Here is a 54736-nt window from a genome sequence, read left to right as displayed (position 1 = left end):
GCCGTGCATCTGTTGCAATCGCGCCTGCTGAGCGGGCTCTACACCGCAGGTCAGCAGCACGGTCGGCCATTGGCCCTCTCCATGGAGCAGTTCAGCCGCGCCGATCAGAAGACGCTGGATGCCTATCTGGCGAACCAGATTGGTGAAGCGGCCTTGATCCGCGAAGGCAACGCCTGGCCCAACTATCCGAGCGACTACCGCCCATTGGTAGAGTTTGCCAAAGCGCACCAGATGCCGGTGATCGCCGCCAACGCCCCCAAGCCGCTGGTGAGCTGTGTCGGTCAGGAGGGGGCTGAGTGGCTCGACAAACTGCCAGCCACTCGTCGCAGCCAGCTGGCCCGCCAGCTGACGCTGGGGGATGACCCCTATCGCCAGAAATTTATGGCCTCCATGCACCATGGCGATGCCGACAGCAACGCCCGCCGCTTCGCCGCCCAGACCAGTTGGGATGACACCATGGCCGAGAGCATGGTGGATTATCTCGTCAAGCACCCGGGCCAGCAGATCATGCATATCGCCGGCAATTTCCACGTCGAGGGGAGGCTTGGGCTCGCCAGTCGCATCGCCAGCCGCAATCCTGCCCTCAAGGTAGCGCTGGTCGTGCCTCGTACAGATGAGACCTCTGTTGCAGATCGCGCAGCCGATGTGCAGGTAACCATCATGCCGCTGCCTAAGCGCTGGCAAAACAGTGACGAGATGAAGCAAGATATGGGCGCGCTGCATCAATCCCGCAGTCGTGACTGCAGCCAGTGGCTGCAACCCTAATCTTCAAGGAAACGGCGGGTAAAATATGGATGTGTTACTGATCATCGATGTGCAGCAAGGCTTGTTCAACGAGCCCCGTTACCGCCAGGAGCAAGTGCTGGCCAATATCAATCGGGCTGCGGCCCATGTCAGGCAGCAACAGGGACGGGTCATCTATATCCAGCATGACTCGCCCCCCGGTACCGAACTGGAACCGGGCACCCCGGGTTGGCAGTTGCACAGTGCGCTGCAACCGGCCAAGGGAGAGAGCCGGGTACGCAAGACAGCATGTGACAGCTTTCTCGATACCGAGCTTGCCTTCCTGCTGGCCGAGCAGCCGGTCGATCGACTCATTCTCTGTGGCTGTGCCACCGATTTTTGCGTCGACACCACGGTGCGCAGTGCCGCCTCCCATGGGTACGAGGTGCTGGTGTTGAGCGATGGTCACACCACCGCCGATCGCCCCCACCTGAGCGCGGCCCAGATCACCGAGCACCATCACTGGATGTGGCGCCACCTCAGCCTGCCGGAGGGGCGCAGTGTCACCCTGCTCACCACCGACGAGCTGCTGGCAGTAACACCCGCCCTGCAGCCGTGCTAATCTGCGAGCCTCGTCTCGTTTCTCACCGGAGTCTGTCGTGCGCCAGTTGTCTGCCACCCTGTTGTTGATTGTTCCCCTGCTGTCGGCCTGCTCCAGCTTGCCCGGACAGAAGTATGACGGGCCGGCCCCCCTGTTTCTGACCCACATCAACGAGGAGGGGAGCAAGCGGTTCACCTTTGAAGCCGCGCCCAACGACACCTTGCCGCGCGGCCTCTCGGCGGCCCAGAGCCAGCGGCTGCTGGAACAGCGGGAGGCGTTGCAGGAGAACCTGCTGACCGAGACCCTGGCGACCAAGCAGTATTGCCGCCAGGGCTACATAGTGCTGAGCCAGACCTCCTGGAAGGTGCGGGGAGAGTGCAACGAAACGGCCACCGACGCCGATCGTCGCGCTTTTCCCAACAAGGCCAGCTGGCAGGATTGAACTGGCGGATGAGATAACGCAATAAAAACGGGCAGCCAATTGGCTGCCCGTTTTGTTATGACGGCTGTCGTGGTCGACAGAGATTATCAGACCGGCGCATCGGCCGGGCTGGTGAGCTCGGCACCGTTGTCGATGCGCTTGTGCCCTTCCACCAGATGGACGAAATCCACCAGCTCGTCACCGGAAACCGCGAACGCCTGTCCGAAGCCCTTGACGAACAGCCCCTGTTCCGGCTTGAGGCGGAACAGTTTGAAATCCTTGAGGTTGGAGAGACCCTTGATGATCTCGCCAAAACGCCCCTCCAGCGCTGCGACCGCCTTGCTCCAGCGAGCGTCGTCACGGGCCACCACTTCAGCCACCGCATCGAAGGTCAAGCGCTTGCGGGCAAACAGCTCGCGGGCACCGCTCTCATCCTCGATCAGCATCAGGGATACCCGCGGCACCTGTTGCAGGTTGCGGGCGTGGCGGGCGATCTCGGAGATCAGCACATAGTAGCCATCTTCCTGTAGCACGAACGGGGCATAGCTGGCGTTGGGATTGCCTTCACCATCGACGGTGGCGAGCTGCAGGGTACGGCAGCTGTCACGAAACTCGCGGATCTCCGGTTGCAGACGGTTCTGCAGACGCTCCTGACGTTCACTCATGCTTTGACTTCCTCTTGAGAGTTGTGGCGCAGCGCCATAAAACGGGTGACCTGATCGGCCAGCAGCTGGCGTTTCTCGTCGCGACCCAGATAGACCTTGAAAATGCAGCGGCCGGAGTGACCGAAGAACTGGAAGGAGTGCCCCTCCTTGCCCATGAACAGCTTGCTGACCAGCGCAATCCCCGCCACGTTGTCGAGCTTGAGGTGACCATGCAGCTCACCGTCGCGGCCCATCAGGTTGTAGTAGCCGCGTGCGTCCTTGCCTTTCGGGAAGGGGGCTTTTACCTCGAAGATGGATCCTTCTGATTCGACGATGGTGGTCACCGGGCCCCAGTCGGCCAGATCTTCCAGCAGACCTTGTGCGCGATCGGCGGGCAGCAGGGTCACCAGCTCGGCGGGCAGATGGCGAACCACCTCCCATTCGCTGATGGCAAGCTGGGCCGCCAGGGTGGACGGATGAGCGCCGGGATCCTGCTCCAGCAGCGCGTGAATGCGTTGTGCAATGCTCATGTTTTCTCCCTCTGCGGGACCATACTGTCCCGCTGTTTATCATGGCGGCTACTCTAATAAAGCACCGAAACCAATGCAATTGATAATTGCTATCATTATCAGTGCATTTTTTCCAAAGCCTTGATATTCTCGGCGGCACACCCGTTTCATTCACCCCTTCGGAGGTTAGCATGGGCCGTCGTCTTGCCCTCGCCATCACCCTGCTCTGCAGTTCACTCTCTCCCTTCTCTACCGTTGCAGCCGACGGACAGAAAGAGCGTATCGTCAGTATCGGCCCGGCCACCACAGAACTCATTCTCGCACTTGGTGGTGAATCGAGCCTGATCGCAACCGATGTCAGCAGCCCCTTGCCAAAAGGGTTGCCCAAGGTGGGTTATCACCGGGCACTGGCCGCCGAAGGGATCCTGAGCCTCTCCCCCACCCGACTGGTGGGCAGCGACGAGATGGGCCCGGCCCCGACCCTGGATCAGCTGCGCCGTGCCGGGGTCAAGGTGGAGGTGCTGGATACCGCGCCGACCCTCGCCAACCTCAACCAGCGTATCGACACCCTCTCCAGCCTGCTGGGCGATAAAGCCGCTGGCGATCGCCTGAAGGCAGAGATCCAGGCTCAGACCGATCAGCTGGCGGCGCAAGCCAAACAGAACAAACCGCTCAAGGTCGCCTTCCTGCTGCTGCACAAGGGGCAACCCACCAGCATCGCCGGAGGGGACACCACAGCCAGCGCGCTGATTTCGCTGGCAGGCGGCATCAATCCGGTCACCGAGTTGCGCAACTACAAGCCGGTATCCGCCGAAGCCCTCATCAAGATGCAGCCCGATCTGGTGCTGGTCAGCGGTCGTGACTGGCAGCAGTATGCCGATCCGGCCAAGGTGCTGGCCGAAGTGCCCGCACTGGCCGCTACCCCGGCTGGCAAGCGTAACGCCATTCACGCCATCGACGGCCACGCCCTGCAAGGGGGCCTGAGCCTCAACTCCCTGCAACAGGCGAACCAGATCGCCCAGTGGATCAAGCAGGGGTCATGATGCGGTTACCCCTCTCCTGGCTGCTGGCCTTTACCACGGCCGCACTGGCGCTGTTGCTGCTCGGTTCGCTGGCAACCGGCCCCATGACCCTCACCCTGGGCGAGAGTCTGCGGGCGCTGTTTGCCGGGCAGGAGAGCGGGATAGAGTCACACAAGCTGCTGATCGTGCAGGAAATTCGCCTGCCGCGAACCCTGCTTTGCATTGCAGTGGGGGGGATTCTCGGGCTCTGTGGCGCCGTGATGCAGGGGCTGTTTCGCAATCCCCTGGCTGACCCCGGCATCATAGGTGTCTCCGGCGGTGCGGCGCTCGGTGCGGCGCTCGCCATCGTGCTGCTGGCCCCCCTCGGCCAGCAGCTGCAAGCCACCATCGGGGTTGGTCTGCTGCCGCTGCTCGCCTTTCTCGGCGGCGCGCTCACCACCACCCTGGTCTATCTGCTCGGCACCCGTGAGGGGGGCACCTCGGTCACCGTCATGCTGCTGGCCGGGGTAGCCATCACGGCGCTCTCCGGTGCAGTGATCGGCCTGCTCACCTATCTGGCGGACGATCAGATGCTGCGCAACCTGAGCCTGTGGCAGATGGGAACGCTGGCGGCAGGCAAACCGGCCGATGTGGCGCTGGCCCTGCTCACCTTGGCAGCCCTGCTGTGGCTCTTTATGCGCGATGCCAATCCCCTCAATGCCCTGCTGCTGGGTGAAGGAGAGGCCCGTCATCTTGGGGTCAATGTGCAATCCCTCAAGCGCCGCCTGATTCTGCTCACCGCAGCGGGCGTCGGGGTGGCGGTGGCGGTATCGGGGATGATCGGCTTCGTCGGGCTGGTGGTGCCCCATCTGGTGCGCCTGCTGGCAGGCCCCAACCACGTCAGGTTGCTGCCACTCTCAGCCCTGCTCGGCGCCGCCCTGCTGCTGGCAGCCGATATGCTGGCACGCACCCTGCTGGCCCCTGCCGAGCTGCCGGTGGGCATCATCACCGCCCTGCTCGGCGCCCCCTTCTTCATCTGGCTGCTGGTAAAAGGCCGCCGCGCCCTGTGATACGGACTGTTATGCAACCACTCTCATCCTCACTCTCCTCCCCCATGTTGAGCTGCACCCGACTGAGCCTGCGCCGTGGCCAGCGCCAGATCCTGGATGGGCTCAATCTCGACCTCGAGAGCGGCACCCTCACCGCCCTGCTCGGCCCCAACGGGGCGGGCAAGAGCTCTCTGCTCAAATGCCTGACCGGCGAGCTGGAATATGAGGGTTCCATCACCCTGTTTGGTGCAGATCGCCAGCAGTGGGACAGCAGCCAGCTGGCCCACCGACTCGGGGTATTGCCGCAAAGCTCCTCCCTCAACTTCCCCTTTCTCTGCGAGGAAGTGGTCGCCATGGGGCGCCTGCCACACAGTGAACCGGCGGCGCGGCGCGACGAGATTGTGGCGGCGGCCATGACCCATGCCGGGGTCGAGCATCTGGCCAAACGGCTCTATCCCGGGCTCTCCGGCGGCGAGCGGCAGCGGGTGCAGTTTGCCCGGGTGCTGGCGCAGATCTGGCAGGCTCCCTCCCCGACCGAGCAAGCCGAGCAACCCCGCCTGCTGCTGCTCGACGAACCCACCTCGGCGCTGGACCTGAAATACCAGCATCAGCTGCTCACCATGGCGCGCGCCCTCGCCAGCCGCAATACAGCTGTGCTGGTGGTGCTGCACGACCTCAATCTGGCGGCGCGCTATGCCGATCGGCTGGTGATGCTGGAACGGGGTAAGCTGATGGCCGATGGCACGCCTGCCGAGGTGCTCACCCCTGAGCTGATCGCCCGTCTCTATGACTATCCGGCACAGGTGATCCACCACCCCGAAAGCGGCCTGCCGATGGTGGTGTGACAAATTCAGAGTGCGGTAACGGCAGGAAGCGCGCTATTCATCCCGGAAACTGCAGCGTATAAACCGGTTTTTCACACCCCATATCGCCCTGCTAACATTCATCATCGCCAGATATGTGGTGTGAATATCCTCACACTTTGCTCAGGCAAAACCCCCGCAGCATCACCGTCTACTTATAATGGCGCCGCCTCACGAAGGCATAACTCATTGATGCTACGGAATAATTACAATGAAGAATATCAACAAGACCCTACTGGCTGCCGCCATCTCCCTCGGGATGCTGGCTGGCTGCAACAGCGACAACGACTCAAAGGCAGCTGATCCCATGGTTCGTTTTGCCACCTTCAACCTCTCTTTTGACCGCACTGCCGCCGGTATGCTGACCGGTGAGCTGGCCTTGACCCGCACCGAGCAGGATGCCCTGCTGACCCGCCTCGCCGAAGGGAGCCTGAGCGGCGCCACGGAAACCAAAGCCAAGAACGTGCAGCAGATCCGCAACGTGGCGGAGATCATCCAGCGCACCCGTCCGGATGTGTTCCTGCTCAACGAGTTCGACAACGACGGCAAAGGCGAGAGCACCGCCGATCTGAAAGCCTTCAACGACAACTATCTGGCTCACGCCCAGCACGCAGAGGTGACGGCCATCAGCTATCCGGTGATGCAGAACTTCGCCACCAACACCGGCCTGATGAGCGGTTATGACCTCAATCTGGATGGCAAGGTCAACAGCGGCCCCGACGATGCCTGGGGCTTTGGCAACTACCACGGCCAGTACGCCTTTGCGGTGATGTCCAAATACCCCATCGACACCAAGCAGATCCGCACCTTCCAAAACTTCAAGTGGAAGGATATGCCGGGCGAGCAGAACCCCATCATCGATGACTGCAACAATCCCAAGGTCAAGATCCCGGCCAGCCGCCAGTGTGGTGATGCCTGGTATTCAGACGCTGCCTGGCAGCAGTACCCACTCTCCTCCAAGAACCACGCCGATGTGCCGGTGCTGATCAAAACCGAGAAGGGTGAAGAGGTGATCCACTTCCTGATCTCCCACCCGACCCCGCCGATCTTTGCCAACGCGGCGCGTCATACCGTCAAGCACAACCGCGCCGAGATCGCCTTCTGGAACGACTACGTCAAGGGTCTCAACTACATGACCGATGACAAGGGCACCAAGGGTGGGCTGGCCAAAAACGCCAAGTTCGTCATCGCCGGGGATCTCAACGCCGATCCGCTCACCGGTGACGGCGACCTGACCGCCATTCAGGATCTGCTAAACAACCCGCTGATGAATCAGGCCATCACCAATGGCACCCTGATCCCGGTCAGCGAAGGGGGCCCGGAGTGTGTCAGCAAAGGGGCCGACTGCAAACGCAACCTCAATCGCCCCAGCCCGGAACGCATCACCAACTCCAGCGTGCTGCAGCTGGATCACGTCATCCCCTCCGCCAACCTCAACGCGGTCAAGAGCGGCGTCTTCTGGCCTGCCAGCTTCGAGGCCGGTTATCACCTGGTCTATGATGCGAAACTCGGCATCGCCAAGGGAGTCAGTTCGGATCACCGCATGGTGTGGGTCGATCTCAAACTCGACTAACTCTGCCATGACCCCGCTGCGGCGGGGTCTTTTATTGGCGATGGGTGGCGAGCTGACCACGGCTCATTAATCCACCGCTTGGCATGGCATCACCCATCCATAGCGGTTGAATAGGCCCCCCGATCACAGAACCGCCGCGCCAATGGTGGTAGCATGCCTCCTCTTGCCACCCGGCCGCACGGCGGCTCCGGTGGCCCTCCCTCCTCCGCTTTCAATTTTTGAGGACATATCTGATGGAACTGCTTCTGCTTAGCAACGGTAAAGCCAACGAATTTCCGGGTCTGCTCGGCTGGGCCCGAGATCGGGTTCAAAGCCTGCTGGCTCGCAAACAGGTCAAGCGCATTCTGCTCATCCCCTATGCGGTGATCCGCAGCGACTGGGATGCCCGTGCCAACGAACTTACCGAGAGCCTCGGGATCGAGGCCATCAGCATTCACCACTTCGATGATCCGGTCGCGGCCGTCAATCAGGCCGACGCCATCTTTATCAGTGGCGGCAACACCTGGCGCCTCAACCAGATGCTGCATGAAAACGGCCTGATCGTGCCGATCCAGCGTGCCGTGCGCGAACGAGGCATCCCCTATGTGGGCTGGAGCGCCGGTTGCAACGTGGCGACTCCGAGCATCCGCACCACCAACGACATGCCGGTTTGCAACGCCGCCGTGCTGCCCGCGCTGGGCCTGTTCCCGCTGCAAATCAACCCGCACTATCTGGATGCCAGCATCAGCGGACACATGGGCGAAACCCGCGACGAGCGTCTGGCCGAGTTCTGCGCCATCAACCCGAGCGAATATGTGGTGGCTCTGCGCGAAGCGAGCCTGCTGCAGATCAGCGGCGATACCGTTGAGTACTGGAGCGCCCGCGATCAGGACTTCAAGATCTTCAAACACGGTCAGGAGCCGCAAGCCTTTATGGATGCCGCCCCGCTGGCCGAGCTGACCCCCTTCAAGGTCGGCTGAGCCACGAAGAGCTCTTCACCACTGGCAGGCGGATAGCTCGCGAAACCGCAAAAACGAAAAAAGAGGGATGGCTCAATGCCATCCCTCTTTTTTATCGTCATCTTTCAGCTGGTTGCAGCCTGATTACTCACCCTGCAGGGTCACCAGCACCTTGCGGGCACCACCATCGACGCGATGCTCGCCAAGCCAGATCCCCTGCCAGGTGCCGAGCGCCAGCTGACCATCGCGGATCGGCAGCAGCAGGCTCACCCCGAGCAGGGAGGATTTGATATGGGCGGGCATGTCATCCGCCCCCTCATAAGTGTGGCGATAGTAGGGGGCATCTTCCGGCGCCAGCCGGTGCAGATGGGCCTCCATATCGCTGCGCACGCTGGGGTCGCAGTTCTCGTTGAGGGTGAGCGAGGCGGAAGTATGTTGCAGCAGCAGGTGCGCCATGCCAATTCGGTAATCCGCCAGCATCGGCAGCTTGGCCACCAGCTCGTCAGTCACCAGATGAAAGCCCCGCGAACGGGGCTTCAGGGTCAACAGGCACTGCTGCCACATCAGACATACTCCATAAAGACGCGGGAGGTGAGCTTGGTGATGAGCTCGTAGGGGATGGTGCCAATCTCGTCGGCCACCCGCTCCACCGGCAACCCCTCGCCCCACAGCACCGCCTCATCGCCGGCCTTGTCGGTGGCACCGGGCCCAAGATCCACCGTGCTCATATCCATGGAGACACGCCCCACCAGCGGCACGATGCGGCCGTTGATCAGCACGGAAGTGCCATTGGGCGCCATGCGCGGATAGCCGTCACCGTAGCCGATGGCGATCACCCCGAGCCGGGTATCGCGATCCGACACCCAGTTGGCGCCATAGCCCACCGGCTCGCCCGCCTTGTGATCCCGCACCGCAATCAGCTGGGTCTTCAAGGTCATCACCGGCTGCAGGTCGTAATCGGCCGCCACCGTGTTGGGGAAGGGCGACACGCCATAGAGGATGACGCCGGGGCGAACCCAGTCGCAGTGGGAGTCTGGCCAGGCCAGAATGCCCGCCGAGTTGGCCATGGCCCGCTCGCCCGCCAGCGGTGCGGTCAACTTGCTGAACAAGTCGATCTGCTCGCGGGTAGTGGGCTGCTCCAGCTCATCGGAGCGGCTGAAGTGGGTCATGATGTTGAACGGCTGCACCACGTTCTTGCACTTGCCGAGGCGCTCGATAAAGGCGGCCATCTCGTCAGCCCGCACCCCGAGCCGGTGCATACCGGTGTCGAGCTTGAGCCAGGCCACCACGGGCGCTGGCAGCTCAACCTGCTCCAGCGCTTCGAGCTGCTCCCAGGTGTGAACCGCCGTCTGCAGATTGTTGGCCGCCAGCACCGGTAGATCGTCGGCGGAGAAGAAGCCCTCCAGCAGCACGATGGGCTTGACCACGGCGCAGGAGCGCAGCATCAGCGCCTCTTCGATGCGGGCCACCGCATAGGCATCCGCATCCACTAGGGTGCGGGCGACCGGCAGCAGTCCATGGCCATAGGCGTTGGCCTTGACCACAGCGATGATCTTGCAAGCAGGGGCGTGGCGCTTGACCACGGCGAGGTTGTGGCGCAAGGCCGCAGTGTTGATTTGGGCAGTAGCCGCTTTCATGGTTTTCCCTTACGAGGGCACAAATGGTCTCCCCCTCATCGGGCCGAAGACCGCCACTCACTTATCGTCGTCGAAGGCCGGACCGGCATAATTGTCGAACCGGGAAAACAGGCTCTGGCTGCCTCTCAATAAATGGCAAGCGAGTCAGAGCGATGGTGGCAATCCTGACCACAGGATTGCCATGATTGTTACTTATCAATAATCGTCATCAAACGCAGGACCGGCGTAGTTGTCGAACCGGGAGAACTGACCCTGGAAGGTGAGGCGCACACGGCCGATAGGGCCGTTACGCTGCTTGCCGATGATAATCTCGGCAATCCCCTTGTCCGGGCTGTCATCGTGATAAACCTCATCACGATAGATAAACATGATCAAATCCGCATCCTGCTCGATGGAGCCAGATTCACGAAGGTCAGAGTTGACCGGACGCTTGTCGGCCCGCTGTTCCAGACTTCGGTTGAGCTGGGAGAGCGCCACCACCGGACACTGCAGCTCTTTGGCCAGCGCCTTGAGGGAGCGGGAGATTTCACCGATCTCCAAGGTACGGTTGTCAGAGAGCGCCGGCACCCGCATCAGCTGCAGGTAGTCCACCATGATCATGCTGATGCCGCCGTTGTCCCGCGCCACCCGACGAGCGCGGGAGCGCACTTCGGTCGGGGTGAGGCCGGAGGAGTCATCGATATACATCTTGCCCTTCTCCAGCAGCAATCCCATGGTGGAGGAGAGACGGGCCCAATCCTCGTCGTCGAGCTGACCGGTACGCACCTTGGTCTGGTCGATACGCCCCACCGAGGCGAGCATACGCATGATGATCTGCTCGGAGGGCATCTCCAGCGAGAAGATAAGCACCGGCTTGTCGGCGGTGAGGGCCGCATGCTCGCACAGGTTCATGGCAAAGGTGGTCTTGCCCATGGAGGGACGGGCCGCCACGATGATCAAGTCCGAACGCTGCAAACCGGCGGTCATCTTGTCCAGATCGTTGTAACCGCTCGATACCCCGGTCACCCCGTTGTGGGGGGTCTTGAACAGCTCTTCAATCTTGTCGACGGTCTGCTCGAGGATCAGCTTGAGCGGCTGGGGGCCTTCGTTGGCGCTGGTGCGCTGCTCGGCGATCTGGAATACCTTGCTCTCGGCCAGATCGAGCAGATCGTTGGAGGTACGGCCCTGCGGCTCGTAGCCCGCTTCGACGATCTCGTTGGCGACCGAGATCATCTCCCGCACCACCGCTCGCTCGCGCACGATTTCCGCGTAAGCGTTGATGTTGGCGGCACTCGGGGTGTTCTTGGCGATCTCCACCAGATAGGCGAAGCCACCTGCCTCCTCCAGCTGTTCGGAGCGCTCCAGCTCCTCCTGCAGGGTGATGAGGTCGATGGGGTTGCCCGCGTTGGAGAGGCGGGTCATGGCCTGGAAGATCAACCGGTGCGGACGGCTGTAAAAATCCTTGTCGATCACCCGCTCGGCGACCCGATCCCAGGCGTCGTTATCCAGCATCAGGCCGCCCAGTACGGACTGTTCGGCCTCAAAAGAGTGGGGAGGAACTTTCAGCTGTTGTGTCTTGGCGTCTTTTTTCGCCGTCACTTGCTCTGCCATACACATAAAAACCGCAGCGGGAAGGGGACGGGAATTTTACAAAAGAAAGCCAACTACGGCGAGCCCTATCTGGCAGCTCATACCATCATAAAGGGCCAAACCAGAGTCTGCTCTACCTTGACCATTTTGATTTTGCTTCGCATTTTGCGCTCCTTGCGACTCAATCTTCTGCTTTTCATCCGGTTTACTCCTCTTGTTTGACGCCACATCGCGGCAACCTCGTTCATGAATAATTCATGCCAGAGGTGATATTGATGAATACAAGCTGCGACACAATTAGGGACAGGCAGCCTGCCATGCGCCTTGCTGAGCTTGCCAAAGCGGAGCATGCCCCACCCACAGACGAGAGTGAAAAGAGTCAAAATGAAAAAGATGCTGACCCTGTTTGCCGTGATCCTGGCCATTGGCCTGGGGGCACCTCACGCCGAAGCCAAGAAATTTGGCGGCGGCAAATCCTTTGGTAAAAGTTACAAAACTGCGCCGGCCCAGCCTGCGGCCAAACCGGTCGACAACAAGAATCCGACACTGAATGCCCAGACTCCGCCGAAAAAGAGCGGCATGATGGGTGGCCTGCTGGGCGGCCTGCTGGCTGGCGGCCTGTTTGCCTACCTGCTGGGCAGCGGTGCCTTTGAAGGTCTGCAAGGAATGGACTTCCTGCTGATCGCCCTGCTGGCGCTGGGGGCAGTCTTCCTGATCCGTACCCTGCGCAAGGGCAAGGTCGCGACGCCACAGCCACAACAGGCGGCCTATGCGGGCTATCAGCCACCGCAATCCGCTGCCCCGCAACAGTTTGAGCAGAGCAACAGCGCACCGCAAGCCACCGGCTTTGCCGACAGCGACGTGCCGTTCCGCCTGCCGCCGGGCTTTGACATGAACAGCTTCCTGGCCGGTGCCCGCGATCACTATCGCACCCTGCAAGAGGCGTGGAACAAGAACGATCTGGAAAAAGTGCGCGAGTACGTCAGCCCAGAGCTGTTTGAGCAGCTCAAAGTCGAGCGCGCCGAACTGACTGGCGACCAGCACACAGAAGTAATGTATGTCGACACCCAGCTGGTACGCGCTGACTACGGCAGCGACTGGGCTCAGGTGAGCGTGCGCTTCAGCGGCCGCTACATGGACCGTCAGGAGCAGGTCGAAGAAGACATAAAAGAGGTGTGGCACCTCGAGCGCGATCTGGCCAAGAACAATGCCCCCTGGCATATCGTCGGTATCGAGCAGCTGTAAGGCTTCGCGCCTATCAGTTAGTCACTAGGCAATAGCCAGTCAGTTAAGCCTGACTGGCTATTTTTTTATGGGGCACAACGAGACCAAATAGAGACTGACGCTGGCTCGTTATAGCTGTTGGGGCATGAAGTAACTTGGTCATATTGTGCTGATGATGACACCGATTTGATGACTCGTTTGCAGATGACGTTTGCGCTCCGCACAAAAGCCCCATCGCGGAACCGAGAGGGAATAATGTTGAGCATTAACCAAAAATAAGCTGCCCTGTTAGCTTGGAAAAAGCCGCGAGCCTATTTGACAGACATAAAAAATCCGAAGCCAGAACAACCGGCTTCGGATTTCATCATCCAAGGAGGAGCAATTAATGAGCATTAATTGCTCGGTATGACTCCTACGGCAGATTTTTTATCATCGGCATGGCCATGATCAGTGGTGATGGCCCTTGCCACCACAACCGCCGCCACCGCAGCAGCCGCCGTGACCATGGTCATCACCGTGGTCGTGGCCATGATCGTGACCGTGGCCAGCACCGCCACAGCAACCGCCCAGGCCATGCTCCTCATCGTGGTCGTGACCATGACCGCCACAGCAGCCGCCGTGATCGTGGTCATGACCGTGATCGTGACCGCAACCACCGGCACCGTGAACGTGGCCGTGGGCCAGCTCTTCGGCAGTGGCGGCACGCACGTCCTTGATCTCGACCTTGAAGCCCAGAGTTACGCCAGCCAGCGGATGGTTGCCATCTACCTTGACGAACTCTTCAGACACTTCAACCACGGTCACCGGACGGTGGCCATCGTCGGTTTCAGCCACAAAAGTATCCCCTTCGGAGACTTCCATGCCGTCGAACAGCTCGCCCGGTACTTCTTGTACCAGTGTCTCGTCATATTCGCCGTAGGCCTGGCTCGGTGCCAGAGTCACTTCGAAGGCTTCACCTACCGCGCGACCTTCCAGCTCGGCTTCCAGGCCTGAGACCAGGTAACGGGTGCCGTGCAGATAGACCAGCGGCTCTTTGCCGACAGTGCTGTCGATGACTTCACCGTGCTCGTCGGTGACTGTGTATTCCAGCGTAACCACGCTCAGAGGAGCTACTTTCATGTCAGGATCCTGCGGATAGAAAAAAACGGGCTCAGAATACCCTAAAAAGCGGGCCGCGCATATGCCGTGCGGCGCCACGGCGTGACGAAAAAAACGGCAATAGCGTCAGCGAGGAGACCCGCATTCCACCCGCTGTTGCCTTATCAGGGGCGAAACACCCCGATCACCTCTTCCGCCTCGCGAGTCTGCTTGTCGACCTCGGCAGGCGTTTGTACCTGGGTATCGCCACAGGCGACGCAGGTCACCTTCTCGACTCCATGCTCCAGATACAGCATCATGTTGTCCAATTTGCCGCACGCCGGGCAGACTGCACCGGCAATGAAGCGCTTTTTACGTCTGGTTTCCATATTTGTTACCTCCAGGCAGCATCATATCAGGGTTTTTACATGCATCACGCCATCGAGTATCACCATTTTTCCTGCCAGGGCCTGCACGCCGGCAACCGCAAACGAACTCCGGTCGGGCAGCTGTTGCGGATCACCCGGGGCGCCGCGTTGCTGAGACTGGGCCAACATGAGCTGTTGCTGCCGGCAGGCAGCAGCTTCTGGCTCTGCGCCGATGCCCTCGCAGCGTTCAGCCCCCTCAGCGGTTGCGAGTACGATCAGCTGAGCGTCTCTTTGCGCGTGGCTCAGCCGCAGCAGGCAGGCTGGCTGCAGGCCACGCCCCTGCTCGATGCCCTGCTCGACTCGCTGGCCCGGTGGCAACGTCCAAAAGAGTGGCAAGGGGCCTACGGTCAGCGACTGCAGGTGATCCTGGATGAGCTGCAACAGTGCGCCATCAGCCAGCAGGGTCACGGTGAGCTGCAAGCCTGCTGGCAAGCGCTGGCCAATGGCCAAACGGAGTCTCTGCAACTGTGGGCACAACAAGCCGATGCGCCGGTGGAAGGGAGTGAATTGCAACAACAGTGGCAACTGCTGCAGGCGCTCAGATTGCTTAAAGGCGGCAGCAAACCCGCGCAGGTGGCCAGCAAGCTGGGTTATGCCGATGAGGCCGCATTGCAAGCGGCCTGCCAGCAGTGGGGCGCTGGCGAGGATGGCGATCAATAACCGGACGCCGATGTGAGTGCGCCAACGAAATTGGCTGAATGAGTCCAGTTTTTTGCCAGATGGTCGTTAACAAGGAAGGGCCATTCCCCCCGTAATCCTTTATGCTAGAGGCCTGAAGTGACTGCCAACGTTTCGACCAACAGGACATCTGCCATGACGAGCAAAGCCAATCAATCCCAGGGCATGTTGCTGTTTCACCTTTCAGCCAAACAATCCTTTGCCATCGGTACCCTCAAGGTGAAGGAGATAGTGCCCTACACCCAGCTGACGGCAATGCCGCACTCGCACCCGACCGTATTGGGGGCTGCCAATATGCGCGGCTCCACCATTCCGGTGATCGACATGGCGATGGCGGTGGGTTATCGCCCCATCAGCAAGGAGGAGATGCCCCACTGCTTCATCATCATTACCGACTGCCGCCGCACCCTGGTGGGCTTTCTGGTGCGAGGCATCGACAAGATCACCGAGTGCAACTGGCGCGATATCGAATCGCCCCCCGCCTCTCTCGGTCACAATGTGTTCGTAACCGGCGTGACCCGGGTCAATGACCAGCTGATCCAGCTGCTGGATGTGGAGCTGATCCTCTCCCGGGTCTATCCGGATGCTCCGAGCCACCTCTATCCGGTACTGACCGATGTGCAGCGGGAACGGATCAAGCCGATGCGGATCCTGCTGGTCGATGACTCCTCGGTCGCTCGCCGTCAGCTGATGGCTGCGCTGGACTACATCAATATCCCTTATGAGGTCTGCACCAATGGCAAGGATGCACTGACCCTGATGCAGACGCGGGCAAGCCAGAAGACCCCGATCGACATTCTGGTTAGCGATATCGAGATGCCGGGGCTCGATGGCTACGAGCTGGCCTTCGAGGTGCAGAGCGACAGCAAACTGGCAGGGGCCTACATCATCCTCCACACCTCGCTCTCCAGCGAGATCAGCGTGGAGCGGGCACATCAGGTGGGTGCTCATGAGGCGCTGACCAAGTTCGAAGCCAATGAGCTGATCCAGGCCATGCTGCGCGGTGCCGAACATCACGATCGCCTGCTGAAATAAGCCAATGACTGGCGGGAGGAACACGCCTCCCGTCCTCCTTATCTTCGACCCAGACCGACTGACCCCATGCTGACCGAGAGCCACTTCCACGCCCCCTGGTGGGCACGCAATCCTCATCTGCAGACCATATTGCCCAAATGGCTGCGCCGCACCCCTGCCCGTTTTGTGGCGGAGCGGTTTGAACTGAAGGATGGGGACTTTGTCGACCTCGCCTGGAGCGGGGAAGTCAGCCTTGATGAACGGCCGCTGATAGTGGTGTTTCACGGGCTGGAGGGAAGCATTAACTCCCACTACGCCAAGGGATTGTTCGCCCACCTGCAGCAAGAGGGCAGAGAGGCCGTGCTGATGCACTTTCGCGGTTGCAGTGGCGAGCCCAATCGCCACCTGCAGGCCTATCACTCCGGCGCCATCGGTGATGCGCAGGAGCTGATTACCGAGCTGAGCCAGCGCTTCCCGGGCAAACCACTGATCGCCATCGGCTTTTCACTGGGTGGCAATATGCTGGTCAATCTGCTGTCACGGGGCTGTCCTGCGGCATTGAAAGCGGCGGTGGTGGTCTCGGCCCCGCTGCAACTGGCGAGCTGCGCCGAGCGGGTCAATCAGGGCTTCTCGAAGGTCTATCAGAACTATCTGCTGCGCACCATGCGCCGCAACCTGCTCAACAAGATCAGCCAGCAGCAAAAAGCGAGTGAACGCTGGCAACCTCGACAAGTGGAGCAGATTGCCACCCTGCGCGACTTTGACGAGCTGGTCACCGCGCCGCTGCACGGCTTTCACAGCGCCAGCCACTACTACCAGAGCTGCTCGGGGCTACCGCTGCTGGCTCAAATCCCCATCCCTACCCTTATCCTGCACGCCGCCGACGATCCCTTTATGTCACACGCGGTCATTCCCCGACCGGAGCAACTCTCGCCCACGGTGCGCTATGAGCTGAGCCAGCGCGGCGGCCATGTCGGCTTTCTGCACGGCACGCCCTGGCGGCCACGGTTTTGGCTGGATGAACGGATCAGTCGCTGGATTGCCGAACAGAGTCACTCCGTAACACAGAACTGATTGCGTCCCGACTCCTTGGCCCGATAGAGCGCCTGATCGGCCCGCTCCAGCAACTGGCTAGCCCCTTCGCCGGACACATTGCTGGCAATCCCCTGACTCACCGTCACCCAGGGGGCAACATCGGACGCCAGATGCTCCAGCTGCAGGCTGGCCAGGCCATCTTGCAGCCGCTGCGCCACGCTGGCCGCCGCCTTACGGTCGGTATTGGGCAGCAGCAGCACAAACTCTTCCCCGCCATAGCGGGCAACCAGATCAGATGGCGTGCGTACCGCACGGTTGAGCGCTTGTGCCACCTCCTTGAGACACATATCCCCCACCTGATGGCCATAGTGGTCGTTGAAGCGCTTGAAATAGTCCACATCGATCAGGATGAGCGATAGCGGAGCGCCGCTCTCCTGGCTATGGGCCAACACTCGCTCCAACTCGATATTGAAATGCCGCCGGTTGGCGACACCGGTCAGAGGATCTTGCTTGGCGAGCTGATCAAGTTGGCGCAGCAGCGTCAGATTTTCATGCTCCCGTATGATCGCCAACTCAAACCAGCGGTGCAGCATGCGACGGCCGACCTCCAGAGCAATCACGCCAAACAACACGCCAAGCAGGTAGATCTGGGGAAAATCGACGCGTAAAAAGAGTTCCAACCCCACACCCACCGTCATCGGGCCCAAGAGATAGCCATAAAAAACCTTGCGATCGGGATAAAACGCGATGAGCGCGGCCAGCAGGTTGAGCCGCATGATCCCGTTGGCATAGCTGACCCCTCCCCGCAGCTCCACCTGACCAATCGTGTAGATGTGCAGCGTCCAGAGTCCGCCCCATAGCACCATCACCAGCGCAGCCATCCGTAACCAGAGGCGGTCCTGCAGATGGTCACAAAACAGGCTGACAACAGGTAGCAGCAATAGCACCACCATGACCAGGGCCAGCTCACTCTGAAAGCGCCAGGGCAAGCTGTCATCACTGGCGAGCCCGACCTGACTGTAAACCTCGTAGCGTATTGAAAGAAACAACACCACCAGCCAGTTCAACAACCAGAACCACACCATGCCTCGGGCAATCGCCTCTCGACGTGCACTGTCCAGATGCTCAGTCAGGGTTAACGGCGCGCTGCGCTGCGCTTCAGACAACATCTCTTAGACTCCGGTGAAAAGGTAAAAAGTGATTGCATTCGCGGGATTCAACACAACAATAGCCTGACGATCACCTCTTTTGCTGTGAGACCTTTAAATGATCATTCCCTGGCAAGAACTGGACGGCGACACCCTGACCAACCTGATCGAACACTTTGTGTTGCAGGAAGGAACCGAATATGGAGAGCAGGATGTACCGCTTGGCGTCAAAGTCGATGCAGTGAGAGAACAATTACAGCAAGGCAAAGCTGTTATCGTCTATAGCGAGCTGCACGAATCGGTGAATATCGTGATGAAAGACCGCTTCATCGAGCAGTCTTGACCCAACCGCAATCCGGACCTTATAACGGAATTCCCAAGGAAGAGAGAATCCCATGTCGGCCAAGCACCCCATTATCGCTGTTACCGGTTCGTCCGGTGCCGGCACCTCCACCTCCACCAACGCCTTTCGCTCCATGTTCCATCAACTGGGATATACCGCGGCTGTGGTGGAAGGTGACAGTTTTCACCGCTACACCCGACCGGAAATGGATGTAGCGATCCGCAAGGCGCGCGAGCAGGGGCGTCATATCAGCTATTTTGGCCCTGAGGCCAATGACTTCGGGCTGCTGGAGAGCTTTTTTCAGGGCTATGGGCAGGATGGTAATGGCCAGTATCGCCGCTACCTGCACAGCTTTGACGAGGCGGTGCCCTTCAACCAGATGCCCGGTACCTTCACCCCCTGGCAGCATCTGCCCAGCAATACCGATCTGCTGTTTTATGAAGGGCTGCACGGCGGCGTGGTCACCGAGGATCACAATGTGGCGCGCCACGTGGATTTTCTGATCGGCGTAGTGCCCATCGTCAACCTGGAGTGGATCCAGAAGCTGATCCGCGATACCTCGGAGCGAGGGCATTCCCGAGAGGCGGTGACCGACTCCATCGTTCGCTCCATGGATGACTACATCAACTTCATCACCCCGCAGTTCTCGCGCACCCATATCAACTTCCAACGGGTGCCGACGGTGGATACCTCCAACCCCTTCAGCGCCAAGGTGATCCCGAGTCTGGACGAGAGTATGCTGGTGATCCGGTTTCGCGGTATCAAGCAGGTGGATTTCCCCTACCTGCTGTCGATGATCGATGGCTCATTCATGTCGCGGATGAACACCATAGTGGTGCCGGGTGGCAAGATGGGCTTTGCGATGGAGCTGATCCTGCGCCCGCTTATCCAGCAATTGATCGAAACCGGCAAAATAACCTGATTCAAAGGAGTTCACGATGCGGCTTGCTTATCTCTCTGTGGCACTGCTCGCCCTGCTTGGCGGTTGCAGCAGCGGGCCAGCGGCCCCCACGCTGGAGTCCGGCACCATGCTGGTTCGCCCGATGGGCAACTGGACCTATGGTGCAACCCCGCGCTACGCCCTGGCCGAACAGTATCAATTTGCCGGTGAGTTGGCGGAAGGGTGGCTGGAGCCGATGCAGCAGGCGGTGAGCCGGGAGCTCAATGGCAAGGGGTGGCAGAGTGCACCGCTCGACGAGGCGGATCTCTGGGTCGCCATCGGCGTCGCGGGCGGCAAGGATATGAGTGACGGCGAAATTTTCGCGCGCCTTGGCATGACGCCTGGGGTATATGCCTCGGTCAACCAGCGCAAAGGGTCGCTGGCCATCGTGCTGCTCGATCGTAAAACCCAGAAAGCAGTCTGGAGCAGCATCATCCAGCTGACCAGCGACGTGAGCATTGCAGATAGCCAGCGTCAGGCGCTTAGCCAGCAGCTCGCGGCCGAGCTGCTCCATCGCGTCCCCACCAACTAGCGCTTGTTTAGTGATAATGGATAGATAAAAAAACGGCTTGCCTCCCGGCAAGCCGTTTTTTGTGGTCTCAACCTCTTGACCCAATCCGGCCTAGGCCAGACCCGGACACAAAGCCGCACACCTTCAGCTATCTGTGGTCACCTATTTAAGTGTACAGGTCAGCAGTGTGACCCCTTTCTGGGTGAGGAGGGCTTGTTTGTCCTGATTCCAGAAAGTGGTGACGCTGTCGGAATATTTGGCGCCAGACTCTGACTCAACGCGCGCCAGCTTGTGGTAAACCCCGGCATAGGGGAACTGCACCATGTCAGCCTGAGCATCATAGGTAACGGCCAGCATCTCTTCGCCACACTGGTATTGGCTGTATTGATACTGGGTAGGTTGCGGGCTGCTGCACGCCGCCAGACCCAAAAGGGGAAGCAGAGCGATCAATTTTTTCATTGCACTTTCCTTATGTAATGGCTTTATGTCATGGCCTTGTGCAGTGGCCTTACGTAACGGCCTTATGCCAGGGTACCAACGAAACAATCGTTATCAAGCTTCAACAATTTGATAACTATGGGTAATTTGTACCGCTTTTTCCAACATCAGGGAAACAGAACAGTATTTTTCCATCGACAGATCGACCGCTCTGGCCACCTGTTTCTCTGCCAATCCCTTGCCCGTCACCACGAAGTGCAGATTAATCTTCTCGAAAACCCGGGGCACGCTATCGACCCGTTCGCCACTGACATCGACATGGCATGCGGTCACCGACTGGCGCGCTTTTTCGAGGATGGAAACCACATCAATGGAGCTGCAGCCACCGACCGCCAGCAGGATCATCTCCATCGGGCTGGCCCCCTCACCGGGGTTGGCACCATCCAGGATCACCTTGTGACCGGATTCACTCTCACCCACAAACTTCATCCCTTCCACCCAGCTGACCTTGGCTTTCATCTCGCACTCTCTCCTGTTAATCATGATGATGGATCCCTAGCATAACCCAGTCGCTTATCTCTGCCGAACAGGGGGAGTTGGGATGGAAATAGATCAAAATCAACATCTCCGACCTCTATCTTCCCTAGAATGGCCGGAGCGGCGCAGCAGGCATTACTCAAAGGGCTCTGTCAAAAGCCCGCAAAGCCTTGTCAGCACAGGCAAAGGCTCTTATCCTACTGCGACCAATACAAGGAATGGCAAGATTGGCAGCTTGCCCGGACGCACAAGTCCATAAAAAGACACTACAGAGGAATTCTCATGGTCATTGGCAAACCGCAAAGCGATCCCACCCTGGAATGGTTCTTGTCGCACTGCCACATTCATAAGTATCCCGCCAAGAGCACCCTGATCCATGCGGGTGAAAAAGCGGAGACCCTCTACTACATCGTCAAGGGCACTGTGGCCGTCTTGATCAAGGACGATGAGGGCAAAGAGATGATCCTCTCCTATCTGAACCAAGGCGATTTCCTGGGCGAGATGGGGATGTTCGAGGAGAACGAGAACCCCGAGCGCTCCGCTTGGGTTCGCGCGAAAGGCTCTTGCGAAGTGGCAGAGATCTCCTACAAGAAGTTCCGCCAGCTGATCCAGGTCAACCCGGACATTCTGATGCGTCTCTCTGGCCAGATGGCCAAGCGCCTGCAACACACCAGCCAGAAAGTGGGTAACCTCGCCTTCCTGGATGTGACCGGCCGGATCGCCCAGACCCTGCTCAACCTGGCCAAACAGCCGGATGCCATGACCCACCCGGATGGCATGCAGATCAAGATCACCCGTCAGGAGATCGGCCAGATCGTCGGCTGCTCTCGTGAAACCGTGGGCCGCATCCTGAAGATGCTGGAAGAGCAGGAGCTCATCTCTGCCCACGGCAAGACCATTGTGGTATTTGGCACTCGCTGATGACCCGTCCGCAGGCCTGACTGAGGCCTTGGGATAAAAAAGGCTGCTACGGCAGCCTTTTTTGATCCTCTCCCCTATAATCCCGAACGCCCTTCACTGTTCCGGCATTCGCCCAGAGAGTTACTATGCATCTTCAATGTCCCCGCTGCCGCAGTCCGCTCCATCTTCATGAAGCCTCCCAGGGGCGCTATTGCGACAACAAGCATCACTTCGATCCGGCACCGGAAGGTTATCTGGATCTCATCCCCGGCAAGAAAAACCCCAAAGACAGCGACAGCCGGGCCCTGATGCGCGCCAAGCACCATTTCCTGGAGGCCGGCCACCAACTGCCGCTGGTTGAGGCCATGGCCGGCCTGCTCGCTCCGCTGGCCCCACAAGAGCTGATCCATCTTGGGTGCGGTGAAGGCTACTACTGCCGCGCGCTGGCAGAGCGCCTGCCCGGCTGGCAGTTTGCTGGGGTTGATATCGCCAAGAACACCATCTTTGCCGCCAAAAAAGCGCAGCCGGACGGCCAGTTTGTCATTGCCGATCCCGCTCGCGCGCCGTTGCAACCGGGCTCTGCTCAGGTGCTGCTGGTCAACGATCTCAAGGTCAAGACTGAACAGCTGGTCAGCTGGCTGGCCCCCGGTGGCTATCTGCTCTATCTGCAGCCGGGTCCCCGTCATCAGTGGCAATTGCGGGTCAGCCTCAATCCGGTGAGCATGGAACACCCTCTCAGCTGGCCAACCCTCGGCGGCCTCAATCCGATGGCTCAACAGCGCTGCCAGTTCAGCCTCACCATGGATCAGGCCATGCGCAGCTTTATTCTGGAGACCAGCCGTCTTGGCTGGCGGGCAACCGGTGAGCAGCGTCACGCTTTCGCTCAACAGGGCCCGAATGAACTGGAACAGGATCTGCTGCTGACCCTGTGGCAAAAGCCCATCTGATCACTGGGGGGAGCCTTGCAAGGCTCCCCACGTTTTTTCCCCGCCCCCATTCTCCCCTGCGTGATCTAGCTCACAACTTGAGCCATCGACCTTGTTGCTCAGAACAGCCTTGATGTCAAAAAAGTCACTAGAAAATAATTCATTGAATTTAATCTCTTTTTATCTTGTCAAAAACCGTCACACCCAGTCTTGATAACGACCTCGTCACCTCAATTAAACAACGATGGATTCAGGCCCAGTCAAGGTTGGGACGCCTACCGTGTGGCTATCGGACCATTTCCGATTTCACAGAACCGACAACAAGTTCGGAAGTGTTTACATCAGAGGAATAACGCATATGAAGAAGTCTGCACTGACTATTGCCATCTCCAGCCTGCTGCTGGCGAGCGGCGCCCATGCTGCTACCGTTTACAACCAGAACGATACCAAGCTGGAAATCGGCGGCCGTGCACAAGGTGCTTACTACGGTACTGACGACAACGGTTCCGAAGGTGACCAGAGCTACTTCCGTCTGCACGTTGCTGGCGAGACCAAGATTGCTCCCGAGATGAAGGCGTTCGGCTTTGCCGAGTACAACCTGCCGACTTCCGGTTCTGACAACGACGAGCTGCGTTATGCCTATGCCGGCATCAAGCACGACCGTTTCGGCGCATTCAGCTATGGTCGTCAGGATGGTCTGTTCACCAAGGCCGTCAACAACTATACCGACGTCCTGCCTGAGTGGGGCGGTGACGGCCTGGGCAAAGATACCGAAGTATTCGGCACCGGCCGTACCAACGGTCTGGCCCAGTACATCTACACCTATCAGGGTCTGACTCTGGGTGCCCAGTTCACCGGTAACAACGATCCGCAAAACGCCGGTCGCAGTGCAATCACTGAATCTTTCAACGGCAACACCTACAACGGCGAAAGCTGGAATAGCAAAGGTTCTGCTGAAGGCTTCGCAGTATCTGCCAACTACGATTTCGATATGGGCCTGAGCCTGGGTGCTGCCTATAACCAAGCTGGTAAGACCGACGAGCAAGCTCGCTATGCCGCCTTCGGTGGCGACAAGGATGCCAAGCTGATGGGCTTCGGCGCCAAATATGCAACTGGCGACCTCTACTTGGCTGCAACCTACTCCCACGGTGAAGACCACCTGTTCGTCAACAACGGCTACGCCGAGAAGATGGATGGCTACGAAGCCGTTGCCCAGTACACCATCGGCAAGTTCAAGCCTTCTCTGGCCTACCTGCGCACTGACGTGAAAGACTCCGCTCGCGGTATCGATGATACCTACACCGAGTACGTATCTATCGGTGCCTGGTACAACTTCACCGAGAACTTCAACGCCTACGTTGATTACAAGCTGAACCTGCTGGACTCCGTAGATGGCAAGTCCACCAACTCTCTGGGCAAGAACACCGACGACGTAGTCGCGGTTGCCCTGCAGTACAACTTCTAAGTAATTGGAAGTCAGTTATACCCTGTGATACCAATGTCTACTGTTTGAATTACTTCCGGCCGCTCTGCGGCCGGTTTTTTTATTGCGCCTTTTCAGCACCTTGCATATAACTATCGAGCGGATTGATGGCAATATCCGCGTCGTTGACAGGGAGTGACAAGGAGATATTCACGGATGAGACAAGCGCGCGGGAACATAGACTGGCAACGCGGATGGCTGCTGTTGCCACTGCTGTTGATATCGCTCATCTGGAGCAGCACGGCAGATGCCAGCTGGGATCAGAGCCTCTATCGTCAACTGGGTCTGGCCGGCAAGCTGGATAAACAGACCTTTCGTCAGGCACTCAACAGTTATCAAACTGTACGCCACAAACGCAAACCCATTCTCACCATCATCGATTACAGCAAGCCATCCACCCAGCGCAGGCTGTTTGTCATCGATATGAAACGCCACAAGCTGCTCTATCACACCTGGGTCAGTCATGGCCGCAACTCAGGTGAACTGGCAGCAAAACACTTTTCCAACCAGCTCAACTCCCGCCAAAGTTCCCTTGGCGTCTATCGCACTGCAGAAACCTATCTGGGCAAGCATGGCTACTCCCTGCGGCTGGACGGGCTCAGCCCTGGCAAGAACAGCAATGCCCGCAAGCGTGCCATCGTGGTACATGGCGCCGCCTATGCCAGCCCGACCCATCTGCGCAAATATGACAAGCTGGGCCGCAGCTGGGGTTGCCCCGCCCTGCCCAAAGAGCAGGCCAGGGCCATCATAGATACCATCAAGGGGGGGAGTGTCATCTACGCTCACGGCTAGCGGGTACAACACCAGAAAACGCAAGGCCAGCAATCGCTGGCCTTGTTTGTTACGCTTTTCACACTAAACGTGGCGCGTTATTGGCGCACCACCAGTACCGGACAGGGTGCATGACGCACCACAGACTCGGCGACACTGCCTACCAGCAGATGGCTGATACCGGAGCGACCGTGGCTGCCCATCACGATCAGCTCAACCTCATCCTCCTTGGCCTGAATGACAATTTCATCGGCGGCGCGGCCAAAGCGAATATCAAAGGTGGCCGGGATCGGCAGGGTGGCAACCAGCTCTTTGAGCTGGGTTCTGGCCTGACGCTCCATCTCGTGGGTTATCTCGATGGCCGTCATATGAAGGATCTTGTAACTGTCAAAACCGTGTAGTTGATCAACCACGTGGATCAGCTTGAGCTGGGCCTGATGGCTCTGTGCCATGAAAACGGCATAGTCGAGTACCGCGCGAGACATTTGGGAAAAATCGACTGGACAGAGCAGAGTCTTGATCGATGGCATAATGCAGTCTCCTCTACTGATTGGGGTGCTATTGAATCTTTACTCGATCATAACGATCCGACCGCAAATAACCCTCGACCCTGTCGCAAAATGGAGATGCGAGATGTTTTCTCCGCCCGCCGCGATCAATGCATGGTATAAATCAGGTGATAAATGCTCTCCTCACCCCTGCGAGGATAATGCTGACCATGCTGCGCATCGGTTGTTTGCTGCTTTGCTCTCTGTGTGTGATCGCCCACGCTCGCACAGCCGATATTCACGTCTATTGCGATGGCTGGCCCGGTTTCTGCCAACCGGATGGCCGCGGTATCTATCTCGATCTGGTGCGAACCATCTACCAACCCCACGGCTACCAGATCGTGCCCCATATCGTGCCCTACAAACGCGCCGTCGCCATGGTAGCCAGGCAAGAGGGGGATATGGCGATGAGTGTCTATCGGGACGAGATCAAGGGGGTCAAACAGCCCCGTCAGCCAGCCTCCGCCGATGATGTGACTGTCTTCATGCTCAAGCAGTGGCAGCCACAATGGCGGGGAGAGCGCAGCCTGGAGGGAGAGACCGTACTCTGGCGGCGAGGATGGGTGCTGGATAAATATCTTCCGGTTACCATGCGGTGGCACGAGATCGACAGTCATGAGATGGCCCTGCAGCTGATTGGCAAGGGGCGCTATCGCTATTACCTGACCGCTGGCGTGCTCCATTCCGCCGATGAGACCCCGGCCAATATGTACCGCACCATTTTGCGCTGGCTCCCGACTTACCCCATTTTTGCCGATACCGAGCAGGGCGACCGGCTACTGCAGTTGTGGGATCAAGAGATGGTGAATCTGATCCGTCGCGGCACGCTGGCCGAGATATATCGCCATTATCACCTCTATGACTACTACCGCGACTTTCTCGAGGAGCAGGCGGTCAAGGCCGGCGAAAACTGATCCCACCATAGGGGAAAGAGAAGGATGCCGCAGCCCCGTCAACAGTGACCACCGCCAGCAACCTGCCCATAAGCAACACCGTTTCCATTACGGTTTGAGTCACCGTTGCCACGCCACAACTCAGGGTTGCCGGAACCCCTTCGCCAATCGGTCATAGAGGATCACATTGACCGAGGCAGCCAGATTCATGCAGCCTTGAGTCGGCACATAAACCACATCTTTCACCGCGCCATAGAGGGCAGGATCGAGCGTGCCATCCTCCGGCCCGAAGATATAAAAAGCCCGTTCCGGATGGACATAGTCGGGGAGCGGTGTAGCGCCGTCGATCAGATCAACCACCACGGGCACGCATCCCTGCGGGATAAACGCCATCAGATCATCCACCCCGAGCAGCGGGATCTTCTCCACCATCTGCTTGGTATCAGTGGCAAAGCGGCGCGCCAGCTCGAAGCGGTTGCCGGTGTAGTAGACCTCGTCCACCCGGTAGCAGCCCGCAGCCCGCATCACTGAGCCGACATTTTCCGGAGACTTGGGATTGACCAGCCCCACGCAGCAGAATGCACTCTTTTCCATCATCTCTCCTCATCTTGCGGCGGCCATTATAAGCCGTTGCAGGGCCACCGACCCGTTAAAAGTCCCCTCCCCGGCTAAACCGCTTGCCAACCCAGCTTTGAATGTCGATTTTTTGTGCGCAAGCCGACAAATTTTGTACAAGCTAATAGCCAGCAAACGTTTCCCAGCAATAATGGACAAACGTTTGTAAATGGATGTTTGTCTATGACTGAGCGTGAACAAGAGATCCTCGCCCTGCTGCGTCAGGATCCCATGATTGCCCAGCAGGAGCTGGCCGATCGCCTCGGCATCAGCCGCTCCGCGCTGGCCAGCCACATCTCCAGCCTGATCCGGCAGGGATATGTGCAAGGCAGAGGTTATGTACTGCGAGAGGGCCCCTACGTAGTGGTGATCGGCGGTGCCAATATGGATATTTGCGGCACCAGCCATGACAACCTGCTGCTCGGCGACTCCAACCCGGGCAAGGTGCGCACCTCGGCAGGCGGTGTCGGCCGCAATATCGCTGAGAATCTGGCGCGGCTCGGCAGCGACACCCGGCTGCTGACAGCGGTCGGCAACGACCAGTATGGCCACCATCTATTGGAAGTGAGCCAGCGGGCCGGCGTCGATGTGCGCCAGACTCTGGTGCTCGATGGTCACGCCACCTCCTGCTATCTCAGCCTGCATGATGGCAGCGGCGAAATGAGCTGCGCTATCAATGACATGGCCATCATAGAGCAGCTCACCCCTGCCCGCCTGACCCCCCTCGCAGGCTTTCTCGGCGGTGCCCGGCTTTGGGTGCTCGATACCAATCTGGCCATCCACACCCTCGACTGGCTGTTCGAGCGACAGGGGGAGCATGCCATCTTTGTCGATACCGTTTCGGTGGCCAAGGTGGAGAAGATCCGCCCTTGGCTCGGCAAGATCCACACCCTCAAACCCAATCGAAGCGAAGCCGAGCAGCTGTGCGGTATGACCATCGCCGGGCCCGAAACCTGGTCCATGGTAGCCGCCTGGTTCCACCGCGCCGGGGTCAAGCGACTGTTCCTCAGTCTGGGTGAACTGGGGATCTTCTACAGCGATGGCGAGCAGCAGGGTCACCTGCCGGTACTGGGTAGTCCGGTACTCAACGTCACCGGCGGCGGGGATGCCTTTATGGCTGGCCTTGCCCACGCTTGGCTGCAACAGCTCGACATTGCCCAAACCACCCGCTTTGCCCTGGGCTGCGCCGCACTCACCGTCAATTGTTCCGATACCGTTTTTTCCGGTCTGAGCAAGACCGCCGTTGACCGCATACTGGAGGAGTACTCATGCTGAACGCTTACCTCGATATCCAACCGGAAGTGGCTGCCGCGCTGGCTGCCGGCAAACCGGTCGTCGCCCTCGAATCCACCATCATTTCCCACGGCATGCCCTATCCACAGAACGTGGAGACGGCCCGTCAGGTGGAGCAGGTGGTGCGCGATAACGGCGCCATTCCGGCCACCATCGCCATCCTCGATGGGCGCCTCAAGGTGGGTCTCGATGCGAGTGCGCTGGAAGCGCTCGGCCGGGCAGGCCACGACGTGACCAAGTGCAGCCGCCGCGACATTCCGTTCGTGCTGGCGCGCAAGGGGATGGGGGCCACCACGGTCGCCTCCACCATGATCATCGCCGCCATGGCGGGGATCCGGGTCTTTGCCACCGGTGGTATCGGCGGGGTACATCGCGGCGCGCAGGAGACCTTCGATATCTCGGCCGACCTGCAGGAGCTGGCCCAAACGCCGGTGGCCGTAGTCTGTGCCGGTGCCAAGTCGATCCTCGATATCGGGCTGACCTTGGAGTATCTGGAGACCCAGGGCGTGCCGGTGATCGGCTATCAAACCGAGGAGCTGCCCGCCTTCTACACCCGCGAGAGCGGCTTCAAGGTCGACTACCGACTGGAGAGTCCAGCAGCCATCGCCGAGGCGCTTCGCCTCAAGTGGGAGCTGGGACTGGCGGGCGGCGCCGTGGTGGCCAACCCCATCCCGACCGCACACGCCATGCCGAAAGCCGATATCGACGCAGCCATTGCCCGGGCGCTCCATGAAGCGGACGAGCAGGGGATCAAGGGCAAGGCATCTACCCCCTTCCTGCTGGCACGCGTCTGCGAGCTGACTGGCGGCAACTCGCTCGCCGCCAACATTCAGCTGGTACTGAACAACGCGGCCCTCGGTGCCTGCATCGCCGCTGCGCTGTAATCAAGCGCAAATGAAAGGAGGGCCTGTTGGCCCTCCTGCTATCACATGTTTTTGATCTCGTTGCCAATGCCCTTGACTGTATCACGCGCACCGTGGCCTATCTCCTTGGTCACATCTCGGGTCGTATGACCGATCTCCCGGGTGACATCGCGGGAGGTATGACCAATCGTTCGGCCAACCCCCTTCATCTCTGCACACCCCGCCAGCAACACACCTGCAATCAACAGAACGGTTTTCATCTGTACAGTGCTCACGTTTGTCACTTCTCCTGGCGTTATCACAATGGCTTGGCAACCAGCAGGGTATGGCCCGGCCCCGGAATGTCGTGATCATCCTCGACATGGAACTCGGCCTCGCGCAGGCACTGGTACAACTCCTTGGAGTGGTAGAAGCGGCTGTTGCCATTAGCCAGAGCGGTAAAGTAGAGGGAGGTAGCATTGAGGCTGAAACTCGCCGCCTCGAACGGCTGTCGATCCCAAAAGAGCTCCAGGATACACAACCTCGCCCCCTCCTTCATGTTGCTCCGTATCCGCCGCAGCATGGCGACAATCTCGTCGTGGCTGAAGCAGTCGAGAAACTGGCTCATCCACCAAATGTCCGCCTCACCGGGCAGCGCTTGCTCCGACAGCAGATTGACAGGATAACCGTGCACCCGCTCGGCCAGCCCGGCAGCCCGGATCTGCTCGCTGGCCATGGCGATCTGCTCGGGCAGATCGAGGATGGTCACCTTCAACTCGGGACTACGCTGGGCGCACGAGATAGCCCACTTGCCGGTATTGCCCCCTAGATCGTAGAGGTGGCTCGGCTCATATCCGAGTACCAGATCCTGCGCCTGCTTGAACGCCCAATCCGAATAGAAGTGATCAAAACGGAACCAGCTGCTTCGTGCCGGCTCCGGCAGATCCTTAAGGTGAGCATAGAGATTTGACCAGTCGCCAAACTCCTTGAGCCCGGCAGGCGTACCGCTTTCGATGGCCTGCTGCAGGTGGGCAAGGGGCTTGTAACAGACGTGCTGGACAAAATCCATGTTGACCCGGGTCATGGGATCGCTCAACAGATAGTGACCCACCTTGTCCAGCAGGTAGCACTCCCCGTTGAGGTGGCAGATGCCGCCACCCAGCCCCATGTCGAGCAGCACGCTCACCGCATACTCGGTCAAGCCGGTCGCCTCGGCGATCTGCGCAGCGGTCGCCCCCTGCCGCTCTTTGGCAAGAAACGCCAGAATGCCAAACTCGCGCAAACTCCAGGCAGCCTGAAACAGCATGGGAGCAAAGGCGATACGCTGGGCCTGGCTGATGGCATCCAGTGCGTTATAACGATCCGACTGATAGTGATTCAAAATAAACCGACCTTACTTGTTACTGCTGGCGCGTTTCAGCTCGAGTTGAATTTCCTGGTTCAGACCGTTAATCCAGCGGTTATAAGTACGGTGGATTTTTCCTTTACCTTTGTCATTTAAATTGACACTGCTCACATAATTAATGGAATAGTTAGTGGTGTTATAAGGAATGCTGATATTAGCCTGATGCTGACGAACCTGAATATGACCCGTAATTAACCCTGGACGCTCTTCACGCATGATCCAGGTCTTGCTCACACCGGCATTAATAATGGCGCGAGAAATTTCCTGTTCGCTGAGGTTGGCTGGAACCAGACTATTGGTCATATTCATGACCGGCTGGGAAGTTGAGCAACCGGCAACCAACAGCAGTGTTAATGCGCTGATAATAATTTTGAGCATTTTCATTTTTGAAACCCTTTGTAATTGGAACCTGTCAAAGCCGACACAATGAGACAATAAAATGTGTGTCCTTTCAATAAATAAAGGTGAAATAGAATTCTTTCTCCAAAGTTGTTGCTTGCATCACTGCTTGCCTCTGTTCTTGATGTGAAATGGTGGTAATATGCACGTCCTATTTAATACTCTTAACCGAAGCTGAACCAGCTTATGACAAGCCTGGTTGAGTGTCCCTGTTAACATCATTCCGTCAAGGTCGTTTCGTGTACAAAAATCCCTCTTTTTCCATCGCTGAAAGCTGCGCACTGGCGCCGGGTCTATCGACCACGGAGCAGTGGCGAAGCTGGGCGAAAAAGGAGATTTGGCCAACACAACCCCCTTTGGCAACGCCTCATATCCCCATGATGGTGGCACGACGGATGAGTCTGGGTGGACGCCTCGCCGTAGAAGTGGCGCTCGATATAATGTCGCGCCATGCCGTTGAGGGTGCCGTATTTGCCAGCCGCCACGGGGAGCTGGATCGCTCCATTGGCCTGCTGACGGCGCTGGCACGGGCTCACAGCCTCTCTCCCACCGATTTCTCCCAGTCAGTACACAACACCGCCGCAGGGCTTACCTCCATTCAAGGTAAGCAGCCCATCCCCATGAGTTCGCTGGCAGCCGGTCGCGGTACGTTTGCCGCAGCCTTGCAGGAGGCCATCGGCATGCTCGCCGACGGTATGGAGCGGGTACTGGTGGTGGCATTTGAGGGTGTGCTACCGACATTTAGCCAACCCTGGCTTGACGATGAACCGCCGCCCCATGCGGTGGCACTGTTGCTGGCCCAGGGTGATGAGTGGCAGGGAGAAGCAGTGGCGACGGACGCTGGCGCAACTGGCAAGGGCGGCGCGCTCGCTTGCTGGCGCGCCTTGCTGACCGACACACCGCAATTTCGGATCTCCGACGGTCGCAGGGAGTGGCTATGGCAGCGCAATTGAACCGGCTATGGCGCCTGATTGGTACCATGCTGGGATTTACCCTGTTCGGAATTGGCTGCCTGCTACTGACGCTGATCTGGTTTCCACTGCTCTGGTTATTAGTGCGCGGGGAAACGCGTCGCCACCTTGCCCAAAGCACCATTAGAATAAGTTTTCGTTTTTTCCTCAATGCGCTCAAGCAATTAAGGGTGCTGGATTATCGCTTTCACAATATGCCCCAGCAATTGAGCGGCGTATTGGTATTGGCCAACCACCCCAGCCTGCTCGATTATGTATTGCTAGCGGCTTACATGCCGGAGTGCGACTGCATTGTCAAAGAGGCGCTCTGGCATAACCCGTTTGTCGCCGGCATCGTGCGGGCAGCCGGTTATATTCCCAATGCCGCGGCCGAAACACTATTACCGATATGTTGTGAACGCCTGCAGCAAGGAGCGGTACTGCTGGTCTTTCCGGAAGGCACCCGCACGACCCCCGGCGAGCCGCTGCAACTGCAACGCGGCGCAGCCCATCTGGCCGTCCGTTGTCAGGCCAGGCTGCAACCGGTTCGCATTCACTGCTCGGCCCCGTTTCTGACCAAACAGCACAAATGGTTCCATGTGCCCGCGCACAAGCCACTCTTTACGGTAGAGTTTCTACCACAGTGTCAGGCTCGGGATCTGATGCCGCACGAAGAGGCCCCTTCGCTGGCCGCGCGGCATCTCACTCACTATTTCAAACGGGTATTGAGCCCGGCCCAATCCGCCTCTGTATGGACTCAAGATGCAACAAACACTAACTGAAGAAATCAAACAGCTGATCATCGACAGCCTCAACCTAGAAGGCATGACGACTGCCGATATCGACACCGACGCCCCGCTCTTCAATGACGGTCTCGGCCTCGACTCCATCGATGCGCTGGAGCTGGGACTGGCGATCAAGGGACGCTACGGCATCGTGCTCTCGGCTGATGACGAAAATACCCGTCGTCACTTTGCCTCTGTTGCAGCCCTGGCTGCCCTCGTCAACCAGCAGCGGGGATAATCGCCATGACCAGAGATGAGATCTTCAACGAAATTCGCCGCGCCCTGGTCGAGCTGTTCGAAATCGACCCCGAAGACGTCACCATGGATGCCCAGCTCTATCAGCAACTTGAGCTCGACAGCATCGACGCCATCGATCTGGTGGTGCACCTGCAAAAACTGACCGGCAAGAAGATCAAGCCGGAAGAGTTCAAGTCGGTACGCACCGTCGCCGACGTGGTCGACGCCGTCGAACGCCTGCTCGCCGAGTAATGCGTCGCATCAACCTGCTGGCGGGTGCCTTGCTGCTGCTCTATCCCCTGCTGGTCTATCTTGGCCTGTCGCACGGGGAGGGGAGCCTGCTGGCCCTGCTGCTGTTGCCTCTGTTTGCCATTCGCCTGTTTGCCGGCGCAGCCCTGCCGGGCGCGTGGCGCTGGGCGACCCGCTGGCTCGGGGCCGTCGGCCTGTTACTGATCGGCCTCAACCTCTGGTTTCGCGAGCACGACTGGCTGCTGTATTACCCCATTGCCGTCAACGCCACCCTGCTGGGGGTGTTTGGCTGGAGTCTTGGTCAACCGATGACCCTGATCGAACAGCTGGCCCGCCTCACCACCCAGGATCTGCCGGAGCGGGGAGTCCGCTACACCCGCAAGGTGACCCAGGTCTGGTGCCTTTTTTTTATCGGCAACGGCCTGTGCGCTGGCTGGACCGTCTGGCACGGCGATCTGGCGCTCTGGAGCCTCTACAACGGTCTTGTCAGCTATCTGTTGATTGGGGGGCTGATGGGTGGTGAATGGCTGGTGCGCCAGCGCGTGATGAAACGGGATAGTGCATGACCCTGTTCGATGAACTGCTGCAGGCAGATGGCAACCGCGTCGTCACCTTCGATGGCCAACGAGCGTGGACGCTGGCGCAGCTTCGTCAGAACGCCGGGTTGCTCGCCCGCCAGCTCGCCGCCTTACCAGCGCAGCGCTGGGCTATTTGTACCGGCGACAGCTACCACTTTTGTCAGGCGCTGCTCGCCTGTGCCATGGCCAGACGTGCCGTGGTGCTGCCCGGCCACCAGCGCCTCGCCGGCTTGCAGGAACTGCTGGATCAAGATGCCTTCGATGGGCTGCTGTGCGATGAACCGCTGGCGCTCCCCTGCCCCGTGCTGCACATCGATGCCGTTACAGCCTGCGAGCCATTGCCAGCCACAGAGGCGATAGCGACGCTGGCCCCCGAGATCACCCTCTACACCTCGGGTTCTACCGGCCAGCCCAAGGGGATCACCAAACCCTGGCCGCTGCTCGAGGCAGAGGTACGTACCCAGATCGCCCTGTGGCATCCGCACCTTGAGAGAGCGCGACTCTTCTCCAGCGTCAGCCATCAGCACATCTACGGCCTGCTCTTTCGCATCCTGCTGCCACTGGCGCTCGGCATACCGTTTGCCCGCAGCCAGACCGACTATCCGGAGCAACTGGCCAGCCAGAAAGAGCCATGGGTACTGGTCAGCTCGCCCGCCTTCCTGTCGCGGCTAGACCCAGCCCTTGCTGGCAGCGGCTGCCGACTGATCTTCTCCTCCGGCGGCCCGCTCGCCTATGAAGATGCGCGCCAGTGCGCGGAGTTGCTCGGCCCCTTGCCGGTGGAGATCTACGGCAGTAGCGAGACCGGCGGCATCGGCTGGCGCCAGAGCTCTGCGCCCGATATCCCCTGGACCCCTTTTGCCGGTGTCACTGTAAGCAGTGACGAAGAGCAGACCCTGCTGCTGCGCTCACCCTTTATGGATGAGCATGAGCCCTGGGTCGGCAGCGATCGCATCGCTCTGTGTGATAATGGCGACAAAGGCGCGGCAGGCCGCTTTCACCTGCTTGGCAGGCGCGATCGCATCGTCAAGCTCGAGGAAAAACGCATCTCTCTGGATGATGTCGAGCTGCGCATCAAGGCGCTGGAGGGGGTACTCGATGCCGCCGTCTTGCCCCTTGAGCAGGGCGGACGTCAGGTGCTTGGCGTCGCACTGGTGCTCAGCCAGCAGGGAATGCAGAGCTTCACCTGCATTGGCCACGGCGCCTTCTTGCAACAGCTGCGTCGGCAGCTGCGCCCCTGGCTCGAGCCGGTGGCGCTGCCGCGCAGCATCAGACTTTTTCCGGCGCTGCCCCTGACCGGCGCGGGCAAACGCGACGGTGTGGCGCTGCGTCAGGCGTTTGATCAGACGCCACTGCAACAACCCGGAGTACCCACCTGATGGATAGTTCACTGCTGCCCGCCCTGCTGGCACGTCAGGTCACCTCCGATAGCGTGCAACTACTGCTGCACCTGAGTGCCGATCTGCCCTGGTTTGCGGGCCATTTTCCCGGGGCGCCACTGCTGCCAGGGGTCACCCAGCTGCAACTGGCCATTCACTTCGCCCGCGCAGAAAACCTGCTCGCCGGCGAGTTTCAAGGGATGGACCAGCTCAAGTTCCAACGCCCGCTGCGCCCGGATGATCACTGCTGGCTGATCTTGCGCGCTCATGGCGACGGCCAGCTGCGCTTTGAATATCGTCTCGGCCGCGCAGAGGATGTCGATACACTACCGCTCGCCAGCAGCGGACGGGTCAAGCTATCGTGACGCCCTGCATCATCATCCCCTGCTACAACCACGCAGCCCCTCTCGCGGCGGTGCTGCGTGAACTCGCGCCGCTGGAACTTCCTTGCCTGCTAGTCGATGATGGCAGCGAGCCGGTGGCTGCCGCCCTGCTCGATCAGCTGGCAGCCGAACATGCCGGTTGGGTCACGTTGCTTCGCCATCCTCACAACCGGGGCAAGGGGGGCGCAGTCAAAACGGCGCTGCTGGCTGCCAGAACGCGCGGCTTCAGCCACGCCCTGCAGGTCGATTCGGATGGCCAGCACGATCTCTCCCGCCTGCCTGAGCTACTGGCCGAATCAGAGCGCTTCCCGCAGGCCCTCATCTCCGGCGCCCCCGAATACGATGAATCTGTGCCAAAGGGGCGCCTCTACGGCCGCTACCTGACTCACGTCTGGGTCTGGATTGAGACGCTCTCCTTCGAGATCAAGGACAGCATGTGCGGCCTTCGCGTCTATCCGGTCGAGGCGAGCTGCGCGCTGCTTGAGCAGTGCACTCTCGGCGAGAGGATGGATTTCGACATCGAGATCATGGTGCGCCTGCACTGGCGCGGTGTGGCGGTGCGCTTTGTTCCGGTCAAGGTGCACTACCCCGAGAACGGCCTCTCCCATTTCAACCCGCTGCACGACAACCTGCGCATCTCCTGGATGCACACTCGCCTGGTGCTGACCCTGCTGCGCGATGGTGCTGCCAACCTGTTGCGCGCCCCCGGCCAGCTGTTGAAGCGCGGACGGGAACACTGGTCACGCACCCCGGAGCGCGGCACCCTGCTCGGCATTCGCACCATGCTCTGGAGCTACCAGCTGCTCGGCCGTCCCGGCTTCAAGGCCCTGCTGCTGCCGGTCATCAGCTACTTCTGGCTGACCGGTCGCAGCCAGCGCGAGGCCTCCCGTGACTATCTGACCCGCCTCACCGCCCGCGCCGCCGAGCTCAACCAGCTGCTGCCCGAACCGGTGGGGAGCCTGCGCCACTTCCTGCGCTTTGGCGAGGCGGCGCTAGACAAACTGGCCGCTTGGCGCGGCGACATCGGCCTCGACGACATCGAGCTGGTGAACCCGCACCATTACGAAGCGGCTCGCGGCAAGGGAGCCCTCATCATCGGCTCCCATCTGGGCAATCTGGAGCTGTGCCGCGCCCTTGGCAGCAAGGCGCAGGGGGTGCGCATCACGGCGCTGGTCTTTACCCGCCACGCCGCCCGCTTCAACGCCCTGCAGCAGGAGGTGAATCCCGACTCCGGCCTCAATCTGGTGCAGGTGCAGGAGCTGGGGGCCGATACCGCCATCATGCTCAAATCGCGCATCGAGGCGGGGGAGTGGGTGGTGATCGTCGGCGATCGCACCTCTGTCACCAAAGAGAAACGGGTAGTCTGGGCCGATTTTCTCGGGGCGAAGGCCCCCTTCCCCCTCGGCCCGTTTGCACTGTCGGCCATCCTCGGCTGCCCCACCTACCTGATGTTCGGGCTGCGGGAGCTGGGGCGCTTTCGGGTGCACTTCGAGCCGTTCGCCGACGGCTCGCCCCTACCGCGGGCCGGGCGCCAGCAGCAGCTCGAGGCCCGGGTACAACACTACGCCAACCGGCTGGAACACCACTGCTTGCGAGCACCGCTGGAGTGGTTCAACTTTTTCGACTTTTGGCATCTGACCGATGAGCAGGACTGAACAAGGCATGCACGAGATCCATTTCGGGGCCAGCCCCCTCACCATCGAAGAGGTCGTCGCGCTGGCCGAACGTCGCGCCACGCCACGCCTCAACCCGGCCCCCGAGTTCCGGGCCCGCATCCAGCGCGGTGCCGACTATCTTGACCGGCTGCTCGCCGAGGAAGGGGTGATCTACGGGGTCACCACGGGCTATGGCGACTCGGTCACCCGCGCGGTGCCGCTCGATCTGGTCGATACCCTGCCTCTGCACCTGACCCGCTTTCACGGCTGTGGCATGGGCGAAAACCTCAGTCTGGCTGCCACCCGCGCCGTGCTGGCTACCCGCCTAAACTCGCTGGCACAGGGGGTCTCCGGCGTAAGCCTGCCCCTGCTCGAGCGGCTCACCTGGCTGCTGGAGCAAGACCTATTGCCGCGCATTCCCGAAGAGGGCTCAGTCGGTGCCAGCGGCGATCTCACCCCGCTCTCCTACGTGGCGGCAGCACTCATCGGCGAGCGAGAACTCTATCGCAACGGGGAGCTGACCAGCACGGCCGAGCTCTATCGCGAGCTCGGCATCACACCGCTCCAGCTGCGCCCGAAAGAGGGACTGGCGCTGATGAACGGCACCTCGGTGATGACGGCGCTCGCCTGCCTCGCTTATGCCCGCTGCGACTACCTGATGCGGCTCTGCACCCGTATCACGGCGCTGGTGAGCGTGGCGATGGAAGGCAACGCCTTCCACTTTGACGAGCGCCTGTTTGCCGCTAAACCCCACCCGGGCCAGCAGCAGATCGCTGCCTGGCTGCGCGCCGATCTGCAGAGCGGCGAGCTGCCGCACCACAGCAACCGGCTGCAGGATCGCTACTCCCTGCGCTGCGCGCCTCACGTCATCGGCGTGGTGGCCGACAGCCTGCCCTGGTGGCGCACGCTTATCGAAAACGAGCTCAACAGCGCCAACGACAACCCCCTCATCGACGGTGACGGGGAGCATGTGATGCACGGCGGCCACTTCTACGGCGGCCATATCGCCATGGCGATGGACAGCATGAAGGTGGCGGTGGCCAATCTGGCCGATCTGCTCGACCGTCAGCTGGCCCAACTGGTCGACAGCAAGTTCAATCAGGGGCTGCCGAGCAACCTCTCCGGTGCAAGCACCGAGCGTCGCTTTATCAACCACGGCTTCAAGGCGGTGCAGATTGGCGCCTCGGCCTGGACGGCGGAGGCGCTCAAGCACACCATGCCCGCCAGCGTCTTTTCGCGCTCGACCGAGTGCCACAATCAGGACAAGGTGAGCATGGGCACCATCGCCGCTCGCGATGCGCTGCGGGTGCTGACCCTGACCGAACAGGTGGCCAGCGCCAGCCTGCTGGCGGCGGTGCAGGGGGTCGATCTGCGCCTCGCTCTGCAGGGCCATGACCTGACCACCCTCAGTCCGGCGCTCGCAACCACTGTCGAGGCGGTACGCCGCGATCACCCCTTCCTCTGCGAAGACCGCCCGCTGGAGGCCGAGCTGCGCGCCATGATGGCCCGCCTGCAGGCACGCCACTACCCGATTTATGACGAGGTGTCCCATGTCTGAGCCCTGGCAGCTGAGTGCCGAGGTCGATGTCACCGTCCCCTTCCACGACGTGGACATGATGGCCGTCGCCTGGCACGGCCACTACCTGCGCTACATCGAGCTGGCCCGCTGCGCCCTGCTCGATCGCATCGACTACAACTACCCGCAGATGGAGGCCTCCGGTTATCTGTGGCCGGTCATCGATGTGCGGATGAAGTACATAGCCCCGCTGCGCTTTGGCCAGACGGTGCGGGTGCGCGCCACCCTGGTCGAGTACCAGCACCGCCTCAAGATCGATTACCTACTCTATGACCCGCAGAGCGGCAAACGCACCAGCAAGGGTTACACGGTGCAGGTGGCGGTCAGCAAGCAGAGCGGCGAGATGTGCCTCGCCTCACCGCAGGTGCTGCTAGACAAGCTGGGGGTGAGCGAATGATGGCCCGTCTCACCCTTCTGCTGCTGGCTCTGCTCGCCTGGCCCGCGCTGGCAATCACCCTGGCCGACGTGCAACAACAGCTCACGGCAGCGGATGCCCGCAGCGCCAGCTTCGAGCAGGAGCGCCAGATAAGCGGCCTCACTCAGGCGCTGCGCGCCAGCGGCGAGCTGCTGCTGATGAAGGGCAAGGGGCTCTGGTGGCAGCAGCAGAAACCCTTTCCCCTGACGCTGACCCTCACGCCGACGCGCATGGTGCAGCAGTTGCCCGGCCAACCGGCCCAGACCCTCGACAGCCCGCAACTGCTTGAGTTCAGCAACCTGATGCTGGCCCTGTTCGACCCGAGCGAAGCGGCGCTGGATAACTACTTTCGCCACCGACTCAGCAGCGAGGGGGAGGAGTGGACCCTGACCCTGGAGCCCATCCGCTCGCCCCTCGACAAGGTCTTCGCCAGTCTGGTGCTCAAGGGGCGTCACGAGCTCGCCTCGCTCGCCATCCATGACAAACAGGGCGATGTCACCCTGATCCGCTTTGTTGACTGGCAGCTTAAAACCCTGCCCCTGAGTACCGAGGAGCAATCCCGTTTTGATGCTCACTGAGAGACAGTGGCGCCTGCTGGGGCGATTGTGGCTGCTGCTCTGCGTGGTGGTCTGCCTTGCCCTGGCGCTGGCCCTGCCCCGCGCCCGCTTCAATACCAGCGTGATGGAGCTGCTGCCCAAAGAGGAGCACCAGCAGTGGCATCCGGAAATCCGGGCCGGACTGCTCGCCAACCTCGACCGGCAGCTGGTGTGGCTGGTGAGCCTGCCCGCCGGCGAAAATGGCGAAGCTGCCGCGACCGCGTGGAGCAAGCAGCTGACCGGCATCGACTCACTGGATCATCTTAAAACGGCCCAGCCGGCTCTCGCCGGTGCCTGGCAGAGCTACATGGGGCAGATGGCGTGGCAACACCTCACGCCGAGCGCGCGGGCACGGCTGGCCAGTGGCCCACAGGGGTGGAGCCAGTGGGTGCTGGGGCAGATCTACTCCCCCTTCGGCGGCGTTTCACGCGCCGAGTGGCAGGCCGATCCCCTGCTGCTGACCCGCGCTGCGGTGCTGGAGCAGAAGAGTCCGATGCAGCTGGACGAAAAAGGCTGGCTCAGCAGCACCGGGCCGGATGGCCGTCGCTGGTATATGGTGCGGGCCGAACTCAACCTCTCCGCTTTCGACATGGCGCGCAACCGCCAGCTCCTCACCGAGCTGGCAACCGCCGAGCAGCAGTTGCGTCAGCACTATCCGGGCGTAGAACTGCTGCGCCGCGGCACCCTCTTCTACAGCCAGCACGCCAGTTCGCTCGCAGAGCAGGATATCTCGACCATCGGGCTGGGCTCGCTGATCGGGGTCATCGTACTCATCTGGTTGGCATTTCGCTCGGTGCGCGCCCTGCTGCTCTCCCTGCTACCGCTGACGATGGGGATGCTGTGGGGGCTCGGCGCCGTACTGCTGGTGTTTGGCGAGATCCACGTCTTCACCCTGGTGATCAGCTCAAGCCTCATAGGCATCTCCATCGACTACGCCATCCACTTCCTGAGCGAGCGGCGCCTGCATGGCCACGAAACACCGGCGCAGACCCGCGCCCACCTGCTGCCGGGGCTGAGTCTGGCGCTGATCACCACCCTGATTGGCTATGCCCTGCTCTGGCTCGCCCCCTTCCCGGGGCTGCAACAGCTCGCCATTTGCGCGCTGGCCGGCTTGCTGGCCGCCTTCCTGACCGTACTGCTGCTCTTCCCCTACTGGTTGGGCGACCTGCCGCAGGGGGCCTTGCCCATCCGCCACTGGCAGGTGCGCTGGATTGAGGCGTGGCAGCGCCCGGGCGGCCTGCGCCGCTGGCTGCCGCTACTGGTGCTGGTGATCAGCGCCATCGGCATCAGCCGCCTCGCGGTCGATGACGATATCCAGAAGCTGCAACCCCTGCCCCACGAGCTGCAGGCGCAGGAGCGCCAGATCCAGCAACTGACCGGCCAGCAGGGCGGCATGACCGGTTATCTGGTGGTGGGCAGCAATGGCGAGCAGGCCCTCACCCGTCTCGAGACACTGGCTGACCAGCTTGAGCTGGCCCGCCAGCACAAGGTGCTCGACCAGTTTGTTGCCATCAGCCAGTGGATCCCCTCAAGGGCCCGCCAGCAGGCGGATCATCAGGCCATCATGGCGCTGCAACCGGGCGTCATTTCCGCCCTCAAGGCAGCCGGTGTGCCGGTGGAGGCCAGCGCTCGGCCCCTGGACCTGCTGACCCCCGAGGCGTGGCTAACCAGCCCGGTCAGCGAAGGGAGCCGCCTGCTCTGGTACGCCCTGCCCGATGGCCGGGTCGGCATCTGGGTGCCGCTGGCCGGCATTCACGATGCCACCGCACTGGCCCGTCTGGCCGACGAGCATGACGGGGTGATCTGGCAGGATCAGCGCAGCCAGTGGAGCCAGCTCTTTGCCGATTACCGCCTCAAGCTCGCCGAGCTGCTACTGGTCGCAGTGGTGCTGGTGATGGGGCTGCTCTGGCATCGCATCGGCTGGCGCCTGACCCTCCGCATCCTGCTGGTCAACGGGTTGGCCATCGCCATGGGGCTGGCGCTGCTTGGCTTCAGTGGCCAGCCGCTCACCCTCTTTGGCGTGCTGGCGCTGAGCCTTATCTTCGGCATCGGCATCGATTACGGACTCTTCTTCGCCCACTGCGGCAGCGAGCCTGCCCGCCAGCAATCGACCCTGCTCGCCATCCTGCTGGCTCACCTCACCACCCTGCTGGCCTTCGGCCTGCTGGCGCTCAGCAATACTCCGGCCATCGCCGGTTTCGGAATTGTGCTGAGCGGCGGGATCTTCACCGCGTTTCTGTTATCCCCCATGGTGCTGGCCTCACGGCCGGCTGCGGAGTCATGATGAGATACTGGTACTTGCTGCTGGTGCTGCTGACCGGTTGCAGCAGCCAGCAGGGGATAGAGGCGTTTATCGCCCCGGGCGTTCCCCTCTCGCTGCCAGCGCCCCAGCGCGCCGAACCGCTAAACCGTCAGCAGCTGCTGACCGCCAGCGTCAAGGGCAAGCAGTATCAGCTGCTCACCGCACTGGAGGCCGGCCAGCAGGGCATCACCCTGGTCGGGCTGATGCCGACAGGTGCGCGCCTGTTCAAGGTGCAATACGACCGAAACGGCATTCACAGTGAGCGGCTGCTCCCCCTGCCCGGCAACGCCCTGCCCCCGCCGGCTCAGGTACTGGCCGACGTGATGCTCTGCTACTGGCCGCTGGCCGAGTGGCAATCCCGTCTGCCGGCGGGCTGGCAGCTGGTCGATGAGGGGGATGTTCGCCGCCTCACCGACCCTGAAGGCGTGCAGGTCACCGAGATCCGCTATCAGCACTGGCAAGGCCAGCGCGAGCCGGTCAGCCTGACCCAGCACCGCTTTGGCTACCGCCTGCAACTGGAGAATCTGGCGCAATGACCCTCTACATTCACGCCTACAGCCTCATCAACGCCCTCGGCCGTGGCAAGGATGAGGTGAGTGCCGCCCTCGAGGCGTGGCGCACCCGTGGCGCCAGCCCGCTCGATGGCGAACACTGGACGCTGGTCGATGGTCGCACCTCGCCGGTTGGTCGGGTGCACCATCCGCTGCCAGCGGTGACGATCGCCCCCTACGACTCGCGCAACAACCGGTTGCTGCTGGCGGCACTGGCCGATATCGAAGACGAAGTGAACGCCGCTATCGCCCGCGTCGGATCGCAGCGGGTGGCGCTGGTGCTCGGCACCAGCACCTCCGGCATCGGCGAGGCCGAGGTCGCCGTTGCGGCGAGCGAACGTGGCGAGACGCTGCCACCGCAGTTTGACTACGTGCAGCAGGAGCTCGGCTCACCCTCGCTGTTTCTCGCCGCTCACCTTGGCCTTGAGGGGCCGGCGATGACCATTTCGACCGCCTGTTCGTCGAGCGCGCGCGCCTTCATTACCGCCCGCCGCCTGCTGGCCAGCGGTCAGGCCGATGTCGCGCTGGTCGGTGGTGCCGACTCTCTGTGCGGCCTCACCCTCAACGGCTTTGACAGTCTGGAGTCCTTGAGCGAACAGCGCTGCCAGCCGTTTGCCGCCGGGCGCGACGGCATCAACATCGGCGAAGGGGCGGCCCTGTTTCTGGTGAGCCTGGAGCCCGCTCCGCTTGCCCTGCTGGGGGATGGTGAGTCATCGGATGCCTGGCATATCTCGGCGCCACACCCGCAAGGGGAAGGGGCCGAGCGGGCGATGCGGATGGCGCTGACCCGCGCCGGCCTTGAGGCTGAACGGATCGGTTACGTCAATGCCCACGGCACCGCCACCCGCCTCAACGACGAGATGGAGAGCCGCGCGCTGGCGCGCCTCTTCCCGAACAAGGTACCGGTCAGCTCGACCAAGGTACTGACCGGCCACACCCTCGGGGCTGCCGGTGCGACCGAAGCGGCGCTCTGCTGCCTGCTGATCGAACGTAGCCTGCCGCTGCCACCGCAGGGTGAAACGGCCGATCCGGCACTGGCCCCCATCGCCCTTGTGCAGGAGCAGGGGCCGGTCGATATCATCATGTCCAACTCGTTTGCCTTTGGTGGCAACAACGTCAGCCTGATTTTTGGCAAAGAGGCATCATGACTTTTCCTCCCATAGAACAACTGCTTCCCCATCGCGCGCCAATGCTGCTGCTCGAACGCGTCACAGCGCACGACGAGCAGAGTGTCTGCTGCGAAACTGTGGTGGGAGCACGGCAAGCGCTGCTGCTCGATGACAACGGCGATCTGCCCGGCTGGTGCGGTATCGAACTGATGGCGCAAACCATCGCCGCCTGGGCAGGTATGCAGGCACACAGCCACCATGAGCCGGTGCGGATCGGCATGCTGCTCGGCACCCGCAAATACCAGAGCGAGCTGCCCGTCTTTGCCTCCGGCAGCCGGCTGCGCATCGAGGCCCACTGCCTGCTGCAGGATGGCGGGATGGCCAGCTTTGAATGCAGCATCTGGCTTGGGGATCGCGAGTGCGCCAGAGCCCGCCTGAGCACCTATCAGCCCACCGAGGCACAACTGACAGATTTACTGGAGCAGAAACAATGAATTCGACCGTACTGGTTAGCGGCGCCAGCAAGGGAATTGGCCGCGCCATCGCCCTCAAGCTGGCGGCCGACGGTTTCACCGTAGTCGTCCACTACCACAGCGACCAGCAGGGAGCGCAGGCGACCCTCGACGAGATCACCGCCCAGGGCGGCAGCGGGCGCCTCATCCAGTTCGATATCGGCGATCGCGAGCTGTGCCGAGCACGCCTTGAAGCCGACATCGAGCAACATGGCGCTTACTACGGCGTGGTCTGCAATGCCGGCATCGTGCGTGATGGTGCCTTCCCGGCGCTCACCGACAACGAGTGGGATGATGTCATCCACACCAACCTCGACGGTTTCTACAACCTGCTCAAGCCCTGCATCATGCCAATGATCGGACTGCGCCGCGGCGGACGTATCGTCACCCTCTCCTCGGTCTCCGGTATCATGGGCAACCGCGGTCAGGTCAACTACAGCGCCTCCAAGGCCGGCCTTATCGGCGCCACCAAAGCGCTGGCACTGGAACTCGCCAAACGGCGGATCACGGTTAACTGCGTGGCCCCCGGCCTTATCGACACCGGCATGGTCAGCCCGGAAGTAGAGGGCGAAGCGCTCAAGATGATCCCCCTCAAACGCATGGGACAGGCAGAGGAGGTAGCCGGTCTGGTCTCCTATCTGATGTCCGACATCGCCGGCTATGTCACCCGGCAAGTTATTTCCATCAACGGAGGCCTGATATGAATCGACGGGTCGTAGTCACCGGCATGGCCGGTGTGACCGCCTTTGGCAACGACTGGGCCAGCGTAAAACCGCGCCTGCAGGCAGGACGCAACGCAGTGGTCACCATGCACGAGTGGGGGGTCTATGACGGGCTCAACACCCGGCTGGCCGCACCGATCAGCGACTTTGCCCTGCCGGCCCACTATCCGCGCAAGAAGATCCGCGCCATGGGACGAGTCTCCGAGATGTCGACCGTGGCCTCCGAGCTCGCGCTGGAACGGGCGAAGTTGCTGAACGAACCTGTGCTGAGCGATGGCCGCACTGGTATCGCCTATGGATCCTCCACCGGCAGCACGGCGCCCATCAGCGCTTTTGGCGCCATGCTCAACGACAAGACCACCGCCAACATCACCGCCACCACCTATGTGCAGATGATGCCGCACACGACAGCGGTCAACACCGGCCTCTTCTTCGGCCTGCGCGGCCGGGTCATCCCGACATCCAGCGCCTGCACCTCGGGCAGCCAGGGGATCGGCTACGCCTACGAGGCGATCCGCCACGGCTACCAGACCGTGATGGTGGCAGGTGGCGCGGAGGAGCTCTGCCCCTCCGAGGCGGTGGTGTTCGATACCCTGTTTGCCACCAGTCAGCTCAACGACACCCCCGAGCTCACCCCGCGCCCGTTTGACCGGGATCGCGACGGACTGGTGATCGGTGAAGGGGCTGCCACTCTGGTGCTCGAAGAGCTGGAGCACGCTCTCGCCCGCGGCGCCCACATCATCGCCGAGCTGGTCGGCTTTGCCACCAACTGCGATGCGGCCCATGTCACCCAGCCCCAGAGCCAGACCATGCAGCTCTGCATGCAGATGGCACTGGATCAGGCCGGGCTGCGTCCCGAGCAGATTGGCTATATCAGTGCTCACGGCACCGCCACCGAGCGGGGCGATATCGCCGAGAGCCAGGCAACTGCCGCCATCTTCGGTAAGCAGACCCCCATCTCCTCGCTCAAGAGCTACTTCGGCCATACCCTCGGCGCCTGTGGCTCCATCGAAGCCTGGCTGTCGCTTGAGATGCTGCACGATGGCTGGTTTGCGCCGACCCTCAATCTGGCCAACCCGGCCCCTGCCTGCGAGCCCCTCGACCACATCATGGGTCAGGGACGACAGCTGGAGATCGAGTATCTGATGTCCAACAACTTCGCCTTTGGCGGCATCAACACCTCGCTGATCTTCCGCCGCTGGCACGGCTAAGCACTCGAGCAAGGTTAAATAGCGAAGTAAGTCCTCCCAGACTGGATGCGGCCTTGGTATGCTCTTGCCCTGGATAGAAGCTCCATGGAGGAATCGCCGCCAGCCTCTGAGCGCACATCGATACCTCGCCATGTAAAAGAGGGCCTCGCGGCCCTCTTTGTTGTTTTTGCTATCTGCAGCGCTATTGCAACGCTATGTTATTGCAGCACCACGCGCCCATTGAGGGGCTGCACCGGCCGGTTGTTGGGGTGGTGCATCACCGCCTTGAAAGCGTCGATCTGGGCCTGACTGACCTCAACCGGCTGCTTCATCACCAGCCAGCGCACTCCTTCCGAGCAGGGAGGCGTAGTAAGGGAACCGCTGAAGCGATAGTAGTCACGATTCTCGGGCAGCAGTTGCTCAGCAGAGAGCGGCGCCTTGAGGGCCTGGCTCTCCCCCACCTTGGCAGGTAATGCACTCCAAGCTGCCGCCAGCGCCGGATTGGCCTTGCCAGCCTCGAACATCACCGCCACCACGGCGATCTCTCCCTTGTCACTGACATGCACAAGATGCCCTTCCAGCGGATAGGATTTGCCCTCGATGAGGTTCTCACTCGGGGCGTGGAAGTGGAACTGCTTGAGTTCAAACCTGGTGCCATCGAGTTGCAAGGTGCTGCCCGGGGCATAACCGACCTGCACGGTGTGACCGTTGTTGACCACTGTGTTGCCACCCGCCTGATAGTGGAGTACCAGCGGGGCCAGTTTGGCCTCGACCAATCCGCTCAGGTCAACCGGCGACTGATTGCTGCCCGCACACTGGCCAAACTCAGGGGTCAGCTTGGCCCAGTGGGCAGGCCCCACCTCACCGCTATATTCCCAATGGGGGGTGGCAGCAAACACGACAGGGCACAGCAACAGTGAGCAGGCCAACAGAGACTTTCTCATCATACATCCTTATCTTGATTGAAAAGCACGACCATCCCCTCCCCCGGATAGCGGGGCATGCAGAGATGGTATATCTGATACGCGGGATACAGAACATCAGAGCGACTTTCTAATGGTAACGAGCACGGGTTGGTCAATCGGTTTGACCGAGGCTCAATACAGAGTCGTTTGGCAAGTATATGGTGAGGGATCGGCAGAGACAGTAAAAGAGGGGGAAATTAATCAGCCAGCTATCCACTCATCGTCTGGCGGATACGAGTCAAGGTCCAGGGTGTCACGCTTTCATAACAACTATCCATCACAACTATCGCGGGAGTCCGGGCTCCCGCGATAGTTGCCGATAACGGCAATTAACGGTCGCGATTCAACGCGATCAGACGATCAAGAATCGCCTCACCATCGGCACGCAAACCGTTGTGCTCATACTCATTGGTGATCCAGGCGCGACTGTTGCCAAGACCACGCAGAGTTTCGCGACTGTAGTCAAACTCCACATACATATCCTCGGCATAGACGGCGCATGCTACCGGCACCTTGTTGCAGGCCAGTTGGGCCGGATTATAGAGCGCCCCCCAGTCCGCCTTGTTGGCCAGCAGATGAGCCGCCTCTTTCAGGGGCAGCAACTCGCGGAACTGCTCGAACATCCAGGGGTAAACCATCTCGCCGGTGAAGGCGAAATCCTTGCCGGGTGCCCAGTTCACCGCTGGGAATTCCACTCTGACCCGATCCGCCGCCCAGCGAGTCGCTTTCCTTTCGGCGTAGATAGCCTCGTGCAGGATGGCAAACAGCGGGTTGGTATTGAATGGCTGCATGCTCTGCACCTGATAGAGAAAGGCCGGGCTCAGCTTGTCGCCGATAAAGGCCTCCTCCAGCAGGTAATAAAGCTCCTCAAAGGCACCCGTAGCACCGAGATCCAGCCCTTGCTGCTGGAACTGCTCCACCGTCAGGCGCTGGCCGTTGGGCAGTCGCACATCATGCTGGTGCAGATGGTTGGCCAGCCGGTTGGCAATCCCCTGAGCGTGGGGGAAGCGGGCGAAGAAGGCTCGGTTCTTGTCAGCCACCCTCTGGTAGGTGGCGCGGTAAACCTCCTCGGCACTGCGGCCAATCGGCGCAATGCCGCCGGTGATATAGACCTCCCGCAGACTGTCGGGGAAAAGCGAGAGATAGGTCAGGCAGCAAAAACCGCCAAAGCTCTGACCAAGCAGGCTCCAGCGATGCTTGGGGCTGAGCTCCTGCCGGATGAACTCGGCATCTTGCACTATGCTGTCGGCGCGAAAATGGCCGAGATACTCCGCCTGCTCGGCCGGAGTCATTTTGGCCAGAATCTGCCCGTGGATGGGGCTCGACATCCCGGTGCCACGCTGATCCAGCAGCAGCACTCGGAACTCCTGCAACGCCCGCTTGAGCCAGCCACTGTTGGCTGTCGGGCGCGGCGCCCCGAATCCCGGCCCCCCTTGCAGAAACAGCAGCCAGGGCAACTTCTCATCGAGCTTGTCTTTACGGCAGAGGGTGCGGGCAAACAGGGTAATGCTGTCACCATCCGGCTCATCATGATCGAGGGGAACGGTAAAAAAGTGCGGCTCGCAATGAATGCCGTCCAGTACATAGCTCAAGGGGCTGTTCATCTGGGATCTCTCCGTCAGGATGGGAACATCATTGACCCCATCATATCCCCGCCCAGCCACAGGGTCACTCCGGTTTTCCAAAATGTTAACAATGGCTTAAAGGTCGAAACATCACCAGACAAGCCGCTCTTCAACAGTGCTGAATTAATTGTTTTGCAGGGGAGATTGACGCCATGGCGCCATTCAACAAAGATGGCTCGCCTGCACAGGAGTGCAGCCATTCAGGCCGACAAAATGGATAAGGGAATGTGATGAAACCGAAGTGGATCAGGGCCAGAAAAAGAGAGAAGAAGCCATGCCCTGGCAGCATGCTGCAGACCGGAATGCTGCTGTTCAGTGCCACCTGTGGCGCGACGCTCTTTTTGGCAGCATGCAACAGCAACTAGAAATGAAAAAGCCCGCTCGATTGAGCGGGCTTTTCGAATTTGGCTCCTCCTACTGGACTTGAACCAGTGACATACGGATTAACAGTCCGCCGTTCTACCGACTGAACTAAGGAGGAATTGTAATTGGTGCCCAGAGACGGAATCGAACCGCCGACACGGGGATTTTCAATCCCCTGCTCTACCGACTGAGCTATCTGGGCAACGGCGCGCATTAAACCCTTTCCAGCGCAGAGTGTCAACCATGATGGCACGATAAAAAGCGCGTTCGCTCAACAACCGAACGAAGCGGCCATTTATTATCCATTTCAGTCCTGTTTGCCGTACTTGCTGGCCTCTGCACGCCCTGCAGGCTGCGCCAATATGATGGAAATTCGAGGTTCAGTGGGTCCGCCGCATTGAGCCGAATCCACTCTGCGAGTATGCTTTGCCGCAATGATACCGCCTGGAGGCAACATGAGTCTGAATATGCAAGAGTGGCGTGATGAGACCACCGAGATCGTCAACGAACTGCTGGCCGATGGCAGCAATCCCGATGCGGATTACGACATCGAGCACCACTTCGCCTGCCAGGATTTCGACCGTCTGGAAAAAGCAGCGGTTGACCTGTTCAAGGCCGGTTTTGAAGTGACCGATGCCGAAGAGATGGAGCTGGATGACGGCGCCACCATCTTCTGCTTCGATGCCACCATCGAGTGCAAGCTGAATGTCGAAGCGATCGTCGCCGATATCGCCAAGATGCTGCCCATCCTGGAAAAATACGGGGTGGATTACGATGGCTGGGGCACCTACTTCCAGGATTGATCCTGCCTCCATCGTAAAACAACAAGGCCACCTTGCGGTGGCCTTGTTGTTTCTGACGATCTCTCACGCCAGATAGCTGGCAGCAAACTCCGTCGGCGGCAGGGGGCGGCTGAACAGATAGCCCTGTAACCGATCACACCCCGCCTCGGTCAGCCACAACTGCTGCTCGGGTGTCTCTACCCCTTCGGCGGTGATGCGGATCCCGAGCTCATGGCCCAGCCCGATGACCGAACGCACGATAGCGGTGGTCGCGCTATTGCTGGCCAGCCCCTGAGTGAAGCTGCGATCCAGCTTGAGGGTCGCTACCTGCAACCGCGGCAGATAGGCCAGCGAACAGTAACCGGTACCAAAGTCGTCGATGGCCAACTGAAAACCGGCGGCGATCAGGTTGTCGAGGTTGGTCTCAATCTCGTCGGCGTTCTCCATCAGTACCCCTTCGGTGATCTCCAGCTCCAGTTGACTGGCCTTGAGACCATGGCGAGCGATGCAGGCTGAGACCCGCTCACAGAGCGCCGGATCACGGAACTGCAGCGGCGAGAGGTTGATGGAGAGCACCATATCCGGCTGCGCAGTTTGCCACTGCGCCAGCTGGGCACAGCCCTGCTCCAGCATCAACTGACCCAGTTGACCGATGATCCCCATCTCTTCCGCCAACGGAATGAATTCGTCGGGGGAGATCATCCCAAGCTCGGGATGGGGCCAGCGACAGAGCAGTTCGGCGCCATGCAGCCGGTGAGTACGGGTACAGATGATCGGCTGATAGACGGCAACCAGCTGGGCGGACTTGATAGCGAGCGGCAACTGGGCGGCGATCAGCTGACGCCGCTTGAGCCGGGCATGCAGCTCGGGATCAAACAGGGTGCAGTACTGCTGCTGCCGCTTGCCCTGCGCCAGTGCAGCCTCGGCATGGCTGAGCAACCGCTCGGCATCGCTTGCCCGCCCCTGGGCCAGCCCCAGAAACACCGGGATCTGGATGCGGTGATCTTCCACCTGATAGTGCTCCATCAACTGCTGCTGCAGATGCTGGCTCCACCCCTGCAATGGCTCATTGAAATCCGGCAGCAACAGGCTGAAGTCATCGGCAGCGACCCGACAGAGCAGGGAACGCGGCGGTACCAGCTGCTGCAACCGCTTGGCCACCTGGCTGAGCAGGCGATCGGCAATCCGGATCCCGAAGCGATCGTTGATTTCACGAAAATGGTGCAGATCGACCAGCACCAATGTGGCACTGCGTCCCCCAAGATGGCGGCTGGTCTGCAAGAACCGGGAGAGTTTGAGCAGTCCGGTCAGACTGTCGTAGTGCTGCTCCTGCTGCAACTGCGCCTGAGTGGTGCGCAGGCCGGTGATGTCACGCCCCAGCGTCAGGATCCCGAGGGAGTGGCCGTCACCATCGGGGACATCGACCCGGGTGATCTCCATGTGTCGCCCCTGCCCGCTGGCATCCAGCAGACAGCACTCGCCGTGGCCCATCCCCTGCGGCGCCGCCAGCCGGAACGGCAGTTGCTGCCCCAGCACCTCATCCGCCCCTTGGCCGATAAAGTCGAGAAACGCCTGATTGCACTCCAGCAGCACCCCGTTGTGATCATCGAAACGGATCAGATCAGGAATGGCATCGAGCAGAAAACGCTGCAACAACTGCTGCTTTTTGACCGTCTGTTCAAGACTTTTGCGCTGGGCAATCTCGTTAACCACCCCGAACACTGCGCAAGCTTCCCCCTGCGGAGTGTAAAGAGGCACCTTGTGCACCTCCATCCAGCAGGTATTCCCGCCTCGGTTGCAATGGAGCTGCTGATACAGCATCGGCACGCCTCCAGCAAGCAGCTGCTCATCCTCACTGCGAAAGAGATCGCCCCAGGGCATATCTGCATCTGTCTTGCCGACAACCTCGGCTGGCGACTCCAGCTTGGCTTCACGGGCGAACTCACGATTGGCGAACAGGTAACGCCCATGACTATCTCGACAGAAGATACTCATTGGCAATTGGTCGATGACCTGCTGCAGCAGATCCGGGGTGAGCATGTTGGTCACAGGGGTGCTTATGGAGGAATTTCGAGCAAATCTATGATAGCAAACCAATTTTGTAAAGCACCCCGATCACCTCCCCATAACATCGAACGCTGGATGGTTGCTGACAGAGATTGTCGCTCCGGCGATAATAGGCGCCGGTTGGCCAATGGCCTGGTGATATGGACGAGAGAAACAAGATGAAAAAGATTATGGGGAGCGCATTGGCGCTGCTGCTGGTTGGTTGTGCTGGTGACAATAACGGCGGTGAGGAGTATCGCTACAACCCGCCAATTGCCAAGGCAACCAACAATACTCAGGAAATGGCGATCCCGGTGGATCTGGTGTGGGCTCGCGCCGAGAAGTGGTTCACCGATCACGGCCTCACCATCGAAAACAGCCAGCGTGGCTCCGGCCTGATGACCGCCAACGTCAACCAGTCAGCCGACGGGCTGGAGTGGCTGGACTGCGGCACCATGGGTTCCAAAGTTGCACTGGGCAACCCGAACCTGCAGATCAACCTGATCATCACCCAGAGCGGCAACAGCAGCGTGGCCACCGTCAATGTCAAGGGCAACACAGAACTGTTCTTCGTTGAATCCTCAGGCGAGCGCGTACCGGCCCCGTCCATCAAGCCGGTCTGTGTCTCTCGCGGTACCCTGGAGCAGAGCCTGTTCGCCACCCTCGGCAACTGATTTCGCTTCCCTGCAAAGATAAAAAAAGCGGCAGATTGCTCTGCCGCTTTTTTATTGCCCCGAGTTGGGCTTACTTGTCGATATCGAGCATGTTGTTGGTCAACATGTAATCGATCACCTGGTTGGCCGTGGTGCCAGAACCGCCCGTCAGACTGTCGAAGGTATGGTTCATCAACACAATCTCCTGAGTCACCGGCGCAGTACTGCTCTCCTTGACCTGCAGGTGCACCCCTTCATTGTCCTGGAACACCGAGAGCAGACTCTTCAGATCGGTCGTACTGTGAGAACCATCGTGATCCAGCAAATCGCTCAGATCCAGCTTGTCACCTTCCGCCTTGGAGAAGTCGACCACGTAGTCCTTAGCAACGCTACCCGCAGTGGTATCGCCCTGCAGCCAGGTGAAGGTATCGGCACCACCATCTCCCTTGAGGATGTCATTGCCAAGCCCGCCGACCAGAATGTCGTTGCCCAGACCGCCGCTCAGGGTGTCGTTGCCGGCGCCACCATACAGGGTATCGTTGCCGCTACCACCATAGAGCTGGTCATCGCCTAGACCACCGAGCAGCATGTCGTCACCGGCACCGCCGAACAGTATATCGTTGCCGGCACCACCATCGAGAATGTCGTTACCACCCTGACCAAACAGGATATCGTTGCCCTCCCCTCCAATCAGCACATCCGCCTTGTCATTGGTGGAGGACTGATCAAACTCGCTGGCATGGTCCGTGATGTAGTCATGGACCTGAGCAACGGTCACCGAGCCTGCGCTCAGCTTGCCGGCTACATACTGCTTGATGGCCGCGTAGCCTTCACCGTTGATGCCGGCAAAATGGATGGCATCCCCGAACAGAATGTCGTCACCGGCACCACCATCGATCCGGTCGCTTCCCGGCTTGTTGTTGATGGAGGTTCCCAGAATGGCGCCGGCCAGATCGTTGGCATTGACGCCCGTCATGATCACACCGTCAGAGTCATAGGACTTGAGATCGTTGTAGGAGATGTTGGATCCCAAGCCGATCGCCTCCACCTTCACGCCCATGCCGGTCAGCAAGGCAAAACCTGCCACCGCATTACTGATGGTTGTAGACGTGGAGTCCTGTCCGTTACCTGCCAAAGTGGAATAGGTGTAACCACCCAGACCATCAGGACGCATGTAGCCAATCTTGGAGGAATCACCCTTTGTATCAACTTTATAAACCACACCCTGAGCATCGATAATGGTATATCCACTGCTCTTGTAAACTTGACCAGGAACATAGCCGTTCTGCAACAGCTGATTGAGATAGACATCACGAGAATCATTCGGATAGTCATCAATCAGTGGGTTGCTACCTTCACTGCCCAGATAGTAAGTCGGCTTACCATCAGTGATGAAGTAGGTCAGGTTCTTGGCATTGGTGTTGCTCTGAGCTGTCGAACCGTTGAACCAGTTGGCCGTGGTCTTGAACACGTCTTCGTAGTTGGTACCGCCGCCGTTGTTCGAGCTGCCATCCATGCTGTCGAGAATCGCCTGCAACTGGCTAAGGGCATTACTGTCTTTCAGGTTCACGCTGACCGACTTGTTGGCCAGGGTGTCGAAGTCCACCAGGAAGATATTCACCTTGCCGGCCCCATCGGTGCCAGCGCTGGTCTTGAGACTATTAAAGACCTGTGCCAACTGGCTCTTGATGGTGTTCATGGCGCTGGTGCCGATACTGCCCGAGCTGTCGACCATAAAGGCGATGTTGTAGTTCTGGCCCGGCAGCACCACGCTGCCATCCAGATCCCCGACCACGACATTGTGCTCGCTGCCATAGGTGCGGTTTTGATCGCCCGGCTCCCCTTCAGTGGCGTTGAAGTAGCTCAGGCGGATAGAATCCTGATCCGATGCAGTATTGGTGTTATCTGTTACAACCTCCTTGGCAGTGGCTTCAACCTTGAGGTCAAGATTACCAGCTTGAACACCAGGAACACGCAGACTTAATCCTGTCAATTTCACATCCAACTCATTACTTCTCCACAGGCTGCTGCCAGCCGTTAGAGTAATTTTGCCATCGACATCAGCTGTGCCTAACAGTTGGCTACCGCTGTACAGCTGCGAACCTTGTGGCATATTGCTCAGCACTATGCTATCGAGCAC

Annotated in this window: 60 protein-coding genes and 2 tRNA genes (2 of these 62 only partly in view); 41 read left to right on the top strand and 21 right to left on the bottom strand. The window is 60.2% G+C overall.

Going from position 1 to position 54736, the window contains the following annotated elements; all coding sequences use genetic code 11:
• The 3 genes in view from OKC43_RS06985 to OKC43_RS06975 are tightly spaced (at most 37 nt apart) and all read left to right on the top strand, a layout consistent with a single transcriptional unit that may run on beyond the window.
• Positions 1-765, top strand: partial view of a ChaN family lipoprotein gene (locus tag OKC43_RS06985; RefSeq protein ID WP_236271540.1) — the 3' portion only. 207 nt of this gene lie to the left of the window's left edge; only the last 765 of its 972 coding nucleotides appear in the window; the start codon falls outside the window, past its left edge; the stop codon is at positions 763-765.
• 25 nt (positions 766-790) lie between these two features.
• Positions 791-1345: a cysteine hydrolase family protein gene (locus tag OKC43_RS06980; RefSeq protein ID WP_005348211.1), complete on the top strand. Its 555-nt coding sequence runs from the start codon at positions 791-793 to the stop codon at positions 1343-1345.
• 37 nt (positions 1346-1382) lie between these two features.
• Entirely contained in the window at positions 1383-1766 is a 384-nt protein-coding gene (locus tag OKC43_RS06975; protein WP_236271539.1) for a hypothetical protein, read from the top strand.
• 86 nt (positions 1767-1852) lie between these two features.
• On the opposite strand, the gene hutZ is transcribed toward OKC43_RS06975, so the two are convergent.
• Both hutZ and hutX read right to left on the bottom strand, forming a co-directional pair.
• A complete protein-coding gene (gene hutZ, locus OKC43_RS06970) occupies positions 1853-2410 on the bottom strand; it encodes a heme utilization protein HutZ (RefSeq protein WP_005335257.1) in 558 nt (185 codons plus the stop codon).
• Positions 2407-2919: a heme utilization cystosolic carrier protein HutX gene (gene hutX, locus OKC43_RS06965; protein ID WP_005362516.1), complete on the bottom strand. Its 513-nt coding sequence runs from the start codon at positions 2917-2919 to the stop codon at positions 2407-2409. Before hutX ends, hutZ begins: the two co-directional genes overlap by 4 nt.
• Before the next feature lie 170 nt (positions 2920-3089).
• On the opposite strand from hutX, the gene OKC43_RS06960 reads away from it, so the two are divergent.
• From OKC43_RS06960 to pepE, 5 genes are all read left to right on the top strand, one after another.
• Positions 3090-3941, top strand: coding sequence for a heme/hemin ABC transporter substrate-binding protein (locus OKC43_RS06960; protein WP_236271538.1), 852 nt, complete (start codon positions 3090-3092; stop codon positions 3939-3941).
• Positions 3938-4969: a FecCD family ABC transporter permease gene (locus tag OKC43_RS06955; protein ID WP_005335261.1), complete on the top strand. Its 1032-nt coding sequence runs from the start codon at positions 3938-3940 to the stop codon at positions 4967-4969. The genes OKC43_RS06960 and OKC43_RS06955 overlap by 4 nt, the downstream gene beginning before the upstream one ends.
• An 11-nt stretch (positions 4970-4980) precedes the next feature.
• Entirely contained in the window at positions 4981-5793 is an 813-nt protein-coding gene (locus tag OKC43_RS06950) for a heme ABC transporter ATP-binding protein (protein WP_199416793.1), read from the top strand.
• A 229-nt stretch (positions 5794-6022) separates the two neighbouring features.
• Positions 6023-7384, top strand: coding sequence for an endonuclease/exonuclease/phosphatase family protein (locus OKC43_RS06945; protein ID WP_236271537.1), 1362 nt, complete (start codon positions 6023-6025; stop codon positions 7382-7384).
• 233 nt (positions 7385-7617) lie between these two features.
• Entirely contained in the window at positions 7618-8343 is a 726-nt protein-coding gene (gene pepE / locus OKC43_RS06940; protein WP_236271536.1) for a dipeptidase PepE, read from the top strand.
• A gap of 123 nt (positions 8344-8466) precedes the next feature.
• On the opposite strand, the gene OKC43_RS06935 is transcribed toward pepE, so the two are convergent.
• The 3 genes from OKC43_RS06935 to dnaB form a co-directional block, all read right to left on the bottom strand.
• On the bottom strand, positions 8467-8886 hold the full coding sequence (locus OKC43_RS06935) for a secondary thiamine-phosphate synthase enzyme YjbQ (RefSeq protein ID WP_033114624.1): 420 nt from the start codon (positions 8884-8886) through the stop codon (positions 8467-8469).
• Positions 8886-9959, bottom strand: a complete 1074-nt coding sequence (alr, locus tag OKC43_RS06930) for an alanine racemase (protein WP_236271535.1) — start codon at positions 9957-9959, stop codon at positions 8886-8888. The genes OKC43_RS06935 and alr overlap by 1 nt, the downstream gene beginning before the upstream one ends.
• Before the next feature lie 195 nt (positions 9960-10154).
• Positions 10155-11549, bottom strand: coding sequence for a replicative DNA helicase (gene dnaB / locus OKC43_RS06925; RefSeq protein WP_236271534.1), 1395 nt, complete (start codon positions 11547-11549; stop codon positions 10155-10157).
• Positions 11550-11912: 363 nt separating this feature from the next.
• Between dnaB and OKC43_RS06920 the strand changes: the two genes are divergently transcribed.
• Complete coding sequence (locus OKC43_RS06920; RefSeq protein ID WP_069526475.1) at positions 11913-12773, top strand: Tim44 domain-containing protein; 861 nt, start codon at positions 11913-11915, stop codon at positions 12771-12773.
• Between the two features lie 426 nt (positions 12774-13199).
• Here OKC43_RS06920 and slyD read toward each other — a convergent pair whose 3' ends face one another.
• Together slyD and OKC43_RS06910 are read right to left on the bottom strand one after the other, a co-directional pair.
• Positions 13200-13871: a peptidylprolyl isomerase gene (slyD, locus tag OKC43_RS06915; RefSeq protein WP_236271533.1), complete on the bottom strand. Its 672-nt coding sequence runs from the start codon at positions 13869-13871 to the stop codon at positions 13200-13202.
• Between the two features lie 143 nt (positions 13872-14014).
• Positions 14015-14218 (bottom strand): YheV family putative zinc ribbon protein, encoded by a 204-nt coding sequence (locus tag OKC43_RS06910; protein WP_005335287.1) that lies wholly within the window; start codon positions 14216-14218, stop codon positions 14015-14017.
• A gap of 39 nt (positions 14219-14257) precedes the next feature.
• Between OKC43_RS06910 and OKC43_RS06905 the strand changes: the two genes are divergently transcribed.
• The 3 genes from OKC43_RS06905 (at position 14258) to OKC43_RS06895 (ending at position 17023) form a co-directional block, all read left to right on the top strand.
• Positions 14258-14917, top strand: coding sequence for a hypothetical protein (locus OKC43_RS06905; RefSeq protein ID WP_236271532.1), 660 nt, complete (start codon positions 14258-14260; stop codon positions 14915-14917).
• Between the two features lie 153 nt (positions 14918-15070).
• Positions 15071-15970, top strand: coding sequence for a chemotaxis protein (locus OKC43_RS06900; RefSeq protein WP_236271531.1), 900 nt, complete (start codon positions 15071-15073; stop codon positions 15968-15970).
• Between the two features lie 66 nt (positions 15971-16036).
• Positions 16037-17023, top strand: coding sequence for a hydrolase (locus OKC43_RS06895; protein ID WP_236271530.1), 987 nt, complete (start codon positions 16037-16039; stop codon positions 17021-17023).
• Here OKC43_RS06895 and OKC43_RS06890 read toward each other — a convergent pair.
• On the bottom strand, positions 17002-18153 hold the full coding sequence (locus OKC43_RS06890) for a GGDEF domain-containing protein (RefSeq protein ID WP_236271529.1): 1152 nt from the start codon (positions 18151-18153) through the stop codon (positions 17002-17004). The two genes, OKC43_RS06895 and OKC43_RS06890, sit on opposite strands and share 22 nt — an antisense overlap.
• A 97-nt stretch (positions 18154-18250) precedes the next feature.
• Here OKC43_RS06890 and OKC43_RS06885 point away from each other — a divergent pair, with 97 nt between their 5' ends.
• From OKC43_RS06885 to OKC43_RS06875, 3 genes are read left to right on the top strand one after another with little or no spacing between them, the layout of a single operon-like run.
• Positions 18251-18475 (top strand): YheU family protein, encoded by a 225-nt coding sequence (locus OKC43_RS06885; RefSeq protein WP_005335298.1) that lies wholly within the window; start codon positions 18251-18253, stop codon positions 18473-18475.
• 52 nt (positions 18476-18527) lie between these two features.
• Positions 18528-19397, top strand: coding sequence for a phosphoribulokinase (locus tag OKC43_RS06880; protein WP_005335299.1), 870 nt, complete (start codon positions 18528-18530; stop codon positions 19395-19397).
• Positions 19398-19413: 16 nt separating this feature from the next.
• The gene (locus tag OKC43_RS06875) at positions 19414-19947 is read left to right on the top strand and encodes a DUF4136 domain-containing protein (protein ID WP_236271528.1); all 534 of its coding nucleotides are present in this window, start codon (positions 19414-19416) and stop codon (positions 19945-19947) included.
• A gap of 141 nt (positions 19948-20088) precedes the next feature.
• On the opposite strand, the gene OKC43_RS06870 is transcribed toward OKC43_RS06875, so the two are convergent.
• Positions 20089-20385 (bottom strand): MliC family protein, encoded by a 297-nt coding sequence (locus OKC43_RS06870; RefSeq protein ID WP_040067985.1) that lies wholly within the window; start codon positions 20383-20385, stop codon positions 20089-20091.
• 93 nt (positions 20386-20478) lie between these two features.
• On the bottom strand, positions 20479-20883 hold the full coding sequence (locus OKC43_RS06865; RefSeq protein ID WP_005362569.1) for an OsmC family protein: 405 nt from the start codon (positions 20881-20883) through the stop codon (positions 20479-20481).
• Between the two features lie 300 nt (positions 20884-21183).
• Here OKC43_RS06865 and crp point away from each other — a divergent pair, with 300 nt between their 5' ends.
• The 4 genes from crp (at position 21184) to OKC43_RS06845 (ending at position 25002) form a co-directional block, all read left to right on the top strand.
• Positions 21184-21822: a cAMP-activated global transcriptional regulator CRP gene (gene crp, locus OKC43_RS06860; RefSeq protein ID WP_005335304.1), complete on the top strand. Its 639-nt coding sequence runs from the start codon at positions 21184-21186 to the stop codon at positions 21820-21822.
• A 125-nt stretch (positions 21823-21947) separates the two neighbouring features.
• The gene (locus OKC43_RS06855; protein WP_005354241.1) at positions 21948-22748 is read left to right on the top strand and encodes a putative RNA methyltransferase; all 801 of its coding nucleotides are present in this window, start codon (positions 21948-21950) and stop codon (positions 22746-22748) included.
• Positions 22749-23085: 337 nt separating this feature from the next.
• Positions 23086-24192, top strand: coding sequence for a porin (locus OKC43_RS06850; protein ID WP_043820833.1), 1107 nt, complete (start codon positions 23086-23088; stop codon positions 24190-24192).
• A 174-nt stretch (positions 24193-24366) separates the two neighbouring features.
• On the top strand, positions 24367-25002 hold the full coding sequence (locus OKC43_RS06845; protein ID WP_005354246.1) for a murein L,D-transpeptidase catalytic domain family protein: 636 nt from the start codon (positions 24367-24369) through the stop codon (positions 25000-25002).
• Between the two features lie 77 nt (positions 25003-25079).
• On the opposite strand, the gene OKC43_RS06840 is transcribed toward OKC43_RS06845, so the two are convergent.
• Positions 25080-25511, bottom strand: coding sequence for a universal stress protein (locus OKC43_RS06840; protein ID WP_005335309.1), 432 nt, complete (start codon positions 25509-25511; stop codon positions 25080-25082).
• Positions 25512-25699: 188 nt separating this feature from the next.
• On the opposite strand from OKC43_RS06840, the gene OKC43_RS06835 reads away from it, so the two are divergent.
• Entirely contained in the window at positions 25700-26443 is a 744-nt protein-coding gene (locus tag OKC43_RS06835; RefSeq protein ID WP_236271630.1) for a hypothetical protein, read from the top strand.
• 120 nt (positions 26444-26563) lie between these two features.
• Here the strand turns inward: OKC43_RS06835 and OKC43_RS06830 are convergent, their stop codons facing one another.
• Positions 26564-27016: an RNA methyltransferase gene (locus OKC43_RS06830; RefSeq protein WP_236271629.1), complete on the bottom strand. Its 453-nt coding sequence runs from the start codon at positions 27014-27016 to the stop codon at positions 26564-26566.
• A 204-nt stretch (positions 27017-27220) separates the two neighbouring features.
• Here OKC43_RS06830 and OKC43_RS06825 point away from each other — a divergent pair, with 204 nt between their 5' ends.
• Together OKC43_RS06825 and OKC43_RS06820 are read left to right on the top strand one after the other, a co-directional pair.
• Complete coding sequence (locus OKC43_RS06825; protein ID WP_236271527.1) at positions 27221-28312, top strand: PfkB family carbohydrate kinase; 1092 nt, start codon at positions 27221-27223, stop codon at positions 28310-28312.
• Positions 28306-29214, top strand: a complete 909-nt coding sequence (locus OKC43_RS06820) for a pseudouridine-5'-phosphate glycosidase (RefSeq protein ID WP_236271526.1) — start codon at positions 28306-28308, stop codon at positions 29212-29214. Before OKC43_RS06825 ends, OKC43_RS06820 begins: the two co-directional genes overlap by 7 nt.
• 41 nt (positions 29215-29255) lie before the next feature.
• Here OKC43_RS06820 and OKC43_RS06815 read toward each other — a convergent pair whose 3' ends face one another.
• Genes OKC43_RS06815 through OKC43_RS06805 form a run of 3 tightly spaced genes read right to left on the bottom strand, consistent with a single transcriptional unit; the run spans position 29256 to position 30961 of the window.
• Complete coding sequence (locus OKC43_RS06815) at positions 29256-29453, bottom strand: hypothetical protein (RefSeq protein ID WP_236271525.1); 198 nt, start codon at positions 29451-29453, stop codon at positions 29256-29258.
• Between the two features lie 38 nt (positions 29454-29491).
• Positions 29492-30553 (bottom strand): methyltransferase, encoded by a 1062-nt coding sequence (locus OKC43_RS06810; RefSeq protein WP_236271524.1) that lies wholly within the window; start codon positions 30551-30553, stop codon positions 29492-29494.
• A 12-nt stretch (positions 30554-30565) separates the two neighbouring features.
• Positions 30566-30961, bottom strand: a complete 396-nt coding sequence (locus OKC43_RS06805) for a hypothetical protein (RefSeq protein WP_139735860.1) — start codon at positions 30959-30961, stop codon at positions 30566-30568.
• A gap of 218 nt (positions 30962-31179) precedes the next feature.
• On the opposite strand from OKC43_RS06805, the gene OKC43_RS06800 reads away from it, so the two are divergent.
• The 17 genes from OKC43_RS06800 to OKC43_RS06720 are packed head-to-tail and all read left to right on the top strand — an operon-like array spanning position 31180 to position 46183.
• On the top strand, positions 31180-31929 hold the full coding sequence (locus OKC43_RS06800) for a beta-ketoacyl synthase chain length factor (RefSeq protein ID WP_322112494.1): 750 nt from the start codon (positions 31180-31182) through the stop codon (positions 31927-31929).
• Complete coding sequence (locus tag OKC43_RS06795; RefSeq protein ID WP_236271522.1) at positions 31914-32708, top strand: lysophospholipid acyltransferase family protein; 795 nt, start codon at positions 31914-31916, stop codon at positions 32706-32708. Before OKC43_RS06800 ends, OKC43_RS06795 begins: the two co-directional genes overlap by 16 nt.
• On the top strand, positions 32689-32949 hold the full coding sequence (locus tag OKC43_RS06790; RefSeq protein WP_033114590.1) for a phosphopantetheine-binding protein: 261 nt from the start codon (positions 32689-32691) through the stop codon (positions 32947-32949). Before OKC43_RS06795 ends, OKC43_RS06790 begins: the two co-directional genes overlap by 20 nt.
• A 5-nt stretch (positions 32950-32954) precedes the next feature.
• The gene (locus tag OKC43_RS06785) at positions 32955-33200 is read left to right on the top strand and encodes an acyl carrier protein (protein WP_042030840.1); all 246 of its coding nucleotides are present in this window, start codon (positions 32955-32957) and stop codon (positions 33198-33200) included.
• Positions 33200-33763 (top strand): hypothetical protein, encoded by a 564-nt coding sequence (locus OKC43_RS06780; RefSeq protein WP_236271521.1) that lies wholly within the window; start codon positions 33200-33202, stop codon positions 33761-33763. The genes OKC43_RS06785 and OKC43_RS06780 overlap by 1 nt, the downstream gene beginning before the upstream one ends.
• A complete protein-coding gene (locus OKC43_RS06775; protein ID WP_236271520.1) occupies positions 33760-35151 on the top strand; it encodes an AMP-binding protein in 1392 nt (463 codons plus the stop codon). The genes OKC43_RS06780 and OKC43_RS06775 overlap by 4 nt, the downstream gene beginning before the upstream one ends.
• Positions 35151-35516, top strand: coding sequence for an ApeI family dehydratase (locus OKC43_RS06770; protein ID WP_139411283.1), 366 nt, complete (start codon positions 35151-35153; stop codon positions 35514-35516). The genes OKC43_RS06775 and OKC43_RS06770 overlap by 1 nt, the downstream gene beginning before the upstream one ends.
• On the top strand, positions 35513-37189 hold the full coding sequence (locus OKC43_RS06765; protein ID WP_236271519.1) for a glycosyltransferase family 2 protein: 1677 nt from the start codon (positions 35513-35515) through the stop codon (positions 37187-37189). The genes OKC43_RS06770 and OKC43_RS06765 overlap by 4 nt, the downstream gene beginning before the upstream one ends.
• 7 nt (positions 37190-37196) lie before the next feature.
• Entirely contained in the window at positions 37197-38747 is a 1551-nt protein-coding gene (locus tag OKC43_RS06760; protein WP_409010824.1) for an HAL/PAL/TAL family ammonia-lyase, read from the top strand.
• Entirely contained in the window at positions 38740-39162 is a 423-nt protein-coding gene (locus OKC43_RS06755; protein WP_376869627.1) for an acyl-CoA thioesterase, read from the top strand. Before OKC43_RS06760 ends, OKC43_RS06755 begins: the two co-directional genes overlap by 8 nt.
• Entirely contained in the window at positions 39162-39758 is a 597-nt protein-coding gene (locus tag OKC43_RS06750) for an outer membrane lipoprotein carrier protein LolA (protein WP_236271628.1), read from the top strand. Before OKC43_RS06755 ends, OKC43_RS06750 begins: the two co-directional genes overlap by 1 nt.
• On the top strand, positions 39745-42060 hold the full coding sequence (locus tag OKC43_RS06745; protein WP_409010823.1) for an MMPL family transporter: 2316 nt from the start codon (positions 39745-39747) through the stop codon (positions 42058-42060). The genes OKC43_RS06750 and OKC43_RS06745 overlap by 14 nt, the downstream gene beginning before the upstream one ends.
• Positions 42057-42614 (top strand): DUF3261 domain-containing protein, encoded by a 558-nt coding sequence (locus tag OKC43_RS06740; protein ID WP_270658883.1) that lies wholly within the window; start codon positions 42057-42059, stop codon positions 42612-42614. The genes OKC43_RS06745 and OKC43_RS06740 overlap by 4 nt, the downstream gene beginning before the upstream one ends.
• Positions 42611-43777 (top strand): beta-ketoacyl-[acyl-carrier-protein] synthase family protein, encoded by a 1167-nt coding sequence (locus OKC43_RS06735; RefSeq protein WP_236271515.1) that lies wholly within the window; start codon positions 42611-42613, stop codon positions 43775-43777. Before OKC43_RS06740 ends, OKC43_RS06735 begins: the two co-directional genes overlap by 4 nt.
• On the top strand, positions 43774-44232 hold the full coding sequence (locus tag OKC43_RS06730; protein ID WP_215801844.1) for an ApeP family dehydratase: 459 nt from the start codon (positions 43774-43776) through the stop codon (positions 44230-44232). Before OKC43_RS06735 ends, OKC43_RS06730 begins: the two co-directional genes overlap by 4 nt.
• A complete protein-coding gene (locus OKC43_RS06725) occupies positions 44229-44954 on the top strand; it encodes a 3-ketoacyl-ACP reductase FabG2 (protein WP_115522835.1) in 726 nt (241 codons plus the stop codon). Before OKC43_RS06730 ends, OKC43_RS06725 begins: the two co-directional genes overlap by 4 nt.
• Positions 44951-46183: a beta-ketoacyl-ACP synthase gene (locus tag OKC43_RS06720; RefSeq protein ID WP_236271514.1), complete on the top strand. Its 1233-nt coding sequence runs from the start codon at positions 44951-44953 to the stop codon at positions 46181-46183. Before OKC43_RS06725 ends, OKC43_RS06720 begins: the two co-directional genes overlap by 4 nt.
• A gap of 197 nt (positions 46184-46380) precedes the next feature.
• On the opposite strand, the gene OKC43_RS06715 is transcribed toward OKC43_RS06720, so the two are convergent.
• The 4 genes from OKC43_RS06715 to OKC43_RS06700 form a co-directional block, all read right to left on the bottom strand.
• Positions 46381-47106, bottom strand: a complete 726-nt coding sequence (locus tag OKC43_RS06715) for a carbonic anhydrase (protein WP_236271627.1) — start codon at positions 47104-47106, stop codon at positions 46381-46383.
• 350 nt (positions 47107-47456) lie between these two features.
• A complete protein-coding gene (locus tag OKC43_RS06710; RefSeq protein WP_236271513.1) occupies positions 47457-48731 on the bottom strand; it encodes an alpha/beta hydrolase in 1275 nt (424 codons plus the stop codon).
• A 426-nt stretch (positions 48732-49157) separates the two neighbouring features.
• Positions 49158-49233: transfer RNA gene (locus tag OKC43_RS06705), tRNA-Asn, on the bottom strand.
• Positions 49234-49241: 8 nt separating this feature from the next.
• Positions 49242-49317, bottom strand: a tRNA-Phe gene (locus OKC43_RS06700).
• 265 nt (positions 49318-49582) lie between these two features.
• Here OKC43_RS06700 and rraB point away from each other — a divergent pair.
• On the top strand, positions 49583-49918 hold the full coding sequence (gene rraB, locus OKC43_RS06695) for a ribonuclease E inhibitor RraB (protein WP_026034893.1): 336 nt from the start codon (positions 49583-49585) through the stop codon (positions 49916-49918).
• A gap of 63 nt (positions 49919-49981) precedes the next feature.
• Here rraB and OKC43_RS06690 read toward each other — a convergent pair whose 3' ends face one another.
• A complete protein-coding gene (locus tag OKC43_RS06690; protein WP_236271626.1) occupies positions 49982-51937 on the bottom strand; it encodes a sensor domain-containing protein in 1956 nt (651 codons plus the stop codon).
• 185 nt (positions 51938-52122) lie between these two features.
• Here OKC43_RS06690 and OKC43_RS06685 point away from each other — a divergent pair, with 185 nt between their 5' ends.
• Complete coding sequence (locus OKC43_RS06685; protein ID WP_005335330.1) at positions 52123-52617, top strand: hypothetical protein; 495 nt, start codon at positions 52123-52125, stop codon at positions 52615-52617.
• Between the two features lie 70 nt (positions 52618-52687).
• Here the strand turns inward: OKC43_RS06685 and OKC43_RS06680 are convergent, their stop codons facing one another.
• A protein-coding gene (locus tag OKC43_RS06680) for a retention module-containing protein (RefSeq protein WP_270658873.1) crosses the window boundary here: on the bottom strand, positions 52688-54736 show its 3' portion. 5211 nt of this gene lie beyond the right edge of the window; only the last 2049 of its 7260 coding nucleotides appear in the window; its start codon lies off the right edge, out of view; the stop codon is at positions 52688-52690.

Source organism: Aeromonas sp. Y289-2, from assembly GCF_027705925.1.
GTDB classification, from domain to species: domain Bacteria; phylum Pseudomonadota; class Gammaproteobacteria; order Enterobacterales; family Aeromonadaceae; genus Aeromonas; species Aeromonas veronii.
This window is presented reverse-complemented; position numbering and strand designations above follow the sequence as displayed.

What these genes read in the sequence shown, in the direction of transcription:
- OKC43_RS06945 (WP_236271537.1), top strand. Translation starts at nt 6,023, where the DNA reads ATGAAGAATATCAACAAGACCCTACTGGCTGCCGCCATCTCCCTCGGG.
- OKC43_RS06710 (WP_236271513.1), bottom strand. Translation starts at nt 48,731, where the DNA reads ATGAACAGCCCCTTGAGCTATGTACTGGACGGCATTCATTGCGAGCCG.
- OKC43_RS06865 (WP_005362569.1), bottom strand. Translation starts at nt 20,883, where the DNA reads ATGAAAGCCAAGGTCAGCTGGGTGGAAGGGATGAAGTTTGTGGGTGAG.
- OKC43_RS06770 (WP_139411283.1), top strand. Translation starts at nt 35,151, where the DNA reads ATGGATAGTTCACTGCTGCCCGCCCTGCTGGCACGTCAGGTCACCTCC.
- OKC43_RS06730 (WP_215801844.1), top strand. Translation starts at nt 43,774, where the DNA reads ATGACTTTTCCTCCCATAGAACAACTGCTTCCCCATCGCGCGCCAATG.
- dnaB (WP_236271534.1), bottom strand. Translation starts at nt 11,549, where the DNA reads ATGGCAGAGCAAGTGACGGCGAAAAAAGACGCCAAGACACAACAGCTG.
- OKC43_RS06740 (WP_270658883.1), top strand. Translation starts at nt 42,057, where the DNA reads ATGATGAGATACTGGTACTTGCTGCTGGTGCTGCTGACCGGTTGCAGC.
- OKC43_RS06725 (WP_115522835.1), top strand. Translation starts at nt 44,229, where the DNA reads ATGAATTCGACCGTACTGGTTAGCGGCGCCAGCAAGGGAATTGGCCGC.
- OKC43_RS06750 (WP_236271628.1), top strand. Translation starts at nt 39,162, where the DNA reads ATGGCCCGTCTCACCCTTCTGCTGCTGGCTCTGCTCGCCTGGCCCGCG.
- OKC43_RS06735 (WP_236271515.1), top strand. Translation starts at nt 42,611, where the DNA reads ATGACCCTCTACATTCACGCCTACAGCCTCATCAACGCCCTCGGCCGT.
- OKC43_RS06840 (WP_005335309.1), bottom strand. Translation starts at nt 25,511, where the DNA reads ATGCCATCGATCAAGACTCTGCTCTGTCCAGTCGATTTTTCCCAAATG.
- OKC43_RS06805 (WP_139735860.1), bottom strand. Translation starts at nt 30,961, where the DNA reads ATGAAAATGCTCAAAATTATTATCAGCGCATTAACACTGCTGTTGGTT.
- OKC43_RS06855 (WP_005354241.1), top strand. Translation starts at nt 21,948, where the DNA reads ATGCATCTTCAATGTCCCCGCTGCCGCAGTCCGCTCCATCTTCATGAA.
- OKC43_RS06920 (WP_069526475.1), top strand. Translation starts at nt 11,913, where the DNA reads ATGAAAAAGATGCTGACCCTGTTTGCCGTGATCCTGGCCATTGGCCTG.
- OKC43_RS06790 (WP_033114590.1), top strand. Translation starts at nt 32,689, where the DNA reads ATGCAACAAACACTAACTGAAGAAATCAAACAGCTGATCATCGACAGC.
- OKC43_RS06980 (WP_005348211.1), top strand. Translation starts at nt 791, where the DNA reads ATGGATGTGTTACTGATCATCGATGTGCAGCAAGGCTTGTTCAACGAG.
- slyD (WP_236271533.1), bottom strand. Translation starts at nt 13,871, where the DNA reads ATGAAAGTAGCTCCTCTGAGCGTGGTTACGCTGGAATACACAGTCACC.
- hutX (WP_005362516.1), bottom strand. Translation starts at nt 2,919, where the DNA reads ATGAGCATTGCACAACGCATTCACGCGCTGCTGGAGCAGGATCCCGGC.
- OKC43_RS06820 (WP_236271526.1), top strand. Translation starts at nt 28,306, where the DNA reads ATGCTGAACGCTTACCTCGATATCCAACCGGAAGTGGCTGCCGCGCTG.
- OKC43_RS06780 (WP_236271521.1), top strand. Translation starts at nt 33,200, where the DNA reads ATGCGTCGCATCAACCTGCTGGCGGGTGCCTTGCTGCTGCTCTATCCC.
- OKC43_RS06825 (WP_236271527.1), top strand. Translation starts at nt 27,221, where the DNA reads ATGACTGAGCGTGAACAAGAGATCCTCGCCCTGCTGCGTCAGGATCCC.
- alr (WP_236271535.1), bottom strand. Translation starts at nt 9,959, where the DNA reads ATGAAAGCGGCTACTGCCCAAATCAACACTGCGGCCTTGCGCCACAAC.
- OKC43_RS06795 (WP_236271522.1), top strand. Translation starts at nt 31,914, where the DNA reads ATGGCAGCGCAATTGAACCGGCTATGGCGCCTGATTGGTACCATGCTG.
- rraB (WP_026034893.1), top strand. Translation starts at nt 49,583, where the DNA reads ATGCAAGAGTGGCGTGATGAGACCACCGAGATCGTCAACGAACTGCTG.
- OKC43_RS06910 (WP_005335287.1), bottom strand. Translation starts at nt 14,218, where the DNA reads ATGGAAACCAGACGTAAAAAGCGCTTCATTGCCGGTGCAGTCTGCCCG.
- OKC43_RS06870 (WP_040067985.1), bottom strand. Translation starts at nt 20,385, where the DNA reads ATGAAAAAATTGATCGCTCTGCTTCCCCTTTTGGGTCTGGCGGCGTGC.
- OKC43_RS06895 (WP_236271530.1), top strand. Translation starts at nt 16,037, where the DNA reads ATGCTGACCGAGAGCCACTTCCACGCCCCCTGGTGGGCACGCAATCCT.
- OKC43_RS06955 (WP_005335261.1), top strand. Translation starts at nt 3,938, where the DNA reads ATGATGCGGTTACCCCTCTCCTGGCTGCTGGCCTTTACCACGGCCGCA.
- pepE (WP_236271536.1), top strand. Translation starts at nt 7,618, where the DNA reads ATGGAACTGCTTCTGCTTAGCAACGGTAAAGCCAACGAATTTCCGGGT.
- OKC43_RS06720 (WP_236271514.1), top strand. Translation starts at nt 44,951, where the DNA reads ATGAATCGACGGGTCGTAGTCACCGGCATGGCCGGTGTGACCGCCTTT.
- OKC43_RS06900 (WP_236271531.1), top strand. Translation starts at nt 15,071, where the DNA reads ATGACGAGCAAAGCCAATCAATCCCAGGGCATGTTGCTGTTTCACCTT.
- OKC43_RS06880 (WP_005335299.1), top strand. Translation starts at nt 18,528, where the DNA reads ATGTCGGCCAAGCACCCCATTATCGCTGTTACCGGTTCGTCCGGTGCC.
- OKC43_RS06845 (WP_005354246.1), top strand. Translation starts at nt 24,367, where the DNA reads ATGAGACAAGCGCGCGGGAACATAGACTGGCAACGCGGATGGCTGCTG.
- OKC43_RS06830 (WP_236271629.1), bottom strand. Translation starts at nt 27,016, where the DNA reads ATGGAAAAGAGTGCATTCTGCTGCGTGGGGCTGGTCAATCCCAAGTCT.
- OKC43_RS06850 (WP_043820833.1), top strand. Translation starts at nt 23,086, where the DNA reads ATGAAGAAGTCTGCACTGACTATTGCCATCTCCAGCCTGCTGCTGGCG.
- crp (WP_005335304.1), top strand. Translation starts at nt 21,184, where the DNA reads ATGGTCATTGGCAAACCGCAAAGCGATCCCACCCTGGAATGGTTCTTG.
- OKC43_RS06960 (WP_236271538.1), top strand. Translation starts at nt 3,090, where the DNA reads ATGGGCCGTCGTCTTGCCCTCGCCATCACCCTGCTCTGCAGTTCACTC.
- OKC43_RS06715 (WP_236271627.1), bottom strand. Translation starts at nt 47,106, where the DNA reads ATGAGAAAGTCTCTGTTGGCCTGCTCACTGTTGCTGTGCCCTGTCGTG.
- OKC43_RS06885 (WP_005335298.1), top strand. Translation starts at nt 18,251, where the DNA reads ATGATCATTCCCTGGCAAGAACTGGACGGCGACACCCTGACCAACCTG.
- OKC43_RS06935 (WP_033114624.1), bottom strand. Translation starts at nt 8,886, where the DNA reads ATGTGGCAGCAGTGCCTGTTGACCCTGAAGCCCCGTTCGCGGGGCTTT.
- OKC43_RS06785 (WP_042030840.1), top strand. Translation starts at nt 32,955, where the DNA reads ATGACCAGAGATGAGATCTTCAACGAAATTCGCCGCGCCCTGGTCGAG.
- OKC43_RS06835 (WP_236271630.1), top strand. Translation starts at nt 25,700, where the DNA reads ATGCTGCGCATCGGTTGTTTGCTGCTTTGCTCTCTGTGTGTGATCGCC.
- OKC43_RS06890 (WP_236271529.1), bottom strand. Translation starts at nt 18,153, where the DNA reads ATGTTGTCTGAAGCGCAGCGCAGCGCGCCGTTAACCCTGACTGAGCAT.
- OKC43_RS06875 (WP_236271528.1), top strand. Translation starts at nt 19,414, where the DNA reads ATGCGGCTTGCTTATCTCTCTGTGGCACTGCTCGCCCTGCTTGGCGGT.
- OKC43_RS06755 (WP_376869627.1), top strand. Translation starts at nt 38,740, where the DNA reads ATGTCTGAGCCCTGGCAGCTGAGTGCCGAGGTCGATGTCACCGTCCCC.
- hutZ (WP_005335257.1), bottom strand. Translation starts at nt 2,410, where the DNA reads ATGAGTGAACGTCAGGAGCGTCTGCAGAACCGTCTGCAACCGGAGATC.
- OKC43_RS06815 (WP_236271525.1), bottom strand. Translation starts at nt 29,453, where the DNA reads ATGAAAACCGTTCTGTTGATTGCAGGTGTGTTGCTGGCGGGGTGTGCA.
- OKC43_RS06950 (WP_199416793.1), top strand. Translation starts at nt 4,981, where the DNA reads ATGCAACCACTCTCATCCTCACTCTCCTCCCCCATGTTGAGCTGCACC.
- OKC43_RS06905 (WP_236271532.1), top strand. Translation starts at nt 14,258, where the DNA reads ATGCATCACGCCATCGAGTATCACCATTTTTCCTGCCAGGGCCTGCAC.
- OKC43_RS06685 (WP_005335330.1), top strand. Translation starts at nt 52,123, where the DNA reads ATGAAAAAGATTATGGGGAGCGCATTGGCGCTGCTGCTGGTTGGTTGT.
- OKC43_RS06690 (WP_236271626.1), bottom strand. Translation starts at nt 51,937, where the DNA reads ATGCTCACCCCGGATCTGCTGCAGCAGGTCATCGACCAATTGCCAATG.
- OKC43_RS06760 (WP_409010824.1), top strand. Translation starts at nt 37,197, where the DNA reads ATGCACGAGATCCATTTCGGGGCCAGCCCCCTCACCATCGAAGAGGTC.
- OKC43_RS06775 (WP_236271520.1), top strand. Translation starts at nt 33,760, where the DNA reads ATGACCCTGTTCGATGAACTGCTGCAGGCAGATGGCAACCGCGTCGTC.